This is a genomic window from Streptomyces sp. NPDC008317 (genome assembly GCF_042955955.1).
Classification (GTDB): domain Bacteria; phylum Actinomycetota; class Actinomycetes; order Streptomycetales; family Streptomycetaceae; genus Actinacidiphila.
Window position 1 is genome coordinate 971,569 of the sequence record NZ_JBIBFQ010000001.1, and the last position, 57,671, is coordinate 1,029,239.

Here is a 57,671-nt window from a genome sequence, read left to right on the forward strand (position 1 = left end):
ACGGACCCGTCAGGCTTCTTGAAGCGCGGGTCCCTCAGGGTGTCGCCGACCTCGACCTTGAACTCGGTCAGGTTGTGCATGAAGAGGTTCATACGAGCCACACCCGCAGTGTCTGTTACCGCCTCTTGGCCGTTCAGGCTGAGTGTGTATCCCCGCCCGCCGTGGGCCTTCAGGAGGTTCGCGGCGGCGATGAGCATGCCGCCTGACCCGCAGGTCGGGTCGTACACCGACTCGTGGTTTTTGGGGTCCAGTAGTTCGATGATCAGCTCGACGACCTCGCGCGGCGTGAAGAACTGGCCAGCACGGGTACCGGACCCGTCCGAGAACCGCTTGAGTAGGTACTCGTACGCCCCACCGAGCACGTCGTGGGACATGTTGCCCTCGTGCATCTTGGGGACACGGTTCATCGTCCGCATGACCGACGCCAGTACCTCCCCCGGCAGCACCGCTTCCGAGGTCCAGGCCATGGACCCAAACAGACGAGAGAACTTGTCAGGGTTGGCTGACTCGATGGCCTGGAGGGAAGCGCGCACCCGTTGGCCGAGGCCGTGCTGGGCCACGGTAGCGAGGATGGATGACCAAGAGGCACGGCTCTCGGCGACAGTGCCAGGGAAGATGAGGGGGATCTTGAACGTCTGGTAGTTGCTGTACTCGACCTCGTCGGCCTCTTCGGCTGAGAGGCCAAGGCCCTCGTTCTCTTTGAGGAAGATCTGGTGAGTGTGGTCCCAGGTATCCGACAGGTACTTCCAGAACATCAGAGGGAAGACGACCGAGGAGTACTGCGCTTCGGGCATCGCCACGCGCAGTTCATCGGCGGCGTCCCACAACCGGTTCTCGATCTCCTGCTGGGTCACTGCCATCAGTTGGGGGTGTCCTTGCTCGTATCCGGGTGGTGGGTCTCGGAGCCGTGGAGTTGCCACGGGGCATCCTATTTTGGCCCCCGAGCGTGAGGCCGTGGTCGATCTTTGGGCTGGCGGTTTCGAGGAGTCGACGTGAAGCCCGTCTGGCCCGCAGGTTGTCTCGGAGCCGCATGCTCTGGTCGCCCGCGAGGGTTGCAGTTTCGGTGCGGTCGACGATCGTGTCTCCGGTGACCGACGTGGCCATACTGGGGAGAGCGGCCGAAGCCTGTCCGTGGGGATGCACGGCCGTTCCCCGTACGTAACTGAGACCAGAACTGAGACCACGGGACGACGAAGCCCCCGACCGCTCGGCGGTCGGGGGCCACGTCTGCCCTGGTGGGCCGGTGCGGAGGATACGAGATTCGAACTCGTGAGGGGTTGCCCCCAACACGCTTTCCAAGCGTGCGCCCTAGGCCACTAGGCGAATCCTCCGGGAGGAACAGTACAGGGCGTGGGGGGGTGGTTGCGAACTCGATGGGGGGGTGGGGGATCGGGTAGGGTGGGCGGCAGCCCCTCACGTGGCGCTATCTCGCTGAACTCCCCCAGGGCCGGAAGGCAGCAAGGGTAGGTGGGCTCTGGCGGGTGCGTGGGGGGTCTTCGCGTGGGCCGGCGGGGATGACGGGGCCGGATGTCGGTGGGCCCGGATAACCTCGTAGGCGTGTCCCTTGCTCTGTACCGCCGCTACCGTCCCGAGTCCTTCGCCGAGGTCATCGGACAGGAGCACGTCACTGACCCGTTGCAGCAGGCGCTGCGGAACAACCGGGTCAATCACGCGTATCTGTTCAGCGGGCCGCGAGGCTGCGGGAAGACGACGAGCGCGCGGATCCTGGCGCGGTGCCTGAACTGCGAGCAGGGGCCGACGCCGACGCCGTGCGGGGTGTGCCAGTCGTGCGTGGACCTGGCGCGGGGCGGCGCGGGGTCGATCGACGTGATCGAGATCGACGCGGCGTCGCACGGCGGTGTGGACGACGCCCGTGATCTGCGGGAGAAGGCGTTCTTCAGCCCGGCCAGCAGTCGGTACAAGATCTACATCATCGACGAGGCCCACATGGTCAGCCCGCAGGGCTTCAACGCCCTGCTGAAGGTGGTCGAGGAGCCCCCGGAGCACCTGAAGTTCATCTTCGCGACCACCGAGCCGGAGAAGGTCATCGGCACGATCCGGTCGCGTACGCACCACTATCCGTTCCGGCTGGTGCCGCCCGGCACGCTGCGCGACTACCTGGCGCAGGTGTGCGAGCGCGAGGCCATCGCCGTGGAGGACGGGGTGTATCCGCTGGTCGTACGGGCCGGGGCCGGGTCGGTACGTGACTCGATGTCGGTCATGGACCAGTTGCTGGCGGGCGCGGCGGCCGACGGCGTGACGTACGCCATGGCGACCGCGCTGCTCGGCTACACGGACGCCGCGCTGCTCGACGAGGTGGTGGACGGGATCGCCGCGGGGGACGGGGCGGCGGTCTTCGAGATCGTCGACCGGGTGATCGAGGGCGGGCACGACCCGCGCCGTTTCGTCGCCGACCTGCTGGAACGGCTACGGGACCTGGTGATCATCGCGGCCGTCCCGGACGCCGTGGACAAGGGCCTCATCGACGCGCCGCGCGACGTGGTGGAGCGGATGCAGGCGCAAGCCTCCGTGCTGGGCGCCGCCGAGCTGAGCCGCGCCGCCGACCTGGTCAATACGGGGTTGACGGAGATGCGCGGCGCCACCTCGCCCCGCCTCCAACTGGAGCTGATCTGCGCCCGCGTGCTGCTGCCCGCCGCCTACGAGGACGAGCGCTCGTTGCAGGCCCGCCTGGAACGGCTGGAGCGCGGCGTCGCCGCCGGGGTCTCCGCCGGTTTCGCCCAGGGCGGCGGCCCGTCCAGCGGCACGGGTACGGGCACGGGTACGGCTGCGGGCGCGCCGCAGGCCGTCGGACCCGCCGCCGCCAGGGCCGCACTCGGCGGCGGCCGTACCTCGGGCGAGAACGGTACGGCGTACGCCCCCGCCCCGGCACCGCCCCCGCACCAGGTCCAACCGCAGGCCCAGCCCCCGGCCCCCGCCGTACCCGCGTACGTACCCTCCGAGGCACCCGGCGCCGAGGCCGCCGCGCCCGCCGCACCGCCCGTGCCGCCGCCCCCCGCCCAGACACCCCCGGCCCAGGTGCCGCCCGCCCAGGCACCCCCCGCCCAGCGCCCCGGCGCCTGGCCGTCCGCCGCCTCGCCCGGCCAGCCGCAGAACCGGACCCCGGCGCAGCCCCCGGCTCAGGCGCCCCCGCCCGCCGCGCCGCAGAACCCACCGGCGCAGGCCCAGACCCAGGCGCAGGCCCCCGCCCCGACCGCCTCGCTCGGCGACCCCAGCCGGGTGCGCCAGATGTGGCCGGACATCCTGGAGGCGGTCAAGAACCGCCGCCGCCTGACCTGGATGCTGCTGTTCAACAACGCCCAGGTGGCGGGCTTCGACGGGGAGACCCTCCAGGTCGGCTTCGACAACCCCGGCGCCCGCAACAGCTTCGCGAACAGCGGCAGCGAGGACGTACTCAAGGCCGCCATCAGCGACGCGCTCGGCGTGCAGTGGAAGATCGAGGCGATCGTGGCCCCGAACGGGGGCGGCGGCGCCGGGAGCGCGGGCGGGCAGGGCGGAGGCGGCGGTTACGGAGGCGGCGGTGGCGCGCCCCGCCCCTCGGGCCCGCCGCAGCCGTCGGCCGGTCGCCCCGGGCAGGACCGGCCCCAGGGCGCCCCGAGACCGGACTTCCAGGCCGGACCCCCTTCGTCCCAGGGCCAGGGACAGGGATACGGGCACGACCAGGGGCCGGGCCAAGGCCAGTACCAGTCCCACTCCTCGTCCCAGGCACCGTCCGCGTCCTACCAGTCCGGGCCGCCCCCCATGGACGACATGCCGCCTCCGCTGGAGGACGACGTCCCCGAGGACGACGACCCGGATCTCGTCGACTCCGCGCTCAGCGGCCACGACCTCTTCGTGCGGGAGTTGGGCGCCACGGTCATAGAGGAGATCGCGCACGACTGAGGGCGCGGCGCACAGGGCACGGCGCGGGTGCACGGCTGAACGCACGGCGCGGGGCCCGACCGCGTCCGCGGCCCAGGACTCGGCCCAGGACTCGGCCCACGACCCGACCCGTCCCCGGCCGAGTTCACCACCGGATTCGGGCACCCCACCGCTGGTGGACGCGTTGTACTCCCGTCGGGTGGTCTCCGCCCGGTTCCGATCCTCCGTACGGCGTAGGGCGCTGGGCCGTACGAACACGTAGGCTCGCCCTGTCACGAAAAAGGTGGCACCGCACCGCAGACGCCAGTCAGGAGTGAAACCGTGATTCCCGGTGGTCAGCCGAACATGCAGGCGCTGCTCCAGCAGGCCCAGAAGATGCAGCAGGACCTCGCCACGGCCCAGCAGGAGCTGGCCGAGACCGAGGTCGAGGGCTCCGCGGGCGGCGGCCTGGTCACCGCGAAGGTGACCGGCGCCGGTGAGCTGCGCGGCCTGGTCATCGACCCCAAGGCGGTCGACCCCGACGACACCGAGACGCTCGCCGATCTGGTGGTCGCCGCGGTGCACAACGCGAACGAGGCGGCGCAGGCGATCCAGCAGGCCAAGCTCGGCCCGCTCGCCCAGGGGCTGGGCGGCATGCCCGGCCTCCCGTTCTGACCCCTCCGGAAACCCCACCGGAGAACCGCGGAAACCGTGAGGAAGGCTCGTCGGCGTGTACGAAGGCGTGGTCCAGGACCTGATCGACGAACTGGGCAGGCTGCCCGGTGTGGGTCCCAAGAGCGCCCAGCGGATCGCCTTCCACATCCTTCAGGCCGATCCGGCGGACGTACGGCGCCTCGCGCACGTGCTGTCCGAGGTGAAGGCGAAGGTGCGGTTCTGCGGGGTGTGCGGCAATGTCGCGCAGGACGAGCAGTGCCGGGTCTGCCGTGACCCGCGCCGCGACCCCTCGGTGATCTGTGTGGTCGAGGAGCCGAAGGACGTGGTGGCGGTCGAGCGGACCCGCGAGTTCCGCGGGAAGTACCACGTGCTCGGCGGCGCGATCAGCCCGATCGAGGGCGTCGGCCCCGACGACCTGCGGATAAGGGAGCTGCTGAGCCGTCTCGCGGACGGCACCGTCACCGAGCTGATCCTCGCGACGGACCCGAATCTGGAGGGCGAGGCGACAGCGACGTACCTGGCCCGGATGGTGAAGCCCATGGGACTGCGGGTCACGCGACTGGCCAGCGGCCTCCCCGTGGGCGGTGACTTGGAGTACGCGGACGAGGTCACGCTGGGGCGGGCCTTCGAAGGGAGGCGGTTGCTGGATGTCTGAGACCGTGACGAAGAAGCAGGACCAGGACCAGGGCCAGAAGCAGGCTCAGGCGCAGGGCCAGAAGCAGGCTCAGGCGCAGGGCCAGAGGCAGGACCGGAAGCAGAAGCAGGACCAGATGCGGGGTCGGGCACAGGACGTGGCGGGCACGGAGCAGGAACCGGACGAGTTCGCCGTACAGATCGCGGACCAGATCGAGAGCTTCATCCTCTCGGTCCGCGAGGTCGCCAAGGGCGACGATCCGGACAGCGCGGTCCCGTACCTGCTGCTGGAGGTCTCGCAGCTCCTGCTGGCCGGCGGCCGGCTCGGCGCGCACGAGGACATCGTCCCGGACGAGCGGTACGAGCCGGACGTCGGTCCCGAGCCGGACGAGGACGACCTGCGGCAGCGGCTCGCGGCGCTCCTCGAACCGATCGACGTCTACTCCGAGGTCTTCGACCCGTACGTGCCGCGGTCGACGCCGGTGGCCTGCCGTATCTCCGACGACATGGCCGATGTCGTGGCCGATCTCACACACGGCCTCGCGCACTTCAGGGCCGGGAGGATCTCCGAGGCGCTGTGGTGGTGGCAGTTCTCGTACCTGTCCAACTGGGGCTCCACGGCCAGTGCCAGCCTGCGCGCGCTCCAGTCGCTCGTGGCCCACGTACGGCTGGACAGCCCGCTGGACGAGCTGGACGGCCTGGACACCGGCGGCGACGGGGACGACGAGGAGGAGCTGGCCGAGGAGGCGGGCAAGGTCATGGAGGCCGAGCTGGGGACGCTGGGGCTGCGCCCGGCGACGTAGGACGCCCCCGCGCCTCCGGCCGTAAAACTTGCGGCTGATCACGCCTCGGGCGACGTATCTCACCATGCGATACGTGCGGGGCGGATCGTGCCTGCTCGTTAAACTGGGCCGACCGCAACAACCCCTGGAAATCCCCCGGCACCCCCTGGGAATCCCTGAGCGAGGAGCGCACGTGGGCCTTGTCGTGCAGAAGTACGGCGGCTCCTCCGTCGCCGATGCCGAAGGCATCAAGCGCGTCGCCCGACGGATCGTCGACACCAAGAAGGCGGGCCACCAAGTGGTCGTCGTGGTGTCCGCGATGGGCGACACGACGGACGAGCTGATCGATCTCGCGGAGCAGGTGTCACCGATTCCCGCGGGGCGCGAGTTCGACATGCTGCTGACCGCCGGTGAGCGCATCTCGATGGCGCTGCTGGCGATGGCGATCAAGAACCTCGGGCACGAGGCGCAGTCGTTCACCGGCAGCCAGGCCGGGGTGATCACCGACTCGGTGCACAACAAGGCGCGGATCATCGACGTCACGCCCGGCCGTATCCGTACGGCGCTGGACGAGGGCAACATCGCGATCGTCGCCGGATTCCAGGGCGTCTCGCAGGACAAGAAGGACATCACCACGCTCGGGCGCGGCGGCTCGGACACCACCGCGGTGGCGCTGGCGGCGGCGCTGGACGCCGAGGTGTGCGAGATCTACACGGACGTCGACGGCGTCTTCACGGCCGACCCGCGGGTGGTCAAGAAGGCCCGCAAGATGGACTGGATCGCCTTCGAGGACATGCTGGAGCTGGCCAGTTCCGGCTCCAAGGTGCTGCTGCACCGGTGTGTGGAGTACGCGCGCCGCTACAACATCCCGATCCACGTACGGTCGTCGTTCTCCGGGCTGCCCGGCACCTGGGTGAGCAGCGAACGGCCCGCGAACCTTCCGCGACCGCAGCAAGCGCGTGCCGCGTACGAGTCAGCACAGGGAGACAGTCCGATGGAGCAGGCGATCATCTCCGGCGTCTCGCACGACACGTCCGAGGCCAAGATCACGGTGGTCGGCGTGCCGGACAAGCCGGGCGAGGCGGCGACGATCTTCCGGGCCATCGCGGACGCCGAGATCAACATCGACATGATCGTCCAGAACGTGTCGGCCGCGGCCACCGCGCTCACCGACATCTCCTTCACGCTCCCCAAGGCCGAGGGCCAGAAGGCGATGGCGGCGCTGACCAAGGCGCAGACGGTCATCGCCTTCGACTCGCTGCGCTACGACGACCAGATCGGCAAGATCTCGCTGGTCGGCGCGGGCATGAAGACCAACCCCGGTGTCACGGCGACCTTCTTCGAGGCGCTGTCCAACGCGGGCGTCAACATCGAGCTGATCTCGACATCCGAGATCCGTATCTCGGTGGTGACCCGGGTCGACGACGTGAAGCCCGCCGTGCAGGCCGTGCACTCGGCGTTCGGCCTGGACAGCGACAGCGACGAAGCGGTCGTCTACGGAGGGACCGGGCGATGAGCGCCGCGCCGCGACCGTCGCTCGCCGTGGTGGGGGCGACGGGAGCGGTCGGCACGGTGGTGCGCGAACTCCTCAGCACGCGCCAGGACGTGTGGGGGGAGATCCGGCTGGTCGCGTCCGCGCGCTCGGCCGGGCGGCTGCTGCCGGTGCGCGGCACCGAGGCGGAGGTCGTCGCGCTCGACGAGGCGGCCTTCGACGGGATCGATGTCGCGCTCTTCGACGTGCCCGACGAGGTGGCCGCGCGGTGGGCGCCGATCGCGGCGGCCAAGGGCGTGGTCGTGGTGGACAATTCGGGCGCCTTCCGGATGGACGACGAGGTGCCGCTGGTGGTGCCCGAGGTCAACGCGCACGCGGTACGGATGCGCCCGCGCGGCATCGTCGCCAATCCCAACTGCACGACGCTGTCGATGATCGTGGCGGTCGGCGCGCTGCACGCCGAGTTCGGGCTGACCGAGCTGATCGTCTCGTCGTACCAGGCGGCCTCGGGCGCCGGGCAGGCCGGGATCGCGGCGCTGCGCGACCAGATGACGAAGGTCGCGGGGACGGACGCGGGCACGCAGGCGGGCGATCTGCGCCGCACGGTGGGCGACTTCGGGCCGTTCGCGGCGCCGCTGGCGCTCAATGTGGTGCCGTGGGCGGGCTCGCTCGCGGGCGACGACGGCTGGTCGTCGGAGGAGATGAAGGTACGCAACGAGTCGCGCAAGATCCTCGGGCTGCCCCGTCTGCGGGCCACGGCGACCTGCGTACGGGTCCCGGTGATCACGACCCACTCGCTGTCGGTGCACGCGCGCTTCGAGAACGAGGTGACGGTCGCGCGGGCGCACGAGATCCTGCGGAACGCGCCGGGTGTCGTGGTCTCCGACGACCCGGGGCAGGGTGAGTTCCCGACGCCCGCGGACGCGGTCGGCACCGATCCCACGTGGGTGGGGCGCGTACGGCGCTCGCTCGACGACCCGTGCGCCCTCGAACTGTTCGTCTGCGGCGACAATCTGCGCAAGGGCGCGGCGCTGAACGCCGTCCAGATCGCCGAGGTGGTGGCGGCGGACATCGCCGTCTGAGGCCGCTCGGGCGCGTCCTCGGCAATGTGCCCGGGGACGAAGTTGCTGGTCTGGACCACTTGAACTCACGTACCCGAACGTTGGAGACTTTGCATTCCCCCGCGGGAACCGACTCGCTCGGGGGAGCGTCTTTGTGTCAGCGCACTGCCCTATGGTCTGGTCCCTAAGGTGCTGCACACCGAGCGTGGTCCGGGGGGAAGCGTCGGTGCAAACAGGGCGTTGAGGAAGAGCTGGTACGCATGGGGATATTTGACGCTCCGTCGAGCGGCGTGTCTTGCGCGTACAACCCTGAGGGGGGGATGCGTGTCCAACAGTCGTGGCGGAGGCACTGGGTATCGAGACGGCATTCGGACGGCACGGGACGATCACGCCGCCCCGGCTGCCGCGTCCACGCACGTCGGCGTCCGGTGCGCTCTCCGGTGGCATCCCGGTGATCGCGCCCTGGCCGGTCGTGCGGGTCACGGCCGCGGAAGGCGAGGACTCTGACTCGGCGATGGCAGTAGGCACCACGGTCGACCACCTCACCGAGACCTACCGCGCGCACTACCGTTCACTGCTCGGCCTCGCCGCGCTGCTGCTGGACGACACGGCCTCCTGCGAGGACGTGGTCCAGGAGGCGTTCATCCGGGTGCACTCCGCCCGCAGCCGGGTCCGCGAGCCGGAGAAGACCCTGGCCTATCTGCGCCAGACGGTCGTCAACCTCTCCCGCTCCGCCCTGCGCCGCCGCATCCTGGGCCTGAAGCTGCTCTCCAAGCCGATGCCCGACATGGCGAGCGCGGAGGAGGGCGCGTACGAGATCCTGGAGCGCGACCAGCTCAAGGCCGCGATGCGTACGCTTCAGCGCAGGCAGCGCGAGGTGCTGGTGCTGCGATACTTCGCCGACATGACCGAGGCGCAGGTCGCCGAGACCCTGGGTATCTCCCTGGGCTCGGTGAAGGCGTACGGTTCGCGAGGCATCGCGGCGCTGCGCGTCGCGATGGAGGCGACGGCATGACCACCCCCGACGACGCGCACGGTATGGAAGACCAGAACAAGAACCAGGATCAGGACCAGGGCAAGGGCGCGGACCACGGCGAGGGCCGGGGCCGCGACCTGGGCTTCGGCTCCCCCGACGCCGCTGACGCCTCGGGCTCGGACGGCGCTTCCGCCTCGGGCTCCGGCTCCGACCGCACTTCCGCCTCGGGCTCCGACAGTGCGTCCGGCTACGGCTCCGGTACCGACGGCCTCTTCGGCCTCGACGGCGGCTTCGACTTCGCCAGTCTCGAACTCGACCTCGACAGTGCCGACGGCGTCGAGCACACCCCGGAGGAGGCGGCGCTGCGGGCGCTGCTGCACAACGCCGTCCAGGGCATAGAGGCGTCCCCCGAGGCGCTCGACCACCTGCGGCGCGCGGTCCCGGCCCGCAGGCAGCACCGTCGGCAGGCGCTGGCCGGTGCCGCCGCGGCCGTGGTCCTGGCCGGCATGGCGGTGCCCGCGCTGATCCACGCCGCCGACACCTCCAGCAGCACCAACGCCCTCCCGGCGAACGTCTCCAGCACCCACGCCTCCGCCCCCGGCCAGGACGGCCACACCAACTACTGGGCGGGCGGCCCCTCCTCGGGCCAGGCGGCCACCGGCACCGGCGGCGCGGGCACCTCGACGAAGAGCCCCACCGACGATCCGCCGCCCGCCACCACCACCCCCTCGGACTCGGCGGCGGTCTCCGCGCCCGACTGCTCCAGCGTCCAGCTCGGCCAGGGCACCAGCTCCGCCGACTCCCCGGACTCCTCCGGCCGCGTCTACGGCTGGTTCCGCGTCGCCAACGTCTCCGGCGTCCCCTGTACGGTCCCCGGCAGCGGGCAGGTGCAGGTCCTCGCCGAGGGCTCGGCCGACCCCTCCCGTATCCAGGTCGTCGGCCACACCCCGGGCGACCCGGCGAGCAGGCTGCCCTCCGGCGTCGACGGACCCGTGGTGCTCGCACCGGGCGACACCTACGAGGTGCAGTTCGCGTGGATCCCCGCGGGCAACGGCACCGGCGGTTGCCCCACGACGCCCACCACGCCGCCGACCACCCCGACGCCCACGCCGACGTCGAGCGACCCCGCGAGCACCGGCGGCCCCACCGGCTCCGACCCGGGCACCGGCACGGGCAGTGGCAGCGGCAGCAACGGCGCCTCCACCCAGCTGGGCAGCGGTGACCCGCCGACCAGCCCGCCCCCCGGCAGCGTCGCCCTCAACCACACCCCGGCCGCGGGCGCCCCCGTCGTCGACGGCCCCGTCATCCAGAACGCCTGCGCGGGCACCCTCTACACGACGGCCGCGCTCCCCGGCACCACCAGCGGCAACACCACCCCCGGTACGGGGACGAGCGGCGGCACCGGAACCGACTCGGGAGCGACCGGCTCCGGCTCGTAGGGCCTTCGGGCACTGCGGGTATTGCGGGTACTGCGGCGACTTCGGGGAACTCTCCCTGACCCCCTCCCCGCACCTCGCGGGACCAGGACCGGCGCTCCTGGTCACCGGGGGCCGAGCCCTGCGCCTGGCCGCGCGCCCTGCGTCGGCTCCGGGCCGGTGCGGGTCCCCGGTTGCGGGGCCGCGAACAGCCCCCCGTACCGTTGTGGTGTGTACCGGTTCCTGCTCACCCCGCGCTGGCTGGCGGTCAGCGTGCTGTCGCTGCTCGCCGTGCCGTTCTGCGTCTTCATGGGCAGTTGGCAGTTGAGCCGGTTCGAGCTGCGGGTCGACTCCCACAAGAGCGCCGAGCACGCCCAGGGCAAGGCCGTCGCCGAGGCGGCGGTGCCGTTGGCGACACTGCTGCCGCAGCCGCGCACCCAGGTGCCCGACGGCGCCTCGGGTCGTTCGGTCAGCGCGACCGGCCGCTACGACTCCTCCCATCAGCTCCTGGTCCCGGGCCGCACCCTCGACGGCCACGACGGCTACTACGTACTGACCCCCCTGCGGGTCGGCGCGGACGGCGCCGCCCTGCCCGTCGTCCGCGGCTGGCTGCCGGGCGACGCCTCCGCCGCCGCGCGTACCGGTGCCGTACCGGCCGCGCCGACCGGCGAGGTCACTGTGACCGGCGCGCTCCAGTACCCGGAGAGCACCGGCACCGACGGCGTGCAGTCCAACGGCGCGCTGCCCTCCGGACAGCTCGGCATGATCAGCGCCGCCTCGCTGGTCAATGTGCTGCCGTACCCCGTCTACAGCGGCTGGATCACCGCGAGCGACCCCGCCGCGCCGCTGAAGGCGGTGCCCCCGGCGGCGGCCCCCAACAGCGGCCTGGACATCAAGGCGTTCCAGAACCTCGGCTACACCGGTGAGTGGTTCGTCTTCGCCGGCTTCGTCGTCTTCATGTGGTTCCGACTGGCCCGCCGCGAGGCCGAGACACGCGCCGACGCCGCGCTGGGTCTCGTTCCCGACGACGGTGACGACGAGCCGGGGTCCGGGCCGAAGGCGGAATCAGGGCCGGACGCCTCCGGCGCGGGCCGGGCAGACGCTGTGGCCAGCGCGTCTGCGTCCGCCGACGCCTAGGGCCGGACGCCTCCGGCGCGGACCGGGCGGACGCTGTGGTCAGCGCGTCTGTGTCCGCCGACGCCTGGAGCCGTACGCCGAGGCGCACCCTGGCCGCACGTCCAGCCGTGCGCTGGCCCGGCTGACTGTCCGGACGCCTTTCGTACGCCGAGGCGCACGTCCAGCTGTCCGGCCGTACGCGCATCCGCCCGCCCGGCCGCTTGGCCGGAGGCCCGGGGCTGGCCCGGGGGCGGACCCGCGCTGGTCCAACCCCGGTCGGCCACCGGCCCCCTACCGCCCCACCGCCTACCCGCCCGCGTGCTTCAGCGCGAAGGCCAGTTCCAGACGGACCTGTTTGATCCGCTCCTCCACGACCAGCGAACCGTGCCCCGCGTCGTACCGGTACACCTCGTGCGGCTTGTCCAGCTCCCGCAGCCGCTCGACGTAGTTGTCGATCTGGCGTATCGGGCAGCGCGGGTCGTTCATGCCCGCGCTGATGTAGACGGGGGCGGCGACCCGCTCGACGTAGGTGAGCGGGGAGGACGCCTCGAAGCGGGCGGGGACCTCCTCGGGGGAGCCGCCGAAGAAGGTGCGGTCCAGCGACTTGAGGGCCTCCATCTCGTCGGCGTACGCGGCCACGTAGTCGGCGACCGGGACCGCCGCTATGCCCACCGTCCACGCCTCCGGCTGGGTGCCGAGGCCCAGCAGGGTCAGATAGCCGCCCCAGGAGCCGCCGGACAGGACCAGCCGCCGCGGGTCGGCGAGGCCCGAGGACACGGCCCACTCGCGGACCGCCGCGATGTCCTCCAGCTCGATCAGGCCGACGCGGTGCTTGAGCGCGTCCGTCCACTCCCGGCCGTAGCCGGTCGAACCGCGGTAGTTGACCCGGACCACCGCGAAGCCGTGGTCGACCCAGGCCGCGGGACCCGCCGCGAAGGAGTCCGAGTCGTGCCAGGTGGGACCGCCGTGGATCTCGAACACGGTCGGGAACGGCCCCTCGCCGACCGGCTTCTGGACCAGCGCGTGGATCCGGCCGCCGGGACCCTCCACCCACGCGTCCTCCACCGGCACCGACTCCGGCGCCCGCAGCCCCGGCGCCTCCAGCACGACGGCGCCGGTCGTGGACCGCACCGCGGGCGGGCGCTGCGCCGACGACCACAGGTACTCCACCGTCCCGTCGGGCCGGGCGGTGGCGCCGCTGACCGAACCCGGCGGGGTGTCGAGCCGCGCCAGGGTGCCGGCCGCCAGGTCGTACCGGAACATCTCGCCGCGCGCCTGGTAGTCGTGGACGACCAGCAGCGCCGAGCCGTCCGGATACCACTCGGCGTGCACGTCGCCGGGCAGGTCTATGGCCAGCCGCGTCTCCACGCCGGTCGCGGTGTCCCAGATCATCGGCAGCCAGCGGCCGGACCGCTGGTGTCCGACCAGGAGGCGGGTGTCGCCGACGACGGGGGCGAATCCCAGGCAGTCCAGGCCCAGCTCGGCCCGGCCGCCGTCGGTGTCGTCCAGCTCCGCGACCGTCGAGCCGTCCGCGACCGACAGCACCCGCAGCGCGCTGTGCATCGCGTCGCCGTGCTCGGTGTGCTCGATCACGACCAGCGTGCCGTCCTCCGAGAGGTCGCCGACGCTCGCCGACTCCGCGTGCCGGTAGACCTCGACCGGCTCGCTGTCCGGCCGCACCACGTACACCGACGTGCCCTCGTCGTCGGTGGACCGCCCGACCACGGCCAGGCCGCCGGGGCCCAGCGCGAGACCGGCCGGGTAGGACGCCTCCAGACCGGGCGCCGCCGGTACGTCCTCACCGCCCGCGAAGGGCTGCCGCATCCATATCCCGAACTCGTCCCCGTCCGTGTCCGAGAACCACCACACCCACGCGCCGTCCCGGCTCAGCGTGCCGTCCGTCGTTCCGTTCGGCCGGTCGGTGACCTGCCGTCGCCCGCCCGTCGTCCGGTCCCAGGCGTACAGCTCGTACGTCCCCGTCACGTTCGACACGAACAGGCTGCGGTCCGGGGCGTCCTCGGCCCACTCGGGCAGCCCGACCCGCGGCGCCCGAAAGCGCTTCTCCCACTCCGGCATGGACCCCGCCGGGGATCCGGTGACCTCGTTCATGCCCCCATGATGCTCCGCCCCGACCACATTCGGGCACCCACTCTTCACAGCCTGTGGATAACTCCGTGCCCCGGCCGCCGCGGATCATCGCCCCGCCGTTACGACGCGCCGCCCGCGGGGGCCGTGCCCGCCGTGCCGCGTACGACCACGACGGGGCACGAGGCGTGCACGGTGACCGTGTGGCTGACCGAGCCGAGGAGGGTGGAGCGGAAGGTACCGTGGCCGCGCACGCCCACCACGATCAGGTCGGCGCCCTCGCCGCTGTCGAGGATGGCCTGGGCCGGGTTGCCGAGCACGGTACGGCGGGTGACGGTCGCTGCCTGTTCGGGCGTGAGGGCCGCCTCGACGGCCCGCGCCAGGATCTGGTCCGCGTTGGCCTCCAGATCGACGTCGTCGGGCAGCCCCGGCAGCCCGGCCCAGCCGTACGCCGACGGCATCTCCCACGCGATGACCGCTTCCAGCGCGGCGCCGGTCAGGGCCGCCTGCCGCGCGGCCCAGCGCAGCGCCTTGAGCGACGGTTCCGAGCCGTCGACCCCGACGACGATCCTGCCTGCGGCCGTGCCCGTACCGGAGCCGATACCGGAGCCCTCGCCGGAGCCCGTGCCGGAATCGGCGCCTGATCCTGTGCCCGAGCCTTCGGCGGAGCCCGAGCCCGTGCCGGAGCCCGTACCCGCGCCCGCTGCCGTGCCCGTCCCCGTGTCCCGCGCCGCCTCGCCCATGGCCGTCTCCCTCGCCTCGCTTGCCCGTCCGACCCCGGAAACGGTCGGCCCACACGCCAAGCGTGCGTGACAAGCGGTGCGTGGCGGGGCATTTCGGGCGGTCGCCGGTCCGCGTCGGATACGCGTCCGGCTTCCGGGCCGGGGCGGCGCGCGCGGCTCCGAGCCGTCGTGGAAGCGGAGGTGCGGGGCCTTCGCGCCTTCGCTGGATACGGAGTTGGCGCCCGCGCGACTCACCGCTGCGGCCGTGGGAAACGGCTACTGGCGCAGGTAGCGGTCGCGCACCAGGGTGAACCGCATGGCCCACTCGGTCAGTTCGGCCAGGCTGCGGCTGGACACGCGGCCGGTGCGGATGGTGCCGTTCGTCAGGACGACGGCCATCCGGAAGACGGATTCGTGGTCCTCCACGACGCACTCGGCGAAACGGATCATCGGCCAGGGGAGGTCGACGGTCTGGCCGTTCTCGCCGAGGGAGATGCCGTAATCGTCCGCAAGTAGTGCGTTCTTCCGGTCCATCGCCAGGAATTCGGGGACGTCGTCCTCTGGCGACCAGGCCGGGACGCCCGGGACCGGGGCGGGCGAATGCGCCGGGTAGGCCGTGGCCAGCGAGGTCGACGGCGAGGTCGACGGCGAGGTCGACGCCGGGATCGACGGCCCGGGGACGCTGGGCGCGTACGAGGGAGGCGGCGGAACGACCCCTGAGGCGTACGGGTTGGCGGCGGCCGGATGAGGCGTGGGTACGGGAGTCCGCGGGTCCGAGGTACGGGGGGCCGCGTCCCCGGTGCGGTGCGGGGCGTCGCCCGTACCCGCCTCGGCCGTACCCGAATCGCCGAACCAGTCGAGGAGTTGGTCCGTGCTCGGGCGGTGGGACGGCTCCTTCGTGAGGCAGGCCGCGACCATCGGGCGGATCGCCTCCGGGACCGCGGAGACGTCGGCCTCGTGGTGCACGGAGCGGTACATCAGGGCGACCGGGGTGCCGCCGCCAAAAGCGCTGCCGCCCGCGGCGGCCACCAGGACCGCGCCGAGCGCGAAGATGTCGGCGGCGCCGTCCACGTCACGGCCCTCGGCCTGCTCGGGGGCGAGGAAGCCGGGGGTGCCGAAGGAGGTGCCCGTGGTGGTGATCCGGGTGTTCTCGACGGCGCGTGAGATGCCGAAGTCCAGTACGCGCGGGCCGTCTTCGGCCATGATGATGTTGCCTGGTTTGAGATCGCGATGCACCAGACCGCAGCGGTGGATCGCCTCCAGCGCCTCGGCGAGCGCGGCGCCCAGCGCCTTGAGCTGTACTTCGCCCATCGGGCCCCGCGCGGCGAGCAGTTGGCCGAGCGTCGGACCTTGCACGTACGCCGTCGCCAGCCACGGGGCCTCCGCGTCCGGGTCCGCGTCCACCACCGGCGCCGTGTGGAAACCTCCCACCATGCGCGCCGCGGCGACCTCGGCGCGGAAGCGCTCCCTGAAGGACGGGTCCGCGGCCAGTTCCGGCCGCGCCACCTTTACCGCCACGTGGCGGCCTCCCCGCGAACGGGCCAGGTAGACCAGGCCCATTCCGCCTTCGCCGAGCTTGCGAACGACGACGTAGCTTCCGATGCGGGTCGCTTTCGCGTCGGCGCCTGTCGCTGTGCCGTTGGAGCCGTTCGAGGCGCTCGCGCCGTTCGTATCGCTCGTGCCGCTCGTGTCGTTCGGGCCTTGCACGCCCAGCCGCCTCCTCGCGTCCCCCGTCTGGCCAGGCGCCCAGTATGACGGCCCCTCTGCGGGGTGCGGTCCCTCATTTCGCGCGGGCGCGGGCCCCGCCCTACGACAGCAGGGAGCGGATTGCGGCGCGGTCGACGGTGGTGAGGGCGCGGACGAGGGGCGGGGTGAGGAAGACGAGGAGGAGGCCGAGGAGGGAGGCGCCGGCGATCTGGAGGGGGGAGGAGAGGTAGTAGGCGTGGTGGACGCCGCCGGAGGTGTACTCGAAGAGGCGGTAACCGGGCCAGTCGACGTAACGGGGGAAGACCCAGGCGTAGGCGGGGTAGAAGGCGACGGTCCAGCCGGTGACGAGGAAGGTCAGGGTGAGGACGAAACTCGCGACGCGCCAGGGGAACATGAGGACCTGGAAGAGGAGGGCCTTCCAGGCCGAGGCGTCGCGGAGCCTGGCGGTCATGGCGGCCCAGCGGCCGGGGGTACGGGGCGCGGGTACGGGGGCGGGCTCGCCGACGCGGAGGGAGAGCCGGCTCCTGGCGCGGGCGCGTTCGGCGCCGCCGAGCGCGCGGGCCCCGGTCAGCATCGCGGCCAGGACGGGCACCCCGATCGCGGTGAGGACGAGGCTGGTGCCGACGGCGAACATCGTGACGGCGAAGACGAATCCGGCGATGGCGATCGGCAGCGACGTGAGCGCGTAACCGACCTCGCGGAAGGTGACGGCGGAGAAGGGCGCGCGCCAGAAGCCGGGCGGGACGCGGCCGGGTCCTGGACCCTTCGCGGGCGAACCGTACGCGGGATGCCCGGCGTCCGGAGCCGACAGCAGGCCGGACCGGGCCTGCGACGCGGCGGCGGGAGGAGAGGAGTGCGGCTGCGCGGTGGACGCCTGAGTGGCGGACGCCTGAGCGGCGGCGCTCTGAGTGGCGTGGGGGAATGTGCTGGCGGTCATCGCTGGCCTCGAATCATCGCGGTGGGGACCGTTCCGTCCTGATGCCTAGACGATCCCGCTCGGCACCCCTCTCGCGGCATCCGGCAGCCCGGCCGGTCGGAGGTGGGGCCAGCCCCACCCCCTGCCATTCTTGAACGGTGCGCGAAACAGGAGACGTCCCGCCCGAATCCGGCCCGTCCGGCCCATCCGGCCTCTCAGACCCCGCCGACCTGTCAGACCCCGCGGCCCCCGCCGCCCCCGTCGTCATGAGCGGTACGCCCGGCTCCTTCGCCAGGAGCGTGCTGGCCGACCGCCACCCGGCGCTGATCAGGCAGGTAGCGGACGCCTTCCCGTACCCGCCCGAGCAGCGCCGCGCACTCGACGCGCTCGCGGAGGAGACGGCCGCGCCCGCGTCGGCCGACGCGACCTCGGGCCCGCCGATCGGCCCGCTGTCGACCCACACCGGCACCCACACCGGCACCGACACCCGCACCGGCACCGACACCCGCGCCGACGGCGTCCGACGGTGGGCGGAATGGGGCGCGGAGGCGTACGTCGGCCGTGCGTCGTGGTACGAGGTGCCCTTCCTGTGGGCCGAGAGCTACTTCTACCGCAGGCTGCTGGACGCGGTCGGCTACTTCGGGCCGGGGCCGTGGCAGGGCGTCGACCCCTTCGCGCCGTTCAAGCGCGCCGAGTTGACCGGGCCCGAGGTCGCCGACGAACTGGCCGCCCTCGACGCGCTCGACGACCTCGCCCCGGACGACCGGGACCGCGCCGTCCTCCATGGCGCCCTGTGGGGCAACCGCGCGGACCTCGGCTTCCGCATCTCCGCGAACGGGCCTACGGCGCACGGGTCTCCGGCGAACGCGTCCTCCACGAAAGCGCCTTCGGCAGAAGCTCCTACGGCGGAAGCGTCCTCCACGAACACGTCCTCCGCGCACGCGTCCCCCACCCACGCCCCCACAAGCACCCCCTCCGACGACCTCCTCGCCGACGACAGCGCCGCCCTCTGGCGGCACCTCGCCGCCGCCCCGCCCGGCACCGCGGCGGTGACCGTGATCGCCGACAACGCGGGCCGCGAGCTGATCCCCGACCTGATCCTGATCGACCATCTCCTGCACACCGGCCGCGCCGCCACCGCGGTCCTGCACGTGAAGCCGTACCCGTACTTCGTCTCGGACGCGACGACCTCGGACGTCGTCGACTGCCTGCGCCGGATCGGGCAGGCACCGGGCCGCAGAGCGCGGGAGACCGGCGCCCGGCTGTGGTCGGCGCTGGGCACCGGCCGACTCGCCGTCCGCGCGCACCCGTTCGCCTGCGCGCCGCTGCCGTACGCCGACATGCCCGCCGATCTGCGGGCCGAACTGGGCCGCGCCACACTGACGGTGCTCAAGGGCGACCTCAACTACCGCCGCCTGGTGGGCGACCGCCTGTGGTCCCCGACGACCGCATTCTCCCTGCCCACCGGCTACTTCCCGAGTCCGCTGGCCGCCCTGCGCACCCTCAAGTCCGATGTGATCGTCGGCCTCGACGCCGGTACGGTCACCGCGCTCGACGCCAACAGCGCGGCGAACGGCGCGGCTTGGCGTACGAGCGGGACGTACGCCGTCGTCCAGGTGCGTACGGTCTGAACCTCCGGCCCCGCGGAGAAGGACCGTCTCCGCCCTCTTCCCCGGCACGCCCGGACACACCGGGCCGCACCCTCTAGGCTGCAACCGCCGTACGCGCATGATCAGTTGATCAGACGCGTGCGGTGCAGCGCGCACCGACAACGTGAGACGACACAGGACGACGACGTGAAGGGCGGACAGGGCGATGGGTGTGGCGATCCGGAGGGCCGGGGCGGACGACCGGGAGGTCGTGGTCGGGGTGCTGGACAAGGTGTTCAGGAACGACCCCGTGAGTAGCTGGGTCTTCCCCGACCCGGAGCACCGGCTGCGCAAGCACGCGTCGTTGATGGGCGCCTTCGCCGACCAGGTACTCGCCGACGGCTACGTCGACATGACGGAGGACGGCAAGGCGGTCGCCCTGTGGATGTCGATACCCGCGACCACCGACGCGCCCGAGGACGCCCAGGCGCACGCGGACGACGACGACCCCGCCGCCTTCCGCGAGGCGGTCGACCCGGACAACGAGCGTGTCGAGCAGATCGCCCGCATCCTCGGCGAGGGCCACCCCACGGGCCCCGCCCACGAATACCTGCTGCTCATCGCCGTGGACGCGGAGTTGCAGGGCCAGAGCCGCGGCACCGAACTGATCTCCGCCGTCCTCGAACGCTGCGACCGCGACGGCCTGTCCGCGTATCTGGAGGCCAGCAGCGAGCGCAGCCGCGGCCTGTACGAGCGGCTCGGCTTCGTCTTCACCGGCCGCACGATCGACCTCCCGGACGGGCCTCACATGTGGCCGATGTGGCGCGAGCCGCGCGCCGCGGCCGTATAGGCGTACGCGTAGCCGTACAGGCAGCCGTACCTCCTAGGTGGAGGTACGGCACCCCCGCCCGCGGGTAAGGAGCAGGAGAGGCACGGCCGTTGGTACGCGGCCGCGCGCGGGGGAGAGGCGGCGGGGCGATGACGGACGCGGGAGCGGCAGCCGGTACGAATGCGGGTACGGGTACGGATACGGGCGGCGGTTCGCGGGACGCGGCGGGGACGAACGGCCCGGCCACCCTGCGCGAAGTCGCCCGACTCGCCCAAAGGCACGGCTTCGGCGAGTCCCGCGCCGTCCACGCGCTCGGCGGCGGTGACGTCGGCTGCGTCGCCTTCGGCCTCGCGGTCGTCCTGCTCGCGCCCGGCATCGGCCTGGTCCTCCACCCGTACAACCCGGTGGTCACCTCGATCGGCGTCACCTTCCTCGTCCTCGCCCTCGCGCTGCCGATCACCGCGTTCCGTTACGAGAAGCGCCGCGACAACCGCATCCCGCGGCTGCACGTCTTCGACGGCGGCATCGTCATCACCCGCCCGGCCCGGATCGACGTCCACGCCTGGCCGGACATCCGCGTCGTCGAGCGCGAGGACTCCGTCGCCATCGGCCAGGGCGGCACGACGCGTCAGGTCCACCGCCTCGAACTGCACGCGATAGACGGCGACGTGCTGTGCTCCCTGGGCGACGCCTTCGACACCGCCACCGTCGTCAGAGCCGCGATCGCGGGCGGCGCGCATACGTCATAGCGGCGCGCGACCGAGAGCGCGCAGGGCCGTCAACTCGGCACCCCTATCGCACCGTTCGCACACCCGCGGCCGCCGTCACGAAGGCCGGCCCCCGACGGCGGCCTCCCGGTCGGTCAGCCACTCCAGGTACCAGCTGCGGAAGTTCGCAGCGGCACACGTGATCCCGTCGCAGGGCAGGGCAGGGGCGTGGGGCATGGGGGGCATCGTGGCGGATGGGCGGGGTGGTGGGCTTGTGGTTTTTTGAGGGCGGGGGTGGGGCTAGGCCGTGTATCGGAAGTGGATCGTGCGCATAGGGTGTCGGCATGTCACTGGGTCGCATAGTCCTGTTGTCCGGTCGATCGATCCGGCTTACCGAGCTACGGATGTCTTCGACCTACGGGGGGATGCTGGAGGGCTACCCGTGCAAGCGCATCAACGACCGGAAGGTCAGCTGGGTCCAGCGGCAGGCCGAGCTTGCATTTCCCTCCATGCCGGTCTATCTCGTTCCGCCCTCGCGCGAGTACCCGGACGAGACCGGCGGCGCCTTCGGTCCCGTTGAAGTGCTGCCTTCCGTGGCCTGCGTCGGCGTCTTCAACTCCACGGCGCTCGACCCGGCAATGGACGGCTCCACCCTCATCATCGCCTGGTTCCAGCCAGCACCGGCGGTACCGGCGGGTGAGGATGCTGACCTTGCGCTTCGCAGCATTCGCTGGGAGGAACTGGCCCAGGACTACGAGCTGTAGCAACGTGCGCTGATCACAGCCACTCGTTGATGGCCGCGACGAGGACTGTGGCCTCGAAGCGGACCGCGAGCTTGTCGTAGCGGGTGGCCACCGCCCGGTGGCGCTTGAGGCGGTTGATTCCACACTCGAGAGCGTGACGCTCGCGGTAGTCGACCGAGTCGAAATGCGGCGGCCGGCCGCCGCGGGAGCCGGGCTTTCGGCGGTTGAGGGCCTGGTCGGCCTTGTCGAGGATGGTGCAGAGGATTCCACGGCGGCGTAGGTAGGCGCGGTTCTTGCGGGAGGCGTAGGCATTATCGGCCCGCACGCGATCGGGGCGGACGCGTGGCCGGCCCGGTCCGATGCGGGGCACACCGTGGAGTCGACATTCAGGTCCCACGTGATCGCCCCCTTCGCGTCGGCCAGGGACTGGAGCCGGGTGACGATCCGGTGCCAGGTGCCGTTCCGCAGCCATCGGCGGAACAGGTCGTAGCCCCGGCCCCACGGCCCGTACTCGGCGGCCACGTCCCGCCACGGGATACCGGTCCGGACCCGGAACCGTATGCCGTCGATTAGCTGCCGACGAGGCCAGACGGGCGGCCGACCTGCCTTCGTCCCCCTCGGCAACAACGGCTCTAGCACTGCCCACTGCTCGTCTGTGAGATCTCCCCGCCCCATAAACCGTGATCATTCACCACTCAAGATCCACTTTCGACACACGGCCTAGGAGGGGAGGCGGTCTTGGAGGTGGACCGTGACGGTGTCGCCCTCTTGTTTGCTGATGGCTTTGCGCAGTTCGGCGGTGACGGGGAGTTTGTGGGTGCCGTCGCCGAGGGCCATGAAGGAGCTCTGGAAGGGGTGGCCGTCGATCGTGCCGCGGACCTTGACGAGGCCGCGGGTGCCGAAGAAGGCGGCGGACTCGGGCCAGACGACGTAGGTCCAGCCGCCCTTGTTCGGGCTTTTCAGCAGGGTCGCGGTGAATCGCTTGTCCATCGTGGATACCGCCTGTTCAGCAGCTTTCGGTGGCGCGCCCCGGCCGGGGACGTCCGCGGGCGTTCACCAGGTAGGACCGGCGGCGAGGCGGAAACTCATCGCGGGCCGCGAAGGCTGACGTGCGGGCGGCGGGGGCTCATCTACAGTGCTGCGGTCAGTGCCTGTCAGCCGGTGATGTGAGAAGGAACAGCGGACCATGCCGACCGAGACGTTCGAGTTCCAGGTGGAAGCGCGTCAGCTTCTGCAGATGATGATCCACTCGATCTACTCCAACAAGGACGTGTTCCTGCGCGAGTTGGTGTCCAACGCCTCGGACGCGTTGGACAAGCTGCGGCTCGAAGCGCTGCGGGACAGCGAGTTGGACGTGGACGTGTCGGACCTGCACATCGGGCTGGAGGTGGACCGGGAGGCCCGTACGCTCACCGTGCGGGACAACGGGATCGGGATGTCCCGGGAGGAAGTGGTCCAGCTCATCGGGACGATCGCCAACTCGGGTACCGCGAAGTTCCTGCGGGAGCTGAAGGAGGCCGAGGGCGCGGGCGCCGCAGAGGGCCTGATCGGCCAGTTCGGGGTCGGTTTCTACGCGAGCTTCATGGTGGCGGACGAGGTCACGCTGCTGACGCGGCGCGCGGGGGAGACCGAGGGCACGCGGTGGACGTCCAGCGGTGAGGGGACGTACACAGTGGAGACCGTCGAGGACGCCCCGCAGGGGACGGCGATCGTGCTGCGGCTGAAGCCGGAGGACGCCGAGGACCGGCTGTACGACTACACCTCACCGTGGAAGATCAAGGAAATCGTCAAGCGGTACTCGGACTTCATCACCTGGCCGATCAGGATGGCCGCGGAGCCCGCGCCCGGAGGCGACACCGACGCCGACACCGACACCGGCGCCGACACCGAAGGCGACGCCGAGGACGGTACTGACGCGGCGGCTCCCAAGCCCGAGCCCCAGCTCGAAACGCTGAACTCCATGAAGGCCCTGTGGGCCCGCTCCCGCGACGAGGTCAGCGACGCCGACTACCACGAGCTGTACAAGCACATCAGCCACGACTGGAACGACCCGCTGGAGATCATCCGCCTCCACGCGGAAGGCACCTTCGAGTACCAGGCGCTGCTGTTCATCCCGGCGCACGCGCCGCAGGACCTGTTCATGCGCGACTACAAGCGCGGCGTCCAGCTCTACGTGAAGCGCGTCTTCATCATGGACGACTGCGAAGCGCTGATGCCGCCGTACCTCCGCTTCGTCAAGGGAGTCGTCGACGCGCAGGACCTCTCGCTGAACGTGTCGCGCGAGATCCTCCAGCAGGACCGCCAGATCGAGCTGATGCACCGGCGGCTGGCGAAGAAGGTGCTGTCGACGGTCAAGGACATGATGGCCGCGCGGCCCGAGCAATACGCCACATTCTGGCGGGAGTTCGGCCGCGTCCTGAAGGAGGGGCTGCTCGGCGACTTCGAGAACCGTGACGCGATCCTCGGCGTCAGCTCCTTCGCCAGCACGCACGACAAGGACGCGCCGACGACGCTCGCGCAGTACGTCGAGCGGATGAAGGACGGCCAGGAGCACATCTTCTACGTCACCGGCGAATCGCGGCAGGCCGTCGAGAACTCCCCGCACATGGAGGCGTTCCAGGCCCGCGGCATCGAGGTGCTGCTGCTGACCGACCCCGTGGACGAGGTCTGGGTCGACACGGCACCGGAGTTCGGCGGCAAGCAGTTCCGCTCCGTCGCCAAGGGCGAGGTCGACCTCGGCACGGAGGAGGAGAAGCAGGAGGCGGGGACCGAACGGGAGAAGCAGCAAGAGGAGTTCGCGGGCCTGCTCGCCCGTATGACGGAACTGCTGAGCGAGCAGGTCAAGGACGTACGCCTCTCCTCGCGGCTCACCGTCTCGCCCGCCTGCGTCGTCTCGGACACCAACGACGTGTCACCGGCGCTGGAGAACATCTACCGCGCCATGGGCCAGGAGATCCCGCACGCCAAGCGGATTCTCGAACTCAACCCCAAGCACCCGCTGGTCGTCGGCCTCAACCGCACCCACGCCGAGCGTCCCGACGACCCGGCCCTCGAAGAGACCACCGAACTCGTCCACCAGCTCGCCCTGTTGGCGGAGGGCGCCGAACTCCCCGACCCCTCCCGCTTCGTGAAGCTGGTCGCGGACCGCCTCGAACGCACCTTGTGAGACGGGGTTCTTGAGGGCGCTGGGGCCGGGGGCCGTACGGATCGCCGCACGGCCCCCGGCTCCACGCGTGAGCTCCTGTACGCGTGGACCCCTTTACATGAGCCGCCGTACGCGCGACCCCCGTACGGCGAACCGCCGTACGCGCGCCCTCTATACGTGCGGCGTCGCCGCGACCGCCTGCTCCGCCGTCCACCGGTCCATCCGCTCCCACTGCCCGAGCAGCCACTCGCTGCGCGCCGCGTCCCCGACCGGGACCTCGGCCGCCGGTATCCGCCACCAGTGGACCCGCACCGGGCGGCGGAACGGCAGGAAGTCCCAGGCGGCGCGCGCGGACGCGATGACGTCGAGGCCGGAGTGGACGACGAAGACCACCTCGGCGGTGGGCGCGGCCGCCAGTACGGCGAGGCTTCCGGCGTCCCGCGGCGGCAGCACGTACCGCAGCCGGGCCGCGCGGGCCGCGCGCCGGTACTGGCCGAGGCGGCGCAGGCTGGCGATGGCGCGGCGGTGGCGGCGCGGGGTGAAGTTGCCGCCCTCGGGGAAGATCACGAGCGCGTCGCGCGACCGCAGCCCCGCCGCCAGTTCGGTGATCGCGTCCTCGGCGGTGCCGTGCGCGGGGGGCAGGAAGCAGTGCGGGACCCGGCCGAGCAGGACGTCGAGGCACGGATCGGCGCGCAGGACGCCCTTCAGAACGGTGTGCGGCAGCAGGCGTACGTCGGTGAGCAGCGTCTGGAGGAGCAGGAACGAATCGCCGACACCCGCGTGCCGGACGAACACCACGAGCGGTACGTCCGGCGGCCGGTCGCCCACGGGCAGCGCGGGCGTCATCTCCACCTCCAGCCGGAACAGCCGGTCCGCCACCTTGCGCAGTACGGCCAGCAGCCGCGCGAGGAGCGCGAACGCCTCGGCCGCCCGCCGGTCCCGGTCCGCCCGGGGGTGGTGCAGGAAGAGCGCGGAGGCCGCCAGCACTCCCGTGAGGTCCACGACGAGGTAGACGAGCAGGAATCCGGCCATACGCGTGGGCCGCCACGCGCCGCGCGACGGGATCGACACAGGCGCGCTGAGTACGGTCACGGTGATGAGGAGGGCCGCGGCCACCGGTATCAGCGCGACCACGAGCGCGGTGGTGACCGTACGCCGGGCGGCCGTGACCAGCGCGGCGCCCGCGGCAGCGGCGGCGGTGCCGGTACGGGTACGGGTACGGGTCGACGGCCGGACCCGCGCGGCCGGGTCGGCGCTCGCGAGCGCGTCCGTACCTGCACCCGCCGGGCCCGTACTCGCTGGACCCGTAGCTGGACCCGTGCCTGAACCCGCCGGACCCGGCCCCGCGTTCAGGCCCGAGTCGAGGCCCGTCACGCCGGACCCTCGGCGGAGTGCGGGTCCTCGGCGCCGGAGCCCTCCGGGACAAGGGACTTGGGGGCGGCCCCGTCGAGCGCGCTCTCCAGATACCGCGACGACGCGGCGTAGGCCCGCTCGATACGGTCCGCCGTCTGCCCGAAGGCCCGGTGCCGCAACTGGCCCAGCGCCCCGGCCGCTTCACCGGACGCCGCCCCGCTGGGCAGTACGTGCACGGTCACGTCCGACGGCAGGTCGGCCATGTCGCGGGCGAACCGGTGCCTGCGGGCGATCTCGAAGGCGACCATGGCGACGTCCCACGGCAACTTCGGTGGCGTCAGCGGCCGTTCGATGCGGCCGACCTGGAGGACGTAGATCTCGCGCGCGCCCAGGGCGACGGCCCTGCCCACCGGGATGCTGTTGACGAGGCCGCCGTCCACGAAGTGCTCGCCGTCGACGTCGACCGGCGGCAGCAGTCCGGGCACGGCCGACGAGGCGAGCACCGCCTCGATCAGCGGGCCGCGGTCGAACCAGTGCTCGGCGGCGTTCTCGATGCTCGCCGCCACGCACTGGAAGGGCACCTCCAACTCCTCGATGAGCGCGACCTGTACGTGCTCACGCAGGAGGTCGACCAGCGGCGCCGGGGTGTAGAGGTGCGTACGGCTCCGCACGGCGGTGCTCACGCGGCCCATCAGCGAACCGGCGAACACCCCGGCCTTGCCCAGCCCCGTCCACAGCTCGATCAGCCGGCCGACGGCGGTCTGCGACGGCTCGGCGGCCACGGCGGCCCCGTTGATCGCTCCGACGGAGGTCCCGAGCACCATCCCCGGCTTCACCCCCTGCGCGAACAGGGCCTTGAGCATGCCCACTTCGTACGCCCCGAGGGCCCCGCCGCCCCCCAGCACGAACGCCGGTCCCCCCGATTCACCCGCACTGTGGTCCATGCCAGAACGCGTGCCCCCGCTCCTTCCCCCCAATCAGCCGCCCGAACTCGCCACAGGCGCGGTGCCGCCTCGGCGGCCGGGCGCTTTCGCGGCGGACGGCGCGGGCCGTAGCGGACCGGCGTACGCCGTCGGGGCGGCGGCTGCGTCCTTGCGCCGACCGGGGCTTGGCGAGCGGGGGGTGGCGGCGGGGCGGTTGGAGCAGACTGGTGGGCCGCGTCGCGTCGGGGCGAGCCGGGCGGGCCGAGCCGGTGCCTTCGTCCTCCTTCCGCCGAGCCGGTCCGGTGCCGACCGCCACGTCACGGCGAAGGGCGTACACCGATGACCGAACCCCCGACGACCGAAGAGCCTCCGACGACCACCGTCCGGCCGGTGGCGTCCCCGACGATCGACCGGTCCCCCACGGCCACGGCGCGCACCGCTGCTGCCAGCGACGACGAAAAGGCCGTACCCGACGAGGAGTTGCGCCTGACGTTTCCTGGCGACCGCAGCGAGGAGGCCGGTTACGCGATCACGCTGCGCGCCATGGCCCGCCGACTGCCCCAACTGGTGCGCCGGGCGCTCGGCATGGCCTGGCACGTGGACCGCAAGGCGGTCACCGCGCTGCTCGCCTGCCAGGTCCTGTCCGGCGTGCTGGAGGCGCTCGGCCTGCTGGCGGTGACCGGCACGATCACGGCCGTCATCGCGTCGGGCCACATCGACGAACGGCTCCGCCAAGCCGCGCCCTCCCTGGCCCTGTTGGCCTCGGCGGCGGGCGTACGGGCGGTGCTGGGCATCGCCGTCACCGGTCTGTCCACGCGCCTGGCCCCGCGGATCTCGCGGGAGGCGGAGCTGCGGCTGCTGGACGCGGCGACCCACGCGGAGCTGACGGCGTACGACCACCCTGGCTACAACGACCGCTGGGACGCGGCCGACCGGGGCGTCGAGGTCTCGCAGGACATGCTCAACCAGTCCCAGAACATCCTCGCCGCCGCCGCATCGTTGATCGCCGCCGCGGCCGTACTGACCAGCGTCCACCCCGTGTTGCTGCCGCTGCTCGTCCTGGCCGCGCTGCCGCAGGCCATCGCGGGCGTACGGGGGGCGCGGCTGAACTACCTCGCGTCGCTGGAGACGATGAAGGACCGCCGCCTGCTGAGCGTCCTGCGGTGGAATCTGGTCGACAAGCAGCACGCCGACCAGATCCGTTCCGGCACGATGGCCGACTTCCTGCTCGGCAAGTACCGGGCGGCTGGGGCGCGGGTGGACGCCGCGACCGACCGGGCCGCCTGGCGCGCGGCGAAGATGTCGCTCGTCGGGAGCCTGGCCGGGGGAGTCGCGGCCGGAGCGGTCTGGGCGGCGCTGCTCTTCCTGATCAGCACCGGCCGCGTGTCCGTCGCGTCCGCGGGCACGGCGACGTTCGCACTGCGCACGGTCGCTTCAGGACTGCGCGGCATCATCGGCTACGGCGCCATCATCTTCCGTACCGGGATGTACCTTGACGACTGGTCAGATTTCCTGGACGAGGCCGGTGGCCACCGGATCGCCCGCGGCGAGACCGTACCGACCGGCCCGGCTGTCGTACGCGCCGACCGCCTCACGTACACCTACCCGCACGCCGACCGGCCCGCCCTGCTCGATGTCAGCCTCGACGTGCGGCGCGGCGAAGTCCTCGCCCTGGTCGGCGAGAACGGCTCGGGCAAGACCACGCTCAGCAAACTCCTGTCCGCCCTCTACCTCCCCGACCGCGGCGCCGTCGTCTGGGACGGCGCCGACACCCGCACCCTGGACGCGCACGCCGCCTGGTCACGCGTGGCCGTCGTACCCCAGGAGTACGCGAAGTGGCCGCTGACCGCCCGCGACAACATCACGCTGGGCCAGCCCCGAACCGACCACCCGCACAAGGCGGTTGATACGGCCGCCCACGCCTCCGGCGCCGACGAGGTCGTCACGTCCCTGCGCTCGGGCCTGGACACCCTCCTGGCCCGCGAGTGGTGGGGCGGCCAGGAACTCTCCGGCGGCCAGTGGCAACGCGTCGCCCTCGCCCGCGCCTTCCACCGCGACGCCGGACTCCTCGTCCTCGACGAACCCACCGCCGCCCTCGACCCCCGCGCCGAACACCGCATCTTCACCGGCCTGCGCACCCTCGCCGCCGACCGCGCCGTCGTCCTGGTCACCCACCGCCTCACCAATGTCACCGTCGCCGACAAGATCGCCGTCCTCGACCAGGGCCGCCTCGTCCAGTACGGCACCTTCGCCCAACTCCGCGACACCCCCGGCCTCTTCCACGACCTGTGGCTCCTCCAGAACGACCGCGCGCCCGGTATCCCCGCCCAGCCCTCCGGCCCCGTGGAGCAGCAGCAGACGGCCGACCTCTGAGGCCGAGAGACGACTACGGAGGCGCCGGAATTGCCGACACGCCGCCGGTCCGGCCGCACTTCGCCCCGGCCGACGCCCCCTGCCGCTTCGTAGCGGAGCGTCCTATGATCGTCGCGCTACGTGGGAGGGGGTGGGCCATGGCGGCGGGGGGATCGGCTTCGCGGCGGGCTCAAGAGGCGCGTCGGCAGGAGCGGTTGCTGCGGGAGCAGTGGCAGGCGGCGCGGCGGCAGGCGCGGCAGTGGGAGAGCGCGAGCGAGGGCGAACAGCGGGTCAGCGCACAGTTGTTGGTGCTGACCGAGCGCGGCTGGCGGCTTCTGGTGGACCGGCGGTGGCCGGGTACGCGGTCCGCGAACGTGGACATGCTGCTGGTCGGGCCCGCCGGTGTCTTCGTCGTGGACGTCAAGAACTGGCGCGCCGACCCGGAGGTCGAGGACGGCCGGCTCCTCGCGGGTGGTGAGGTGAGGGACGAGCACGCGCGCAAGCTCTCGGCGGTGACCAAGACCGCCGAGACGGCGGTCGCCTCGTTGGGGATGTCCCCGGTCGCGGTCCGGCCGCTGATGGTCTTCGCCGACAAGCGCGTGGACACCGCGCTGGGGAGAATCCGGCTCCTGGGGGAGCGGGAGGTCGGTCCGTATCTGCTGGCGGAGCGTCACCGGCTCAACGCCGCCTCGGTGCGCGTCATAGCCGACCACCTGGGGCGGGTGTTCCCCGAGTACGAGGGATCGTCCGTCACCGAGCCCGCCACAGGGCCGGTCACGGAGCCGGCCACCGAGCCGGCCACAGAGCCCGTCACCGAGCCCGCCACAGCGTCGACCACAGCGCCGTCCACCGTGCCGCGCTCCGGACGCCAAGAACAGCCCGCCGCAGGGCTGTTCGACCTCGACGGCATGCGCGAGGCCGCACTGGACGCCGCCATGCGGGCACCGATCGAGCAGTGGATGACCTTCCTCGCCCAGGACCAGGTGGCCCTCGTCCGCCGCAACTGGTCCGGCCCCGCCCGTATCAGCGGACCCGCCGGTACGGGCAAGACCGTCGTCGGTCTGCACCGCGCGTCCTACCTCGCCCAACGCACCACGGGACGCGTCCTGTACGTGACCTTCGCCAGCAACCTCCCGCGCGTGCAGGAGACGTTCCTGCACGCGATGTCCCCCGCGGTCGCCGACCGGGTGGAGTTCCGCAGCCTGCACTCGTGGGCGCAGCAGTACACGCAGGACCGCGGTGTGCCGGTGAATCTGAACGGGGACAAGGCCGAGACGGCCTTCAGCCTCGCCTGGACGCACGCGGGACGCGACAGCCCGCTGACCGAACTCGACCCGTTGCCGCGCTACTGGAAGGACGAGATCGACTACGTCATCAAGGGCCGCGGGATCACCTCCTTCGAGGAATACGCCGTCCTGCCGCGCCGCCGCCGTCGGGTGGGCCTGCGAAGGCCCCACCGGCAGGCGGTCTGGGGACTCTACGAGGCGTACGAGTCGCTGCGCGTCCAACGCGGCGTGCACGACTTCAACGACGTGCTGACCCTCGCGCTCGCCGAGGCGAGCAGCTCCACCGAGGCAGCGCCGTACGCGGCCGTCATCGTCGACGAGGTCCAGGACCTGACCCTCGTCGGGGTCAAGCTGCTGCACGCCCTGATCGGCGACGCTCCCAACGGCCTGCTGCTCGTCGGGGACGGGCAACAGGCCGTCTACCCCGGGGGATTCCGGCTCTCCGACGCGGGCATCGACATCCGCGGCGAGCGCGGGCAGGTGCTCAGCACGAATTACCGCAACAGCAAGAACATCCTCGACGCGGCCCTCGCGGTGGTCGCCGACGACGCCTTCGAGGACATCGACGGCGTACGCAGCTCCGGCGCCAGGGAAGTCGACCTGACCTACCACGACGGCCAGGTGCGGCGCGTGGACCGGCCGACCGTCGAGGACCATGACCGGGCCCTGCTGGAAGCGCTGTTGGCCCTGACCCCCGCCGAGCGGGCCGACTCCGCCGTGCTCTGCCCCTCCGTACGGGCCATCGGCCGCTACCGCGACCTCCTCACGGCTTCCGGCCTCCCGGTCTGCCCGCTGGAGCGCTACGCCGGTCACGCCGTCGAGGGCGTCAAGCTCGGAAGCTACCGGCGCGCCAAGGGACTTGAGTTCAAACGCGTCTACCTTCCGCGGTACGACACCTCCCTGCTGACCGGCGCCGAAGGGCTCTCCGAGACCGAGCGCGAGCGCCGCGAACTCGGCCGCAGCCAGCTCTTCGTCGCCATGACCCGCGCCCGCGACACCCTCTGGCTGGGCAGCGTCACTCCCGCCGCCCAGGCGTGACGCGTCTACGGACGCTCGGCGCGCAGCCTCCGCAGGAGGTCACGGCTCGCGACGGTGAAGGGGTGGTCTTGGCCGAGGCTCTGGGCGCGGCGCGCGACGACGTCGTCCATGAGCGCGATGCCTTCGTCGGTGTGACCGAGCGCGGTGCGGGTGCGGGCCTGGAGCTGGCGGGCGGCGAGGGCGATGGGGTAGTCGGGTCCGAAGCGCTGCAGATAGGTCTCGGTCACCTCGCCGATCTCGCTGTCGGCTTCCTCGAGGCGGCCCAACTGGAAGAGCGCCCAGGCGTGGTTGTGGCGGGCCCCCACGGAGACGGTGTGGTCGACGCCGAGGTGTTCCGCGCACTGCCCCGGCAGCGACAGCAGGCCCGTGCGTCCGTCCTCCGCGGTCAGTTCCGCGGCGCCGAGCGCGGCCAGGATGCTGGACCGGGAGCGCAGCGTCAGCGGATGCCACGGCCCCAGCGCGGCCTGGCGGCCCGCGGCCGTGGCGTAAAGGAGCGTCAGCGACTCCTCGGCGTGGCCGAGATTGCGCAGGACGAGTTGGAGCCCGTGCGCGCTGTCGAGGCTGTCCGGGTCGTCGGCTCCGAACCGCTGCCGCTGGGCGGTGAGCGTGCGCCGCAGCGACTCCTCGGCCTCGGTGTAGCGGCCCAGCCGGAACAGGACCCGTCCGGCGCGTGAGCGTGCCGCGAGTACGGCCCGGTGTCCGTCGCCGAGCGTCCGCGCCGCGATGTCCGCCGCCGCGCCGACGGTCTCCCACGCCGACGGGTAGTCGCCGGTGCGGTGCATCGCGGTGGCCAGCCGGGTGGCCACCTCCAACACCTCGGCGACGACGGCGGGTTCGCCCGTCCGCCGGAGCAGTGCGCGTACGTGGGGCGCCAGGAGCCGCAGCCGCGGATCGTACGGGCCCGCGTCGGGCACCTCCGGCAGCGCGGCGCCGAGCAGACGGCCGGCCGTCGCGTCCAGCACAGGGGCCTGCGCCGCCGGAGTGGCGGCCACGACGCTGTCGAGCAGTACGCCGTGGCCGAGAACGCAGCGCAGCCCCGCGTTGTCGCCGACGTCGACCCGTTCGACGAGCGAGTGGTCGAGCAGGGCGCGCAGCGCCGACTCGGCGCGACCGCGGGGCAATACGGCGCTGATGCCGTCGTCGTTGAGGACCGACAGCGGCAGCGGCTCGGGGGCCAGCCGGGCGATCAGACGCAACAGGTCGACCGCTTCGGGCAGTCCGCGCGCCGCGAAGGCGTCGAGCGTCAACTGCCAGGTCTGTCCCACCAGATGGCGGGGGTCCGCATCACTCAAGGCATCGGCCCCTCGGTCGAGCAACTGGACTGGGAGTTCTTCCTCCAGATGGCGTCCGTACACATCCATCGTCCAGGGCTCTATGACCTGGTGGGAGAGGAAGCCGCCCGCGAGGGTGAGCGCGAGCGGGAGTCGGCCCAGGCGGTCGGCGATCTCGGCGGCCTGGGCGAGCGTGCCGGTGTGCGGGGCGAGGTCGCGCAGGACGCGCGCCGCGTCCTCGCGCGGCAGGACGCCGATGTGCTGGAGTTCCGCGCCGGGCCACCAGCGGGGTGCGGCTCGGCGCGTGGTCACCAGCACCGTGCCCCGCGGGCTGGTGCGCAGCCAGCTGCCGTCGCTGAGGATCGCGGGGTCGTCCGCGTTGTCGAGCACCAGCAGCCAGGGATCGGGGGAGCTCGCGAGGTACCGCCAGACGAGGTCGGCCGCGGGCCGGTAGCCGTTGCGGGCGGCCAGCAGTTCGCCGTCGGCCGCGCCGCGGTCCGCGGCGACCGCGAGCATCCCGGAGCGCAGGCTCGCCCGGTCCGTGGCGTTCACCCAGAGCCCCACCCGCCCGTACTCGGCGGTGGCGGTCTGGAAGAAGGCGTGGGCGACCGCGGTCTTGCCGCAGCCACCCATGCCGTACAGCACGAAGATGTCGTCGCCGCTCTGCGCGGTGAGGGCGCTCCTCAACCGGTCGAGGACTTCGGTGCGGTCCCGCAGGACCAGGGGCGGGCGGCCGACGGCGGGCCGGCGCACCGAGTCGGGACCGGCCGGGGCCTGCGGTCCGCCGTCGTAGTGGTGGTGCTCGCTGATGTGCTGATCTCCCGACGCCTGGTAGACCCGGCCGTCGTCCTGGGCGCGGCCGTCCATGGACCCGCCGGTCGTACCGCTCACCGCTCGGTGACGCGCTGGTCGCGGCGGGTTTGGGCGCGGCCGGGCGGGAAGCGGCCGGTCCGGAGGCGAGCGGGCTGGAAGCGAGCGGGCTGGAAGCGGCCGGTCCGGAAGCGGCCGGTCCGGGCGCGGCGCCCTTGTGCCAGGACGCGGTGACGCGTGGTCCGCCAGGCGTCGGTCGCCATCGGGGCGACCACGGGGGCTCCGGCGGTCCGCGTGAGCACCGCGAGTTCCGGATCCACAGCTCCCCCTACCATTCAATAATCTGATCATATTGGCTTTGAGCCAATTCGAGGACCGGTCACGTCCGGTGTGGATCATTATTGCACCGGGAGTCGAATTGCGATAGGCATCCGAAGGCGGTCGCCGCCGTCGTGGCATATGCCAGACGGCTGGTTATCGGGTACGCTCCGGCTGTAGTGACGCCGATGCGGGTACGATCCGCACGCGGTACGACAGTACGCAGCCGATCCTGGGGGCAACCATGACCAGACCATGGGAAGCAAATCCCGACACCACATTCTTAAAGCGCCTCGGTAAATCACCTCAGGAGCTGGGGAATACGACCGACACCCCCGACTGCCCCGACATCTGGGAGCTGGAGAACGGCGACATCGCCGTCATCGGCCGGGATCTGACGGCCTCCCTCGGGCGGAATCTGCCCGCCGGGGTCTCGGTCGGCTCCGACGAGCGACTCGTCGTCATCCCGAGAAACATGCTGATCGCGGCGAAACCGGACATTCCCAGTGTTTGACTCCTTTCCCAACGGCACCTTCGAACGCCTCGCCCGGCCCGCCTACCACGAGGAATTCTTCCGGATCCTCAAAAGCGGCGTCAGGAGCCAGGACAAGCTGGAACGCGGCCAGCATTTCCAGGAACGCGGTTTCGCGAGCTGGGAGGCATTCGCCGCCGGGCGCTGGGAAGAAGCACTCGCGCTCATCGAGGAAAGACGTCCGGCCTACGCCCGGCAATTCGCCGAGGCGGAGGAGTTGGGCGTCGCGCAGCGGCGGCTCCGAGTCGTCGAATTCCCCGTGACGCCGTACGTGCAGTGGGAATTGCACGTCCTGCGCCTGCGCGCGGCCGTGGGCGACCGGATCAGGGTCCTGGACGCGCGGACGATCGCGGACATCGAGCGCGAGCGCACGGTGCCGGAGGTCGTGATCCTCGGTGACGTGGTGATGTACGAGGTGCAGTACGACGACGAGGGAAACGCGGACGGGGCCAGGCGGTACGCGGAACCCGCCCTGATCGCCGAGACCAGGGCGGGGTTCGCATCGCTCTACGCGCGGGGCGAGCCCTTCGGCGACTTCTTCGACCGCGAGATCGCCACGCTCTCACCGCCGGTCATCGACGGCGTCGGCTAGTCGGCCGCCGACCGCCGGGCGGCCCCTAGGCGTTCGCGAGGACCACGCAGGCGGTGAGGTGCCAGGTGGGGGCCGCGGAGCGGACGCGTCCGTCCGGCGTCTTCGCGCATCCGTCAGGGGTCGACTGCCGCGCGGCGGACGGGCGTTGGGGGCCGGGGCGCGGCTGGCGCCGAAGGGTGAATGTCCATACATATGTGCTTGTGGTGGCGCGAGCGCGTCCCGGCCTACCGTTGATTGTTGCCCGCTGTCGCCGCGCGGCGGCGGGCACGGGTGCTTCGTGGTTCGGGTCGAGGTCGAGGGGGACCGCTCATGGCCAGCGCGTTTCAGGAGCAGAAGCTCAGGGGGATGTTCGGCGCGTTCGACGCCGACGGTGACGGCTACCTGCGCGAGGAGGACTTCAGGGCGCTCGTCGCCCGCTGGAACCGGCTGCCCGCGGTGGCGCCGGGCACGGAGTTGCGCGCACGCGTCGAGACGCTGCTGATGGGCTGGTGGGCGGCGCTGCTGGAGACCGGCGACACCAATGGGGACGGCGCGGTCGACTGGGGTGAACTGCTCGCGCTCGTCGACCGGTTGCCCACGATGATCGCGGACGTCGTCGCCACCGCCGACACCGTGTTCGAGGCCGTGGACGCCAACGGTGACGGCGTCATCTCCCCGGAGGAGCACCGCACGCTCGTGGAGACCTGGAACGGTCGCCCCGTCGACATGACCGGCGTCTTCGAACTCCTCGACCTCAACGGGGACGGCCACCTCAGCCGTGAGGAATTCACCCTGCTGTGGCGCCAGTTCTGGATCAGCGACGACCCGGCGGAGCCGGGCAACTGGCTGTGCGGACGGTTCCCGACGCAGCGGCACTGAGGTCGCCGCCGCGGGCCCGTGCGTGAGGTGCCGGGCCGGCGTCACGACGGCGGGCGCGATCACCTCCGGCATTCCCGGCAAGTGCGTCGACATCGCGAACAGCGGCACCGCGAACGGCACGGCCGTCCAGCTCTACACCTGCAACGGCACGGCCGCGCAGAAGTGGACGGTCACTCCCGGCGCGGGCGGCGCGGTCCGCGCGCTGGGCGGCTGCCTCGACATCACCGGGGCCGCCACCGCCAACGGCGCCCTCGTGGAACTCTGGGACTGCGACGGCGGCGCGAACCAGGCGTGGACGCTTCCGGGCTGAGCCCGGCCCGGCCTCGGGCGGGTGGGCGGCCGGGTGCATCGAGACGCCGGTACGCGGGGCCCGGCCGCGGCGGGAGGGGCGTACGTGCCCGCGTACGTACGCCCCCGCGGTACGTCTCTACGCCCGCCCCCGACGCCCGGCCTCCCCGACCGGGCCCGGACCAGCCACCGGCCGCTCCGGGTTCAGGCCCGGATCAGGCCCCGACCAGGCACCGACCGCGCCCCGACCAGGCACCGACCGCGCCCCGACCAGGCACCGGCCGCGCCCGCGGCCCCTGTGCTCACGATCACACCACTCGGCGTCGCGGTGCCCGTGGCCGTGGCGTGCCCGGCTCCCCGCCGCCGCCCGGCCTCCCGCGGCGGGAGAATGTGGCCCGCACGGCCGCTCCCCGCCCCCGTCCGTGGTTATTGTTGCCATACGTCAAATGTTTGGCGTCCGTCGGTGTGCGCGGCGGCTCCTCTCTGGCCCCCGGTCGCGGGTGGCCGGGATCGTCCGGGAGGGCGCTGCGATGCAGGGTGTGGCTTTCCGGGGCGGGCTGCGGGCGGACGGGCTGCCCGCCGCGCTCAACGATCCGAGGCGGCTGGCCGCGGTGGCGGCGACCGGCCTGCTGGACACCGGTCCCGAGCCGGAGTTCGAGGACCTGGCGGCCCTGGCCGGTGCGGTGACCGGCTGCTCACGGGCGTTCATCACGCTGGTCGACGAGCGCCGCTCGTTCTGGAAGTCGTGCGTCGGGGTCGACATCACGGAGATCGCGGGGCGGCAGAATCCGGTGCGGGAGAGCTTCTGCTACTTCCTGGTCGGCCTGGACGGCGAGCCCTTCGCCGTCGAGGACGCGGCCACCGACCCGCGCACCCGCGACCACCCCTCCGTACAGCCGATGAAGATCGGCGCGTGGGCGGGTTACCCGATCCTCGGACCGGGCGGCGAGGTGCTGGGCAGCATGTGCGTGATCGACGACCGCCCGCACGCCTGGCGCCCGACGGAACTGGCCACGCTGGCCACCCTCGCGCGGGCGGTCGGCAACGAGATCAATCTGCGGACCTCGCTGGAGACGGCGCGCACCGCGCTGGCCGCGACCACCGACCTCGTACGCAGCCTCCAGGACAGTTTCCTGCCGCCCGTCCTGCCGACGGTCTCCGGTCTGGACGCCGCCGCCTCGTACACCCCGGCCGACGGCGGCATGGTCGTCGGCGACTTCTACGACCTCTTCCAGGCCCGCGGCCCCTGGTGGTGCGCCACGATGGGCGACGTGTGCGGGAAGGGCCCGGAGGCCGCCAAGGTCACGGCGCTGGCCCGGTACACCCTGCGCGCGCAGGCCACGCAGCACCTGTCGCCCGCCGTGGTCCTCGACCACCTCAATTCCGCGCTGCTCGACCAGCGCACGGACGGCCGGTTCCTGACCGCCGTGCACGCCACCTTCCGTACCACCGCCACCGGCGTGTCCGGCCGGCTGTGCACCGCCGGGCACCCGCCCGCCCTGATCCTGCGCGCCGACGGCCGCGTCCAGGAGTCGGGCCGCCGCGGCAGCCTGCTGGGCGTCCTGCCCGACGTGCACCTCACCGACGTTCGCTTCCGGCTCGCGCCCGGCGACACGCTTCTGCTCTACACCGACGGCGCCACCGAGGCCCGTCCCCGCCCCATCGTCCCGGGAGCCCCGCGGCCGCTGTTCGGCGAGGAGAATCTCGCCGCCGCCCTCGCCGCCTGCCACGGCATGGACGCCCCTTCCGTCGTCCAGCGGATCGGCCGCGTCCTCGACGACCACAGCGGTGGGTGGGCGAGCGACGACACCGCCCTGCTGGCGCTCCGCGTCCCGCCTCGCGCGGCCGGTCTCTGACCTGACCGCCCCGCCCCGCGCGGCCGGTTCTCTGACCGTGACCGGCCCCCCCCGCGCGGCCGGTTCTCTGACCGCTCGCGCCGCCGGGCCGCCGCCCCCTGTTCACCTCGGCGCTCACCTCGGCGTTCATCTCAGCCATTCACCTCGGCACCCCGAGGACAAAAGCCGCATAGCGCCCTAGCCTCGTCTCATGGCTGACCTCCCTTTCGACGACGTCCGGGACTTCGCGAACGCCGACCGCGGCTTCGTCGCCGCGCCCGCGTCCACCGCGGTGACGGCCGAGGACGGGTCGGTGGTGTGGGACTGCGGGGCGTACGCGTTCATGACGGCGGCGCAGTGCCCGCCGACCGCGAATCCGTCGCTGTGGCGGCAGGGGCAGCTCTGCGCCCGGTACGGCCTGTACGAGGTCACGCGGGGGATCTACCAGGTCAGAGGGTTCGACCTGTCGAACATGACCCTGGTCGAGGGGGAGCGCGGCGTCGTCGTCATCGACCCGCTGATCTCGACGGAGACCGCGGCGGCGGCCCTGGCGCTGTACCGCGAGCACCGCGGCGACCGCCCGGTCACCGGATTGGTCTACACCCACTCCCACGGCGACCACTTCGGCGGCTCGCGCGCCATCGTCCCGCACGGCAGCGAGCAGGACATCCCGGTCCTGGCCCCGGCCGGATTCCTGGAGCACGCGGTCGCGGAGAACGTGTACGCGGGCACCGCGATGACCCGCCGCGCGGTCTACATGTACGGGGCGGAGCTGCCCAAGGGACCGGCGGGCCAGATCGGCGCCGGTCTCGGCGCGACGACCTCGACCGGCACGATCAGCCTGGTGCCGCCGACGGTGCACATCACCAGCACCGGGCAGGAGGAGACGGTCGACGGCGTACGCATCGCCTTCCAGCTCACCCCCGGCACCGAGGCCCCCTCGGAGATGAACTTCCTCTTCCCCGACCACCGGGCCCTGTGCATGGCCGAGAACGCCACCCACACGCTGCACAATGTGCTGACCCTGCGCGGCGCGGTCGTCCGCGACCCCCGGATCTGGGCGCACTACCTCTCCGAGGCCCTGGCGATGTTCGAGGGCAAGGCGGACGTCGTCTTCGCCTCGCACCACTGGCCCACCTGGGGCCAGGAGGAGATCACCGCGTTCCTCACCGGGCAGCGCGACCTCTACTCCTACCTCCACGACCAGACCCTGCGGCTCATCAACCAGGGCCTGACCGGCCCGGAGATCGCCGAGGAGCTCACCCTCCCGCCCGCTCTGGAACGTACGTGGGCGGCCCGCGGCTACTACGGCTCGGTCTCGCACAACGTCAAGGCGGTCTACCAGCGCTATATGGGCTGGTTCGACGGCAACCCGGCCCACCTGTGGGAGCACCCGCCGGTCGAGCAGGCCCGCCGCTTCGCCGCCGACTACGGCGGCACCGACGCCCTCGTGGCCAAGGGCCGGGAGTACGCCGACGCCGACGACCTGCGGTTCGCCGCCACGCTCCTCAACCACGCCGTGTTCGCCGAGCCCGGACACCAGGGCGCGCGCGAGGCGCTGGCCGCCGTCTACGACCGCCTCGGCCAGGGCGCGGAGAACGGCACCTGGCGCAACTTCTACCTCACCGGCGCCATGGAGCTGCGCGGCCGGCTCGCCAAGGTCCGCCTCGACACCGCCAACCCCGAGATGGCCATGGCCCTCACCGTCGACCAGCTCATCGACTCCCTCGCCGTCCGCGTCGACGGCCCCCGCGCCTGGGACACCCGGCTGACGATGGACTGGCACGTCACCGACCACCGCCGCACCTGGCGCCTGACCCTGTCCAACGGCGCCCTCACCTACCGGTCCACTCCCGGCGCCCCCACCGCCACCACCGCGGACCTCACCCTGACCCTCACCCAAGCCCAGCTCCTCACCGCCCTCGCCACCCGGAACCTCGACAACGTCACCACCGAGGGCACCCCCGACACCCTCTCCCGCCTCCTCTCCCTCCTCGCCACCCCGGACCCGGACTTCCCCCTCGTCACGCCGTGAGCGGCGCCCGTCGTTCTGGGTGATGAGAGCGCACTGGTACCGCGGTACCAGTGCCGTGCCGAAGGGTCTCCCACGGTTCCAGGGATCGCCCCGCCCGCCCTCGTAACGTCGAAGGTGCGGGTCGCGCCGCGTTCTCGACGAGTGCGAGGAGCGCGACGAGCGCGATGAGTGTGACGAGCGCGACGACTGCTGCGAACGCGGTGAGCGCGTGAGTTCCGTACGCGAGGCGTGCGCGCGGGACGTGAGAGGACCAGGGGACCAGAGGCCGATGATCGAAGTGCGTGAACTGACGAAGCGGTACGGGGACAAGACGGTGGTCGACCGGCTGTCGTTCTCCGTGAAGCCCGGTGAGGTGACGGGCTTCCTCGGGCCGAACGGGGCGGGGAAGTCGACGACGATGCGCATGATCGTCGGCCTGGACGCCCCGACCCGGGGCTCGGCGACCGTCGGGGGCCGCCCATACGCCCGGCACCGGGCGCCGTTGCGCCAGATCGGTGTCCTGCTCGACGCCAAGGGGGTCCACCCGGGGCGCAGCGCGTTCGGGCACCTGAAGGCGCTCGCGCTCACGCACGGCATTCCGCGCGGCCGGGTGGACGAGGTCATCGAACTGGCGGGCCTCGGCAGCGTGGCGGGCAAGCGGGTGGGCGCGTTCTCGCTCGGCATGGGCCAGCGCCTCGGCATCGCCGCCGCCCTGCTCGGCGACCCCGAGGCCGTCATGCTCGACGAGCCGGTCAACGGCCTCGACCCCGAGGGCGTGCTGTGGGTGCGCAATCTGCTGACCGGGCTGGCCGCCGAGGGCCGGGCCGTGATGCTCTCCTCGCACCTGATGAGCGAGATGGAGCTGATCGCCGATCACCTCGTGGTCATCGGGCGCGGACGGCTCCTCGCCGACACCTCGCTCAAGGACTTCACGCACCAGGCCGGCGGCGGCGGGGTGCGGGTCGTCAGCGGCGAGGCCGCCCGGCTGCGGGACGCGCTGGCCGCGCCCGGCGTCACCATCACGTCCTCCTCCGACGAGGAGTTGCTCGTCCACGGCTGGGCGGCCCGCGACATCGGTACGGTCGCCGCGCACTGCGGGATCGCGCTGTACGAACTGGCCCCGCAGACCGTCTCGTTGGAGACGGCCTTCATGCGCCTCACCCATGACTCCGTGGAGTACCACAGCGACCCCGCGGGCACCGAGCGGAAGGCCGCCTGATGACCACCGACACGATCGCCGTCGCCGTACGCGCCGACCGGGACGGGCAGGGGGTGACCGGCCGCCGCGTCCTGCGCTCGGAGCTGAGCAAGTTCCTTTCGCTGCGCTCCAGTTGGATCACCCTGGGGGCCTCGGTCGCCGTACTCGTCGCCTTCGGCGTGATCGCCGCCGCCGTCTACCGTCCCCCCGGCGCCGACGCGACCGGGACGCCCGACGACCCGGTCGGCCTCGCGCTGACGGGCGCGGGCGTCACCGGCCTGATCGTCGGCGTGCTCGGGGTGATGATGTCCGCGGGCGAGTACAGCACCGGCATGGTCCGTTCGACCTACGTGGCGGTGCCGCGCCGGTGGCTGGTCCTGGCGTCGAAGAGCGCCGTGATCGGCTCGCTGGTCCTGGTCCTCACCGCGGTCGCCGCCGTGGTCACCTTCGGCCTGGGCGCGGCGAGCCTGCGCGGCGACGACATCGCGCTGTCCCTGGGCGACGAGGGCGTGCTGCGCGGCCTGGTCGGCGCCGGTGTCTACCTCGCGCTGTTCGCCGTGTTCGGCGTGGCCCTGGGGACGCTGATCCGCTCCGCCTCCGGGAGCATCGCCGCCCTGGTCGGCCTGCTGATGCTGCTGCCCGGCCTGACCTCGCTGCTGCCCGACTCGCTCCAGGACGCGGTCGAGCGGTACACCCCCGGCAACGCGGGCTCGGCGATCTACGCCCTGCACAAGGCGTCGGACTCCCTGTCGCCCGGCGCGGGACTCGCCGTCTTCGCCGCCTGGGTGGCCGTGGCCCTGGGCGCCGCAGCCATCCGGCTGAAGCGGTCCGACGTCTGATCGTCGCGGCGGCCGACCGTTCGTCGTTCGTCGGAAGGGTCACCAGCGGTGACAATGAGGCTTATGCACCGGGACCGGGACTTCAGGGCCACGATCGCGGCTCGTGGCCGGGATGTCAGGGACGGGCTTTCGGCTCGGGGCCGGGATGTCCGGGACGGGCTCGCGGCGCGGGGCCGGGATGTCAGGGCGCGGTTCCTGGCCGGGAGGCGGGATCTCAGGGTCGGGTTTCTGGCCAGGAGGCGAGACCCCCGCGTCGAGGTCTCCGCCTGGGACCGGTGCGCCGGGGCCGGATTCTCCGACCGCGACCCCCGAACCGCCTTCGCCGCCCCGGACCGGGGGACGCCGGTGCCGTCCCTCGGTCCCGAGGCCGCCCTGGGGCACCCGGTCCTGAACCTCATGCTGCGAGCCAGCGGCCTCCTGCGGGAGTACGACCGGCGGCACCCCTGGCTGCTGGACACCGCGGTCGTCCTGCTCTTCGCGGGCGTCTGCCTGCCCAACCTGCTCTCCGGCGGCGCGCCCGCGGCCGTCGCGGCGGCCGACGCGCACGGGGCGCCGTCGACCGCCACCCTCTACGTGCTGTTCGCCGCGCTCGTCCTGCCGCTGTGGTGGCGCCGCCGCGCCCCGGCCACCGTGCTGGTCGTGACGATCGCCGCCTTCCTCGTCCAGTCCGCGATGGACGCCGGGCTCGTCGCCTCGTTCAGCCCGCTCATCGCCCTGCACAATGTCGCCCGGCACAGCTCCCCGCGCGTGCTGGGCTGGGCCACCGCCGTGGCCGCCGCCGCGAACGTGGTCGACGTCTTCGCCCTGGAGCCCGCGGGCAGCGAGTTCCTCGTCCTCTTCTTCCTCCTCGGACTGGTGACCGCCGCCGTCGCCACCGGTCTGACCCTGCGGACCCGCAGGTTGTACCTGACCGCGCTGGAGGACCGCGCCCGGCGCCTGGAGGTCGAACGGGACCAGCGCGCGAGGCTCACCGCCGCCGCCGAACGCACCCGTATCGCCCGCGAGATGCACGACATCGTCGGCCACAACCTCTCCGTCATGGTCACCCTCGCCGACGGCGCCTCGACGCTCGCCGCCCGCAACAACGAGAGCTCGACCCCGGTCCTGCGCATGGTCGGCGACACCGGGCGGCAGGCGCTGGGCGAACTGCGCCGCGTGCTCGGCGTCCTGCGCGGGGACGACGACGCCGCGGACCGGCGGCTCAGACCGCAACCGGGCATCGGCGACCTCGACATGCTCCTCGCACGGGTCCGCGCGGCGGGCCTCGCGGTCACGTACCGCACCACGGGCGAACTCGCCAAGCTGGGCGAGGGCCTGCAACTCACCGTCTACCGCATCGTCCAGGAAGCCCTGACCAACACCCTCAAGCACGCCGGTACGGCCACCGCCTCGCAGGTCACCGTGACCGCCGACGCGGGGACGGTACGCATCCGCGTCACCGACACCGGCCCCCCGTCGCACGCCGCCGGCCCCGCGGCGCCCGCCACCGGGGACGACGAGCACGGCCACGGCCTCGTCGGCATCCGCCAGCGCGTCGCCCTGTACGGCGGTACGGTCACCATCGGCCCCACCACCGACCAGCCCGGATGGACCGTCGACGTCCAGCTCGACGCGACCGTCGACCCCACCGACCACAAGGCGGAAAGCCACCTGCCATGACCACCTCCGTGCTGATCGTCGACGACCAGCCCATGCAGCGCTTCGGCCTGCGCATGCTCCTCGAGGGCAGCCCCGGCGTGACCCCCGTCGGCGAGGCCACCCACGGCGCCGAGGCCGTCCGCATGGCCGCCGAACTGCGCCCCGACGTCGTCCTCATGGACATCCGCATGCCCGGCATGGACGGGCTGGAGGCCACCCGCCAGATCATCGCGGCCGGCGGCCGTACCCGCGTCCTCATCGTGACCACCTTCGACCTCGACGAGTACGCCTACGAGGGCCTGCGCGCCGGGGCCAGCGGCTTCCTCCTCAAGGACGCGGGCCCCGAGGAACTCGTCTCGGGCATCCAGGCCGTGGCCACCGGTGACGCCGTCGTCGCGCCCAGCCTCACCCGCCGCCTGCTCGACGCCCACGCCCACCACGTCCTCACCCCGCCCGACTCCCCGGCCGCCCAGGACCCCCGACTCCGCGAACTCAGCGCCCGCGAACGCGAAGTCCTCGTCGCCATCGGCAACGGCTGGACCAACTCCGAGATCGCCCGCCACCTCGTCCTCTCCGAGTCCACCGTCAAAAAACACGTCGGCCGCGTCCTTGCCAAGATCGGCGCCCGCGACCGCATCCAAGCCGTCATCCTCGCCTACGACGCCGGCCTGGTCCGCTCCAAACGCTGACCGCCGGAACGTACGGATTCCGCCGCCCTCCCGCCACGTCCCACGTCCCACGCTCGGCTCGGCCCGCGCCCGGCCCCGAGGTCTCGCGGGACGGCGGCTTCCGGCACGGAACCGATCCACCCGTACGCGCCCGGCGACGCGTACGGGCAACGGGAATCCCCGGGGCGCGGGCCCGAAACCTCGGGGTGCGGCCTCGCGCTTCGTGACCACTAGGATCCCGCCATGTCTGACGATCTCGGCTTCACGTGTTCGTGCTGCGGAAACCATCACGCGGAGCTCCCCATGAGCTACTCGACCCCCGCCCCGGACGTCTGGGACCCCGCCTTCGAGGCCGATACGAACAGCATGCTGTCGTCGGACCAGTGCGTCATCAGGGGCCAGCACTTTTTCATCAAGGGCCTGATCGAGATACCCGTGATCGGCGGCGAGGACGTCTTCTCGTGGGGCGTCTGGGTCTCCCTGAGCAAGGACAGTTTCACCCGCGCCGTCGACCTGTGGGACACCGAGGGCCGCGAGACCGAGAAGCCGTACTTCGGCTGGCTCAGCACCGAGCTGTCCCTCTATCCCGAGAGCACCACCGACCTCAAGACCAACGCCCACACCCGGCCGCTCGGCACCCGCCCCTTCATCAAGCTCGAACCCACCGACCACCCCCTCGCCGTCGAACAGCGCACCGGAATCACGCCCGCCCGCGTCCGCGAGATCGCCACGGCGGTACTCCACCCGGCCTGACCACACCCGAGGCAAACCGGCAATGGCCCGGCGCCCGCGTTCCCGATCGCGTCAAGTACCCCACCACCGCCGGGCATCGGCTCGCCGGATCGGTGTCCCGCCAGCAGCCCGGCAGTGCGGGGGAAGGCGCGGGTGGTTCGTATCTGCGGACGATGAGCTCGCTGAAGTTCTTCAAGACCGAGCGCGAGTGCACGGAGCCGTCCTACGGTTGGTGGCTGGCGGAGAAGAGCCCGGTGGAGGCGGGGTTCGGGGACATCGACGGCGACCGGTACGCGGACGTGCTGTCCCGCGACCTGGCCGGTCGGCTGTGGTTCGTTCCCGGCAGCAGCGGTCGCGGACGGCTGATCGGCCCCGGCTGGAATTCCATGAAGGCGATGACCCGGCACGGCGACTTCACCGGTGACGGCATCGAGGACCGGCGCCGAGTGGTACGGCCTCAACGGCACCTTCTGACCCCGGCACGCGCCAACTCCCGGCTTGCGCACCGCAGTTGATCACCAGGTGGGAGGTGTCACTGTCGGCGTCGGCTGGGGCGCGGAGCCGCAGATCAGTCAGGCTGTCGAGGTCCGGGCCCGCCGCGCGGACCTCGGCGATCGAGACCGCGGACTGCTACGATCCTGGCGAATTCGAACGTGGGGGGCCGCCGGAGGATTCACGTTCCCGGCGGATCAGTACCGTTCGAACCGTCCCTCCTCACGCCTCGCGCCCCGCGCCACGCCGCCGTTGCCGGTTCCGGCGGATGTCATCAGCGCCGGTACGACCGGCTTCCTCTCGATCGGCCTGGACTCGGACCTGCTGTGGACCCGGTACGCGGGCGGCGCCACCACGCCGCTCGGCAGGGACATCGGCCGGTCCACCGCGACCTTGATGCACGGGTCGGTGTCCGACGTCGTCGCCCTGGAGCACGGCACCGAGTACGACACGGACCACCGGGTGGAACTGCACGACATGGGGACCGGTGACATCTCGGTCGTTCCGTTGGGGAGGAACCGCTCCCTGAAGGGGGTCGTCGGATCGACGGTGGTGGCGTGCCGGGTGCCGTATCCCACGGATGACACGTGCACCGAGGCGCACTTGATGAGTGTCGCTGACGGAGTCACGACCGACCGGGTGGTCACGGGCCTGCCCAGCGGTGCCTTCGGACTGCGGGCGGCGGCCGCCACGACCGGCGCGCTCGCGCTGTCCTACAAGACCTCCGCGGCGGGCGGGACCACGGCCGACGGTCTCGCGGTGGTCGACCTCGCGTCCGGTACCGCCACCACGTCGCACCTCGCCTCGGCCGGATTCACGACCGCCATTTCCCCGGCGTACGTGTCCAGCGTGAGCACCGGGAACGCTCCGGTGCTGAGCGTGGAGAACCGGGCCACGGGCACGGTGACGCGGCTGTCCGCGCTGGGTCCCGGCTACCCCCTGACCGGCCTGGCAGGGAACTGGGCGGTGTTCGGTCCGGACACACAGTTCGGGGCGGGCTCGGCCGACTGGGACTTCTCCTTGCGGGCCGTCCCGGTGGGCGGCGGCGCCGTGCGCAAGGTCCTGGACCACGCCACCACCGTCGTCCCCGCGCCGGACGGCGCGGTGCTCGTGACGGGCGGCACCGTCGCCAAGGGCGAGGGCGTGTACCGAATTTCCGTCGGCCCCGACGGCGGCCGGTCGCCGACATGGTCGCCAGCAAGGGAGCTCCGACCAAGCTCGCTCTCCTCAGCTCCAGCGTCCCCGCGGTGGCGACTCTCGCCCCGGCGCCGTGGAAGGCGCGGTGGCAACTGTCCCGCAGTAACGCCGAAGTGACCGTCACCCTGCGCCACACCGCGACGGGAGCCGTGGGCCGGTGGCATCTGGACCGGACCGACAACACCACCGATTGGGTGCGGATGGACTGGACCGGGCGGATCTTCATGGACTGGACGGGGGCGATCGACAGCGGCTCCGCCCCCAATGGCGCCTACACCTGGCAGATCACGGCGAAGCCGTACGACAACCTCGGGCCGACGCTGAACGTGAGCGGCGGCTTCACCGTCGCGCGCCCGCCCGCTCCGCACGACTACACCGACAACGGCTCCCCGGACATCCTGGCCCGCGACAGTTCCGGCGTCCTGGGGCGCGAGGACACCGTGTACTACCCCGAGAGCCACCAACTGACCGGCTCCGACCGGGTCAAGGTCGGTCCGGGCTGGAACATCTACAGCCGGATCGTCGCGGTCGGCAACGTCGCCGGCTCCTCCGCCGGTGACCTGATCGCCCGGGACAACGCGGGCGTCCTGTGGCTCTACACCGGTACGGGCAAGGGCACGTTCGCCGCGCGGACGAAGATCGGTCCGGGCTGGAACGTCTACACGCAGATCACCGGAACCGGAGACTTCACCGGCGACGGCCGTGCCGACCTCGTGGCCCGCGACGGCTCCGGTGCGCTGTGGCTCTACCGGGGCACCGGGAACGCCAAGGCGCCCTACGCCACCCGCACGAAGATCGGTCCGGGCTGGAACGTCTACAAAGAGATCGTCGCGGTCGGCAACATCGCCGGCTCCTCAGCCGGTGACCTGATCGCCCGGGACAACGCCGGTCTGCTGTGGCTGTACACGGGCAGGGGCAAGGGCACGTTCGCCGCGCGGACGAAGATCGGTCCGGGCTGGAACGTCTACACGCAGATGTTCGGCATCGGCGACAACAACGACGGCAAGCCCGACCTCATCACCCGGGACAGCACCGGCACGACATGGCGCTACCGCGGCACCGGAAACGCCGCCGCCCCCTTCGCCAAACGAGAGCTCACCGGAGTCCTCCCCGCCCACCAATACAACACCGCCCTCTGACCGCCAGCTCCCCGCCGCGTAGCAACTCGCGCGCTATCCGCGTGATCCATGGGGGACGATGACCCGGCTGGATGCCCTCCGAGCCACGGCCGGCCCGGTATCGGCGACCGAGCCGGCGGAGTCCGTCCCCGCACTGGTCCGCTCCGCGGCACCGAACACGCCGACGAGGCGGACCAGGAACTCCTGACGGGCCCCACCCCGCCCCCCGCCGACCACGTCATCACGGCCTCCCTGACAGCCGTTGTCAAGGACATGGCCGGCGGCGTCGCCAACGCCGAACTCCATTGTGGCTGTCCCTCCGAGCAACCTCGCTGTGATGACCGAACCGTGGACCGCCGCATACGGCTCAGCGAAGTTCCTCAGGGCATGGGCCCAACAGCCGGGCTTCCGCCTCCTGAAGCAGCCGGACTCAGTCCCCCCGCTGATCGCAGCCCCATCCTTCGAACCTGCCGTCAGCACATACCGCATCTGTGCCGCCCCCGCCTCCACCCTCGACCACCCGGGAGGCTCCCACAACGCCGTGGGGGGCGGGTCTTCCGCATCGGAAGACCGCCCCTCAACTGCAGTTTCACCAGTCGAAGCGGCGGGATTTGAACCCACGACCTCTTCGTCCCGAATGCGGCGGAACCTGCCCCCTGACCTGCGGGTTTCGGGAAACCGCAGGTCAGGGGTGGGTGGGGGTTGGTCTGAGTGGGTGAGGGGAGGTGGCTTTTCCATGATCGTCTCCCAATTTTCTCCCAGGGGAAGCGGGCTCTTCCTGCAGCAACACTGCGCTGCCTCGCCGGAGCGGCAGCTGATGCGGCTGCCACCCCGTCTCCTTGTCTTCGTTTGCCTTGGTCAGGTCGACGATGGCAGACCGTCGGTTGCTCCTGCTGCCGGCAGCGTGTCGTCATACCGCATGCCCTGCTGGCCGGGGATGGAGGTCGAAGAAAGGGCGGAAGCCTTGCGAGGACCGAACATCAGATTCGACGGCTGCTGCGTCCGCCGGTCGGACACCACGATCCCGCCTCGCCACTTCCCTCCGGCGTCCTGGTAACGGAACTGCAGCTTCTTCAGCCGTTGACCGAACTGCTCTCGCAGCGGCCGATAAGCGTCGTCGCAGTGCACGTTCCACGTCACGTCGCTCAGGTAGGCATGACACGCGATCGGAAACAGGAGGGAGGACACCACCAAATCAGCGACTTGGAGAAGCGTGTGAGTGTCGCTGTGCCCGAAGACCGGGGACTCGACGACCCCGCGCAGGCTGTCCCCGCCCGCGCGGTACTTGCGGGTGGTCACACAATGCACGTTGGGGGCGTTCTTCACTTTCGTACGGCTGTCCAGCACCATCATGCCGCGCGAGTGCTCATGGGCGAGCTGAGCCTGGAAGGTCTCGTTCAGCGCGGCGACGGAGGCCGGGTAGACCCCGGACTCGTCGAACGCCAGCCCCTCTTCCTTGATCCACACACGAGCGAGGATGCGCGCTTCGTGAGCCTCCAGCATGTCGAGGAGTGAAGCGATCAACTCCATGGCCGCACGCCGCCAGCCGTGGTTGCCGGCGCGGAGGTTCTTGCGAACGTCCGCGCCCTTGATCTCGTGCTGGATCACGTCCGAGAGCTGGTCCGCGTTCAGTAGCTGCGGCCGGTAATGCTTCTTGACGTCGAGGAAGGCCCAGGTGAGGGACCTGATGTGGTTCCGGGGCACGGTGAATCCGCCGACGACGAGGACTGGAGGGGCGTCACGCCGCGCAGGATCAAGTGTTTGCCCGTTGCCCGCCTCGTCGATGTAGCAAAGATGCACCGAACCTCCGTAAACACGTCTGTGGCCGCCCCCGAAGGGGCGGCCACAGGGTCTGCGCAGCCATATGCGCGATGTTTTGCTTGCTGAGCCCGATCCTGCCAAGGCAGCGACGGGCGGTCAAGACGGGCGTCACACTCGGTTGACCGGTGAGGGGGTTTCAGCCACCCTGACGGCGAAGCTGGGAACGCCATCCAAGTGCACGGCGGCTTGTGCGTGTGCCTGGCTGGTCCGCGGAAGATCTTGAACTGTGCCCGCCGCTCGACCGGCCGTAGGGGCTCATGGAGGCGGAAATGACGGACACCCGGGACGGTGACATGCCGCCGAAGACACCCTCGCTGCTGTCCGAGCTGGAGCAGAGTCTGGTCGCGCGGCCTGTTCTTGGCATCAGCCCTGGCTGGCTTTGCGGTGGTGCCGCGTGTGCGCGGTGGTTCGGGCGCGATGGGGCGCGCGGACGTCGGTGTCTGAACGGCCGGGGGCCGTCTCGGAGAACGCAACGTGGCCTTCTCGGGGGCTCCATGGTCGTAGGATCCACGGTGTGATTACGGGCGAACTGAAGAGCAAGGTGGGGCGCGTCTGGGACGCGTTCTGGTCCGGCGGCATCTCCAACCCGCTGGAGGTGATGGAGCAGATCACCTACCTGCTCTTCATCAAGCGGCTGGACGAGATCCAGACCCGTAAGGACCGCAAGGCGACAGCAACGGGCAAGCCTGACCCGGACCCCTTCTTCTCTGGCGACCAGCAGGATCTACGCTGGCAGAACTTCAAGGTCAAGGACCCCGAGATCATGTACGGGCTCGTCGCCGATGGCGTCTTCCCGTACTTGCGCCGCATGGGCGGGGACGAATCGACCTACTCCCACCACATGAAGGACGCCCGGTTCACGATTCCCGGGCCGAACCTGCTGGCGAAGGTCGTCGACCTCCTCGACGGCATCTCCATGGACACCAGCGACACCAAGGGCGACATCTACGAGTACCTGCTCGCGAAGATCGCTACGTCAGGCCAGAACGGCCAGTTCCGCACGCCGCGGCACATCATCGACCTGATGGTCGAGATGACCCAGCCTGGACCTCGCGACGAGATCTGCGATCCGGCGTGCGGCACGGCTGGATTCCTGGTGCAGGCGGCGTCATACGTGCAGCGGGTGCATCGCGACGCGCTGCTGGGGGTGGAGCAGCGCGAGCATTTCAACGAGTCGATGTTCCACGGCTTCGACTTCGACAACACGATGCTCCGCATCGGCTCGATGAACATGCTGCTGCACGGCATCGAGAACCCGGACATCCGGTACCGAGATTCGCTCGCCGAGAATGCGGCCGGAGAGGCCGAGCGCTACTCCCTGATTCTTGCGAACCCTCCGTTCGCGGGGAACCTGGACTACGAGTCCACGGCCGTAGACCTCTTGCGCATCGTCAAGGCGAAGAAGACGGAACTGCTGTTCCTGGCACTGTTTTTGCGGCTCCTGAAGCCCGGTGGCCGGGCCGCTGTCATCGTGCCCGATGGCGTGCTCTTCGGCTCGACGAAGGCGCACAAGGAGTTGCGCCGCATTCTAGTGGAGGAGCAGCAGGTCCAGGCAGTAGTCAAGCTACCGAGCGGAGTGTTCAAGCCGTACGCCGGTGTCTCGACGGCGATCCTGTTCTTTACTAAGACAGACTCGGGTGGCACCGACCACGTTTGGTTCTATGACGTGCAGGCGGACGGTCTGAGCTTGGACGACAAGCGTAACCCGCTGCTTCCGGAGGAGCGCTTGGGCGTCCGCCCGCAGGGCGATCCGTTGGCGGCGGACGAACTCCTGAAGAACAACCTCCCCGACATCCTGGCCCGCTGGCAGGAACGGGACGGCACGGAGAGAGACCGGGCACGGACCGAGCAGAGCTTCTGCGTACCCAAGTCGGACATCGCGGCCCAGGGCTACGACCTCTCCCTGAACTGCTATAAGGAGATTGTCCACGAAGAGATCGTGACACGGACACCAGCGGAGATCCTGGCTGATTTGGAGCAACTCAACGAAGAAATCGCTAAGGGTACGGCGGAGCTGAAAGGGATGTTCGCATGAGTTTCACATCCCTGCCGTTGGGTGAGATTGCCGAGATTAATCCGTCACATAAAAAGGCCATCGATCCTGAAATCGAGGTGTCGTTTCTGGGTATGGCAGAGGTTTCTGAGCTCGGAACCACGACTCATGGTGTAACGCGGCGGTACGGTGAAGTGCGTACCGGTTACACGCCTTTCTGTGCTGGCGATGTTCTCGTCGCGAAAATCACGCCGTGTTTCCAGAACGGCAAGATCGCGCAGGCACAGATTGAGCACGAAATCGGTGCAGGTTCTACGGAATTCCATGTTGTTCGACCTAAACAAGACGCGGACGCGCGATACTTGCTGCGATTCCTTCGACAGTATTGGATCCGTATCGAGGGTGAGCTTCGGATGACTGGCAGCGGCGGTCAGAGGCGGGTTCCTGAAGCCTATTTGCGACGCCTCATGGTCCCGTTGCCGCCACTTGCGGAACAAAAGCGCATCGCCGCTGCCCTTGACCATCTGGACGCGCTTCGCGCCAAGCTCCGCCAGGCCATTGCCCTCCTCGACGACCTCGCCCAGTCCGTCTTCGTTGACATGTTCGGTGATCCTATCGTTAATTCGAGAGGCTGGCCGTTGCGGAAACTGGGGAAAATGGGAACCCTGGATCGAGGCGTCTCCAAGCATCGCCCTCGGAATGATCCGGCCTTGCTGGGTGGAGAGTTCCCTTTGATTCAAACAGGAGACGTTGCCGGCTCCGGTGGATATATCACAAGGTTTACTTCCACCTATTCTGACCTCGGTCTGAATCAAAGTAAGATTTGGCCCGCAGGAACCTTGTGTATCACCATTGCGGCAAATATTGCCAGGACGGGCATTCTTACATTTGGTGCATGTTTTCCTGACAGTGTGGTTGGATTTACCGCAAATCCGGCGAAGGTTGAATACGTTCGAGCCTGGCTGTCGTTCCTTCAGGAGACGCTGGAGGCTTCCGCCTCTGAGTCTGCGCAGAAAAATATCAATCTTGCCGTCCTTCGCGGTCTGGAAATTCCTTACCCTGGCGAGGATCTTATCCGAGTGTTTTCGGAACGCGTAAAGGCTGTTGAAGCGTCCAAGAGTGCCAACCGTACCCACCTAGCAGCCCTTGACGAACTCTTCACCTCCCTGGAACAGCGTGCCTTCACAGGCGTGCTCTGGGATCATGAAGCGACCGGCGACGCGGCGTAAGCAGCCCCCGCCGTACCGGGGCTCAGCACCGACTGCACCACACGACCGCGGCCACCGCCACGGCCGGGCAGGGGGCTCGACCCAGGGGGTCTGCCGTAGGAGACGGGCAAGATGCGTTGGCCTCGTACCGGCTGGGACGTCCAGGGAACGTACGACAGGCCCGCGCAACAGGGGAGGGACACCGGCATGGGTAGCGAGCAGCACAGCGACGACCAGGGGCAAGCCGAGCAGAACAAGCACGCCCGCGATCGTGCCGCCGCCGGCAGCATCGGCCGTGCTGCAGGTGGCAACTTCGCCTTCCTCCGTGCCGAATGGCCCGCCCTCTACGACGAAGCGATCCGCGCTGAGCGGCTGATCCACCACGACCCCCGAGCCGCCTGCTTCTACTCCCGCCGTGCCATCGAGATCGCGGCCCGCTGGATGTACGACAGAGACGGCAGCCTCAGCCAGCCCTACAAGAAGGACCTCGCGGCGATGCTCCACGAGCCGACCTTTCGGCACCTCGTCGGGCCGACGGTCAACGCCAAGATGGACCTCATCCGCCGGCATGGGAACGATGCCGTGCACAAGGCCGCCCCGGTACCGAAAACCATCGCTGAGGCAAGCGTCAGGGAGCTGTTCCACTCCCTCTACTGGTTCGCCCGGACCTATACTCTCCGGCCCGCCGCACTGCCCCCCGCCGGCCTGGAATTCGACACCAGCGTCGTACCGCGACCCCTCTCCCCTCAGGCGCGCGCCCTAAGGCAGGCCGAACTCAAGGCCAAGGAGGCGGAGGACGAGGCGCGCTTCAAGCAGCAGGCCGAGCAGCTCGCGGCCGAGCACGCCCAGAACGCAGACCTGGCCCGGCAGCTCGACGAGCTCAAGGCACAGATCGCCGCCGCAAAGGCCGCCAACCAGGCTGTGCAGGACACCCACGACTACGACGAGCAGGCGACCCGCGATGCGTTTATAGACCTGCTTCTCAAAGAAGCGGGCTGGGCTCTCCTCACGCCCGGAAAGGACACGGAGTACCCGATCGCCTCCGGTATGCCCACCAAGAGTGGCAAGGGCTTCGTCGACTACGTGCTTTGGGGCGACGACGGCAAGCCTCTCGCCGTGATCGAGGCCAAGAGGACCCGGCGTGACGCCCGGGACGGGCAGCAGCAGGCGAAGCTGTACGCAGACGCGCTCGAAAGCCAGTTCAATCGCCGCCCGGTGATCTTCTACACCAATGGATACGAGACCTACCTCTGGGACGACGGCCTCGGCTACCCGCCCCGCCAGGTGCAGGGCTTCTTCACGAGGGATGAGCTGCACTGGCACATCCGGCAGCGCGCCGGGCGTCTCTCCCTGACGACCACACCGGTGAACGAGAAGATCGCTGGCCGTCCCTACCAGCTTCGTGCGATCAAGCGTGTGGGCGAGACCTTCGAGCGGGACCGGGGGCGGCAGGCGCTGCTCGTCATGGCGACCGGTACCGGCAAGACCCGTACCACCGTGGCCCTCGTGGACCAGTTGATGAAGGCGGGGTGGGCGCAGCGTGTGCTGTTCCTCGCCGACCGGCAGGCACTGGTTAACCAGGCGATGAAGGCGTTCAAGGAGAACCTGCCGAACACCCCGGTGGCCAGCCTCCTCGACGACAAGGGTGCGGCGGCCCGTGTCTACCTCTCCACGTACCAGACGATGATGAAGCAGACCGATGTCATCGACGGCGCGGGCCGTCGCCGTTTCGGTCCCGGCCACTTCGACCTGATCGTGATCGACGAGGCGCACCGCTCCGTGTACGCGAAGTACGGCGAGCTGTTCCGCTACTTCGACTCGCTGCTGCTCGGCCTGACCGCCACGCCGAAGGACGAGATCGACCACAACACGTACAAGCTGTTCGCCATGGAGGACGGGGTCCCGACCGACTCGTACGACCTCCAGGAAGCGGCCGCCGAGCACTATCTCGTCCTGCCCAAGGCGGTGAAGGTGCCGCTGAAGTTCATGGAGCACGGCATTCGTTACGCCGAACTCTCGGACGAGGAGAAGGCCGAGTGGGACGCCATGGAGTGGACCGAGGACGGTGACATCCCAGACGCGGTGAGCCGTGACGAGATGAACACGTACCTCTTCAATGACAACACCGTGGACAAAATGCTGGAGACGCTTATGACGCGTGGTCACCGCGTCGAGGGCGGCGACCGGCTCGGCAAGACGATCATCTTCGCCAAGAACAACGAACACGCCCGCTACATCGAGGCCCGGTACAACGCCAATTATCCGAAGGGTGCCGGCCATACGGCGCGCGTGATCACGTACAAGGAGACCTACGCACAGTCCCTCATTGACGGCTTCTCCAACCCGAAGAACCCGCCGAACGCTCCCGACATCGCCATCTCCGTCGACATGCTCGACACCGGCATCGACGTGCCCGAGGTGGTGAACCTGGTCTTCGCCAAGCCGGTCTTCTCCAAGACCAAGTTCTGGCAGATGATCGGTCGCGGCACCCGCCTGCGTCCGGCCCTCTATGGTCCCGATTCCACCAACCCCGCGCACAACAAGCAGAACTTCTACGTCTTCGACTTCTGCGGCAACATCGACTTCTTCAACAGCCAACTCGATCGGTCAGAGGGACGCAGGGCCGTCACCCTCACCGAACAGCTCCTACGGCGCCAGCTTGACCTGGTGCGGGTCCTGGACAAGCGGCAGCAGCCCGATCCTGCACGCGATGCTGGCCCCGATGCGATCAGTACCGAGGCCGAGATCCGCTGGGCGCTCGCCCACCGGCTGCATCGGACTGTCACCGGTATGAACCTGGACAACTTCCTGGTACGCCCGCACCGTAGGGAGATCGAGACCTTCGGCGAGTTCGGCAGCTGGCACCGGGTGGACGACGCCGCGGACACCGAGATCCGTGACCACCTGCTCGGTCTCCCCAGCGAGTTCCGTCCCGATGAAGAGACGGGTGAGGAAGCCAAGCGGTTCGACCTGATGGCGTATGGTCTCCAGCTCGCCGCGCTGGAAGGCGGCAATGAGTTCGCCAAGCTGCGCACGAAGATCCAGGACATCGCCTCCAACCTGCTCACCAAGACCAACATCCCGGTGGTCGGCGAACAAGCGGAACTTCTGGAAGCGGTGTCCGGCGAGGAGTGGTGGAACGACGTGACGCTCCCGATGCTGGAGGATATGCGGCGACGTCTGCGCCAGCTCGCTCGGCTCACCGACCCCGCGGTCAAGCGAAACATCGTCTACACCGACTTCGTCGACGAGTTCGGCGACATCAGTGAGGCGGAGATCCAGGGCATGCCTCAAGGTACGGACGAGCAGCGCTTCAAGCAGAAGGCGCGGGCCTATCTCCTTTGTCATGAAGATCAGCCGGTGGTGCGGAAACTGCGTCTCAACGAGCAGGTCACCGAGCTCGATCTTGCAAGTCTGGAGGAGGTTTTCCTCGCGGAGGCTGTAGCTTCGCCCGAAGACCTCGACGACGTGCGCTCATCCGGAGGGCTCGGCCTCTTCGTGCGCGGGCTGTGCGGGTTGGATCGGCAGGCCGCACAGAAGGCGTTCGAGGCATTCTGCGCGGGCAAGGAGCTCAGCTCCCGCCAACTCGACTTCCTGACGCTCGTTATCGACACGGTTGTCAGGCGCGGAATCCTCAGCCTGGGAGATCTCTACGAGGACTCGTTCGCCGACCTTGCCCCCGGGGGTCCGGACGACCTATATACGGGTGACGAACTCGAACGGCTCAAGGTCATCTTCAAGGAACTGGAACAGACGGCCAAGCCGATCACCCTCGCGGCATAGGCTCGGCGCCGCGGTGATCAAGGACGCCGGCTGAACGTCGATACGGGACCGTCGTGTAGCTGCGGCTGCAGGAACAGAGACCAGCACCACCGACTGTCGCCGCGGCCTTGGCTCGGCAAGTCGTTTCCCAGCGGCCGGTTCACCCGTGGCCCATACCTCCACGAGCGGCCTTGCCAGCTGCAAGCAGGGCGGCCAGCGGCCTCTCAGATGTCGTGAACATCCATTGCCCATATGGCAGATGGTGTTTACTTCCTGTCAGGTGGACTGGTCATGCATTACGAGCGGGAGGCCGCAGTGGAGCAAGTAGGAGGCAGCGAGGGCGCCTTCCCGAAACCGCCTAGTGTAAGGAACGAGCTCTCCGGGACGGTGGCTGGCCCGGCCATTCAAGCTGGGGCGATCCATGGCGACGTGAACATCACAATGACGGGCCAATCGTTGGTAGCCGAGCCCACCGATGATGCCCTCGCCGAGGAACTGCGCAGGTCGTCGCAGATTTGGCGAGCCCGGTTCTCTAGCGTTGACTTGGTCAACCTGCCACGGATGGCGATGCTCGCGCAGAATAATGCAGTAGCGGCTGCGGCAAGGAAAGCGGGACTCGACAGCACGAAGCCGTTTGGCGGGCAGGGGATGGCACCGGGGGAGTTCGTTCGGATCGTTCGCCCCTTGTTTGAAACCTGGGACGCGGAGGCGGTGACGCTCTCTGAGAGCACGGTGGGGAAGGTGCATCGTGGCATTCTGGTCTCCTTCGAGAGCGTTATGCGCTGCAATAACCCGCCCGAGGTTCCGCTGAGGGAGCCGACTGGAGTTCTGGCCAAGGATCCTCACCTAGTCTTCACCATCGGGACGAGGAGGGTCGTTATCACCTTCGACCCACGTTGGCTGACGACGGCGACGGCGACTACAACGCTCCATGACGCTGCCGAGGAGCCACTGGCCTTCTCGGGCATCGGAACGGTGGTGTCAGTGTCGAATGGAGGGCAAATCCGAATCTCCGCCCTTGTGTTCGGGCAGCCGCAGACCCTGGTGCAGGCGCAGTTCGAATATGCGAAGAACTCTCTTCTGC

Annotated in this window: 44 protein-coding genes, 1 tRNA gene, 1 other RNA gene and 1 pseudogene (2 of these 47 only partly in view); 35 read left to right on the top strand and 12 right to left on the bottom strand. The window is 70.6% G+C overall.

All coding sequences use genetic code 11. From position 1 onward, the window contains the following. Both ACFY9V_RS04035 and ACFY9V_RS04040 read right to left on the bottom strand, forming a co-directional pair. Positions 1-860, bottom strand: partial view of an N-6 DNA methylase gene (locus ACFY9V_RS04035; RefSeq protein ID WP_391159281.1) — the 5' portion only. It extends 691 nt beyond the left edge of the window; the window shows 860 of its 1,551 coding nt (coding positions 1-860); it begins with the start codon at positions 858-860; its stop codon lies off the left edge, out of view. A 386-nt stretch (positions 861-1,246) separates the two neighbouring features. Continuing rightward, positions 1,247-1,331 (bottom strand) — tRNA-Ser (locus ACFY9V_RS04040). Positions 1,332-1,407: 76 nt separating this feature from the next. Between ACFY9V_RS04040 and ffs the strand changes: the two genes are divergently transcribed. The 10 genes from ffs to ACFY9V_RS04090 all read left to right on the top strand — a co-directional run bounded on the left by ffs (position 1,408) and on the right by ACFY9V_RS04090 (position 12,029). Continuing rightward, positions 1,408-1,498, top strand: an RNA gene (ffs, locus tag ACFY9V_RS04045) — signal recognition particle sRNA small type. 29 nt (positions 1,499-1,527) lie between these two features. Continuing rightward, a complete protein-coding gene (locus ACFY9V_RS04050) occupies positions 1,528-3,900 on the top strand; it encodes a DNA polymerase III subunit gamma and tau (RefSeq protein ID WP_391159284.1) in 2,373 nt (790 codons plus the stop codon). A gap of 300 nt (positions 3,901-4,200) precedes the next feature. Continuing rightward, entirely contained in the window at positions 4,201-4,533 is a 333-nt protein-coding gene (locus tag ACFY9V_RS04055) for a YbaB/EbfC family nucleoid-associated protein (RefSeq protein ID WP_391042507.1), read from the top strand. Positions 4,534-4,588: 55 nt separating this feature from the next. Next, on the top strand, positions 4,589-5,188 hold the full coding sequence (gene recR, locus ACFY9V_RS04060; protein WP_355335946.1) for a recombination mediator RecR: 600 nt from the start codon (positions 4,589-4,591) through the stop codon (positions 5,186-5,188). Positions 5,189-5,303: 115 nt separating this feature from the next. Beyond that, a complete protein-coding gene (locus ACFY9V_RS04065; RefSeq protein WP_355336422.1) occupies positions 5,304-5,969 on the top strand; it encodes a DUF5063 domain-containing protein in 666 nt (221 codons plus the stop codon). 172 nt (positions 5,970-6,141) lie between these two features. After that, positions 6,142-7,464: an aspartate kinase gene (locus ACFY9V_RS04070; protein WP_355335948.1), complete on the top strand. Its 1,323-nt coding sequence runs from the start codon at positions 6,142-6,144 to the stop codon at positions 7,462-7,464. Further along, the gene (locus ACFY9V_RS04075) at positions 7,461-8,522 is read left to right on the top strand and encodes an aspartate-semialdehyde dehydrogenase (protein ID WP_355335950.1); all 1,062 of its coding nucleotides are present in this window, start codon (positions 7,461-7,463) and stop codon (positions 8,520-8,522) included. The genes ACFY9V_RS04070 and ACFY9V_RS04075 overlap by 4 nt, the downstream gene beginning before the upstream one ends. Before the next feature lie 364 nt (positions 8,523-8,886). Then, positions 8,887-9,516, top strand: a complete 630-nt coding sequence (locus tag ACFY9V_RS04080) for a SigE family RNA polymerase sigma factor (protein ID WP_355336423.1) — start codon at positions 8,887-8,889, stop codon at positions 9,514-9,516. After that, on the top strand, positions 9,513-10,916 hold the full coding sequence (locus tag ACFY9V_RS04085; RefSeq protein ID WP_391159286.1) for a hypothetical protein: 1,404 nt from the start codon (positions 9,513-9,515) through the stop codon (positions 10,914-10,916). The genes ACFY9V_RS04080 and ACFY9V_RS04085 overlap by 4 nt, the downstream gene beginning before the upstream one ends. Positions 10,917-11,123: 207 nt before the next feature. After that, complete coding sequence (locus tag ACFY9V_RS04090) at positions 11,124-12,029, top strand: SURF1 family cytochrome oxidase biogenesis protein (protein ID WP_391159287.1); 906 nt, start codon at positions 11,124-11,126, stop codon at positions 12,027-12,029. Positions 12,030-12,314: 285 nt separating this feature from the next. On the opposite strand, the gene ACFY9V_RS04095 is transcribed toward ACFY9V_RS04090, so the two are convergent. The 4 genes from ACFY9V_RS04095 to ACFY9V_RS04110 form a co-directional block, all read right to left on the bottom strand. Continuing rightward, the gene (locus ACFY9V_RS04095) at positions 12,315-14,117 is read right to left on the bottom strand and encodes a prolyl oligopeptidase family serine peptidase (protein WP_391159290.1); all 1,803 of its coding nucleotides are present in this window, start codon (positions 14,115-14,117) and stop codon (positions 12,315-12,317) included. A gap of 98 nt (positions 14,118-14,215) precedes the next feature. Next, entirely contained in the window at positions 14,216-14,695 is a 480-nt protein-coding gene (locus ACFY9V_RS04100) for a universal stress protein (protein ID WP_391159583.1), read from the bottom strand. 396 nt (positions 14,696-15,091) lie between these two features. Beyond that, positions 15,092-16,417, bottom strand: coding sequence for a protein kinase (locus ACFY9V_RS04105; RefSeq protein ID WP_391159585.1), 1,326 nt, complete (start codon positions 16,415-16,417; stop codon positions 15,092-15,094). Between the two features lie 205 nt (positions 16,418-16,622). After that, entirely contained in the window at positions 16,623-17,459 is an 837-nt protein-coding gene (locus tag ACFY9V_RS04110; RefSeq protein ID WP_391159291.1) for a sensor domain-containing protein, read from the bottom strand. A 245-nt stretch (positions 17,460-17,704) separates the two neighbouring features. Between ACFY9V_RS04110 and ACFY9V_RS04115 the strand changes: the two genes are divergently transcribed. From ACFY9V_RS04115 to ACFY9V_RS04130, 4 genes are all read left to right on the top strand, one after another. Next, positions 17,705-19,069, top strand: a complete 1,365-nt coding sequence (locus ACFY9V_RS04115) for an ARMT1-like domain-containing protein (RefSeq protein ID WP_391159293.1) — start codon at positions 17,705-17,707, stop codon at positions 19,067-19,069. Positions 19,070-19,253: 184 nt separating this feature from the next. Then, on the top strand, positions 19,254-19,877 hold the full coding sequence (locus ACFY9V_RS04120; protein WP_355335962.1) for a GNAT family N-acetyltransferase: 624 nt from the start codon (positions 19,254-19,256) through the stop codon (positions 19,875-19,877). A 128-nt stretch (positions 19,878-20,005) separates the two neighbouring features. After that, on the top strand, positions 20,006-20,605 hold the full coding sequence (locus ACFY9V_RS04125) for a hypothetical protein (RefSeq protein ID WP_391159295.1): 600 nt from the start codon (positions 20,006-20,008) through the stop codon (positions 20,603-20,605). A 302-nt stretch (positions 20,606-20,907) separates the two neighbouring features. Next, a complete protein-coding gene (locus tag ACFY9V_RS04130) occupies positions 20,908-21,327 on the top strand; it encodes a hypothetical protein (RefSeq protein WP_391042523.1) in 420 nt (139 codons plus the stop codon). A 13-nt stretch (positions 21,328-21,340) separates the two neighbouring features. On the opposite strand, the pseudogene ACFY9V_RS04135 reads toward ACFY9V_RS04130, so the two are convergent. Further along, positions 21,341-21,981, bottom strand: a pseudogene (locus ACFY9V_RS04135) (transposase). Positions 21,982-22,026: 45 nt separating this feature from the next. Beyond that, positions 22,027-22,296, bottom strand: a complete 270-nt coding sequence (locus tag ACFY9V_RS04140) for a DUF1905 domain-containing protein (RefSeq protein ID WP_391159297.1) — start codon at positions 22,294-22,296, stop codon at positions 22,027-22,029. A 196-nt stretch (positions 22,297-22,492) separates the two neighbouring features. Between ACFY9V_RS04140 and htpG the strand changes: the two genes are divergently transcribed. Then, positions 22,493-24,472 (top strand): molecular chaperone HtpG, encoded by a 1,980-nt coding sequence (gene htpG / locus ACFY9V_RS04145; protein ID WP_391159300.1) that lies wholly within the window; start codon positions 22,493-22,495, stop codon positions 24,470-24,472. Positions 24,473-24,622: 150 nt separating this feature from the next. Here htpG and ACFY9V_RS04150 read toward each other — a convergent pair whose 3' ends face one another. Beyond that, positions 24,623-25,825, bottom strand: a complete 1,203-nt coding sequence (locus ACFY9V_RS04150) for a hypothetical protein (RefSeq protein ID WP_391159302.1) — start codon at positions 25,823-25,825, stop codon at positions 24,623-24,625. Beyond that, positions 25,822-26,748 carry a patatin-like phospholipase family protein gene (locus ACFY9V_RS04155; RefSeq protein ID WP_391159303.1) on the bottom strand — a complete coding sequence of 309 codons (927 nt, stop codon included), beginning with the start codon at positions 26,746-26,748 and terminating at the stop codon, positions 25,822-25,824. The genes ACFY9V_RS04150 and ACFY9V_RS04155 overlap by 4 nt, the downstream gene beginning before the upstream one ends. Positions 26,749-27,066: 318 nt before the next feature. Here ACFY9V_RS04155 and ACFY9V_RS04160 point away from each other — a divergent pair, with 318 nt between their 5' ends. Together ACFY9V_RS04160 and ACFY9V_RS04165 are read left to right on the top strand one after the other, a co-directional pair. Beyond that, positions 27,067-29,100, top strand: coding sequence for an ATP-binding cassette domain-containing protein (locus ACFY9V_RS04160; RefSeq protein ID WP_391159306.1), 2,034 nt, complete (start codon positions 27,067-27,069; stop codon positions 29,098-29,100). A 194-nt stretch (positions 29,101-29,294) separates the two neighbouring features. Beyond that, on the top strand, positions 29,295-31,403 hold the full coding sequence (locus ACFY9V_RS04165) for a UvrD-helicase domain-containing protein (protein ID WP_391159309.1): 2,109 nt from the start codon (positions 29,295-29,297) through the stop codon (positions 31,401-31,403). A 5-nt stretch (positions 31,404-31,408) separates the two neighbouring features. Here ACFY9V_RS04165 and ACFY9V_RS04170 read toward each other — a convergent pair whose 3' ends face one another. Further along, positions 31,409-33,541, bottom strand: coding sequence for a tetratricopeptide repeat protein (locus ACFY9V_RS04170; RefSeq protein ID WP_391159587.1), 2,133 nt, complete (start codon positions 33,539-33,541; stop codon positions 31,409-31,411). A 505-nt stretch (positions 33,542-34,046) separates the two neighbouring features. Here ACFY9V_RS04170 and ACFY9V_RS04175 point away from each other — a divergent pair. The 14 genes from ACFY9V_RS04175 (at position 34,047) to ACFY9V_RS04240 (ending at position 47,824) form a co-directional block, all read left to right on the top strand. Next, positions 34,047-34,316: a hypothetical protein gene (locus ACFY9V_RS04175; RefSeq protein WP_355335978.1), complete on the top strand. Its 270-nt coding sequence runs from the start codon at positions 34,047-34,049 to the stop codon at positions 34,314-34,316. Next, a complete protein-coding gene (locus ACFY9V_RS04180) occupies positions 34,309-34,926 on the top strand; it encodes a DUF6879 family protein (RefSeq protein WP_355335980.1) in 618 nt (205 codons plus the stop codon). Before ACFY9V_RS04175 ends, ACFY9V_RS04180 begins: the two co-directional genes overlap by 8 nt. A gap of 309 nt (positions 34,927-35,235) precedes the next feature. Then, complete coding sequence (locus ACFY9V_RS04185) at positions 35,236-35,784, top strand: EF-hand domain-containing protein (RefSeq protein WP_355335982.1); 549 nt, start codon at positions 35,236-35,238, stop codon at positions 35,782-35,784. Positions 35,785-35,806: 22 nt separating this feature from the next. Continuing rightward, entirely contained in the window at positions 35,807-36,094 is a 288-nt protein-coding gene (locus ACFY9V_RS04190; RefSeq protein WP_391159311.1) for a ricin-type beta-trefoil lectin domain protein, read from the top strand. 508 nt (positions 36,095-36,602) lie between these two features. Continuing rightward, positions 36,603-37,928 (top strand): SpoIIE family protein phosphatase, encoded by a 1,326-nt coding sequence (locus ACFY9V_RS04195; protein ID WP_391159312.1) that lies wholly within the window; start codon positions 36,603-36,605, stop codon positions 37,926-37,928. Positions 37,929-38,118: 190 nt separating this feature from the next. Then, complete coding sequence (locus ACFY9V_RS04200) at positions 38,119-39,942, top strand: alkyl sulfatase dimerization domain-containing protein (protein WP_355335986.1); 1,824 nt, start codon at positions 38,119-38,121, stop codon at positions 39,940-39,942. Positions 39,943-40,210: 268 nt separating this feature from the next. Continuing rightward, positions 40,211-41,140: an ABC transporter ATP-binding protein gene (locus ACFY9V_RS04205; RefSeq protein ID WP_355335988.1), complete on the top strand. Its 930-nt coding sequence runs from the start codon at positions 40,211-40,213 to the stop codon at positions 41,138-41,140. After that, positions 41,140-41,958, top strand: a complete 819-nt coding sequence (locus tag ACFY9V_RS04210; RefSeq protein WP_391159314.1) for an ABC transporter permease subunit — start codon at positions 41,140-41,142, stop codon at positions 41,956-41,958. Before ACFY9V_RS04205 ends, ACFY9V_RS04210 begins: the two co-directional genes overlap by 1 nt. A gap of 396 nt (positions 41,959-42,354) precedes the next feature. Next, positions 42,355-43,617 carry a histidine kinase gene (locus ACFY9V_RS04215; RefSeq protein WP_391159316.1) on the top strand — a complete coding sequence of 421 codons (1,263 nt, stop codon included), beginning with the start codon at positions 42,355-42,357 and terminating at the stop codon, positions 43,615-43,617. Further along, complete coding sequence (locus ACFY9V_RS04220) at positions 43,614-44,285, top strand: response regulator transcription factor (RefSeq protein ID WP_355335994.1); 672 nt, start codon at positions 43,614-43,616, stop codon at positions 44,283-44,285. The genes ACFY9V_RS04215 and ACFY9V_RS04220 overlap by 4 nt, the downstream gene beginning before the upstream one ends. Before the next feature lie 282 nt (positions 44,286-44,567). Then, positions 44,568-45,017: a DUF2199 domain-containing protein gene (locus ACFY9V_RS04225; protein ID WP_391159319.1), complete on the top strand. Its 450-nt coding sequence runs from the start codon at positions 44,568-44,570 to the stop codon at positions 45,015-45,017. Between the two features lie 152 nt (positions 45,018-45,169). Next, positions 45,170-45,511, top strand: coding sequence for an FG-GAP repeat domain-containing protein (locus ACFY9V_RS04230; RefSeq protein WP_391159320.1), 342 nt, complete (start codon positions 45,170-45,172; stop codon positions 45,509-45,511). 229 nt (positions 45,512-45,740) lie between these two features. Then, positions 45,741-46,802 carry a hypothetical protein gene (locus ACFY9V_RS04235; protein ID WP_391159321.1) on the top strand — a complete coding sequence of 354 codons (1,062 nt, stop codon included), beginning with the start codon at positions 45,741-45,743 and terminating at the stop codon, positions 46,800-46,802. After that, positions 46,736-47,824: an FG-GAP-like repeat-containing protein gene (locus tag ACFY9V_RS04240; protein WP_391159323.1), complete on the top strand. Its 1,089-nt coding sequence runs from the start codon at positions 46,736-46,738 to the stop codon at positions 47,822-47,824. Before ACFY9V_RS04235 ends, ACFY9V_RS04240 begins: the two co-directional genes overlap by 67 nt. 837 nt (positions 47,825-48,661) lie before the next feature. On the opposite strand, the gene ACFY9V_RS04245 is transcribed toward ACFY9V_RS04240, so the two are convergent. Continuing rightward, positions 48,662-49,603 carry a DUF3800 domain-containing protein gene (locus ACFY9V_RS04245; RefSeq protein WP_391159324.1) on the bottom strand — a complete coding sequence of 314 codons (942 nt, stop codon included), beginning with the start codon at positions 49,601-49,603 and terminating at the stop codon, positions 48,662-48,664. Positions 49,604-50,138: 535 nt separating this feature from the next. Between ACFY9V_RS04245 and ACFY9V_RS04250 the strand changes: the two genes are divergently transcribed. From ACFY9V_RS04250 to ACFY9V_RS04265, 4 genes are all read left to right on the top strand, one after another. Continuing rightward, positions 50,139-51,659 carry an N-6 DNA methylase gene (locus ACFY9V_RS04250; RefSeq protein ID WP_391159327.1) on the top strand — a complete coding sequence of 507 codons (1,521 nt, stop codon included), beginning with the start codon at positions 50,139-50,141 and terminating at the stop codon, positions 51,657-51,659. Next, complete coding sequence (locus tag ACFY9V_RS04255) at positions 51,656-52,846, top strand: restriction endonuclease subunit S (protein ID WP_391159329.1); 1,191 nt, start codon at positions 51,656-51,658, stop codon at positions 52,844-52,846. Before ACFY9V_RS04250 ends, ACFY9V_RS04255 begins: the two co-directional genes overlap by 4 nt. A 186-nt stretch (positions 52,847-53,032) precedes the next feature. Then, positions 53,033-56,608: a DEAD/DEAH box helicase family protein gene (locus tag ACFY9V_RS04260; protein ID WP_391159330.1), complete on the top strand. Its 3,576-nt coding sequence runs from the start codon at positions 53,033-53,035 to the stop codon at positions 56,606-56,608. Between the two features lie 231 nt (positions 56,609-56,839). Then, on the top strand, positions 56,840-57,671 hold the 5' portion of the coding sequence (locus ACFY9V_RS04265) for a hypothetical protein (RefSeq protein WP_391159331.1). It continues 728 nt past the right edge of the window; the window shows 832 of its 1,560 coding nt (coding positions 1-832); the start codon lies at positions 56,840-56,842; its stop codon lies beyond the right edge, outside the window.

Excerpts from the sequence above, each read along its gene's own strand:
- ACFY9V_RS04050 (WP_391159284.1), top strand. The coding sequence starts at position 1,528 with ATGTCGGTGGGCCCGGATAACCTCGTAGGCGTGTCCCTTGCTCTGTAC.
- ACFY9V_RS04065 (WP_355336422.1), top strand. The coding sequence starts at position 5,304 with ATGCGGGGTCGGGCACAGGACGTGGCGGGCACGGAGCAGGAACCGGAC.
- ACFY9V_RS04075 (WP_355335950.1), top strand. The coding sequence starts at position 7,461 with ATGAGCGCCGCGCCGCGACCGTCGCTCGCCGTGGTGGGGGCGACGGGA.
- ACFY9V_RS04085 (WP_391159286.1), top strand. The coding sequence starts at position 9,513 with ATGACCACCCCCGACGACGCGCACGGTATGGAAGACCAGAACAAGAAC.
- ACFY9V_RS04095 (WP_391159290.1), bottom strand. The coding sequence starts at position 14,117 with ATGAACGAGGTCACCGGATCCCCGGCGGGGTCCATGCCGGAGTGGGAG.
- ACFY9V_RS04110 (WP_391159291.1), bottom strand. The coding sequence starts at position 17,459 with ATGACCGCCAGCACATTCCCCCACGCCACTCAGAGCGCCGCCGCTCAG.
- ACFY9V_RS04115 (WP_391159293.1), top strand. The coding sequence starts at position 17,705 with ATGAGCGGTACGCCCGGCTCCTTCGCCAGGAGCGTGCTGGCCGACCGC.
- ACFY9V_RS04120 (WP_355335962.1), top strand. The coding sequence starts at position 19,254 with ATGGGTGTGGCGATCCGGAGGGCCGGGGCGGACGACCGGGAGGTCGTG.
- ACFY9V_RS04125 (WP_391159295.1), top strand. The coding sequence starts at position 20,006 with ATGACGGACGCGGGAGCGGCAGCCGGTACGAATGCGGGTACGGGTACG.
- ACFY9V_RS04130 (WP_391042523.1), top strand. The coding sequence starts at position 20,908 with ATGTCACTGGGTCGCATAGTCCTGTTGTCCGGTCGATCGATCCGGCTT.
- ACFY9V_RS04140 (WP_391159297.1), bottom strand. The coding sequence starts at position 22,296 with ATGGACAAGCGATTCACCGCGACCCTGCTGAAAAGCCCGAACAAGGGC.
- htpG (WP_391159300.1), top strand. The coding sequence starts at position 22,493 with ATGCCGACCGAGACGTTCGAGTTCCAGGTGGAAGCGCGTCAGCTTCTG.
- ACFY9V_RS04155 (WP_391159303.1), bottom strand. The coding sequence starts at position 26,748 with ATGGACCACAGTGCGGGTGAATCGGGGGGACCGGCGTTCGTGCTGGGG.
- ACFY9V_RS04160 (WP_391159306.1), top strand. The coding sequence starts at position 27,067 with ATGACCGAACCCCCGACGACCGAAGAGCCTCCGACGACCACCGTCCGG.
- ACFY9V_RS04170 (WP_391159587.1), bottom strand. The coding sequence starts at position 33,541 with ATGGACGGCCGCGCCCAGGACGACGGCCGGGTCTACCAGGCGTCGGGA.
- ACFY9V_RS04175 (WP_355335978.1), top strand. The coding sequence starts at position 34,047 with ATGACCAGACCATGGGAAGCAAATCCCGACACCACATTCTTAAAGCGC.
- ACFY9V_RS04185 (WP_355335982.1), top strand. The coding sequence starts at position 35,236 with ATGGCCAGCGCGTTTCAGGAGCAGAAGCTCAGGGGGATGTTCGGCGCG.
- ACFY9V_RS04195 (WP_391159312.1), top strand. The coding sequence starts at position 36,603 with ATGCAGGGTGTGGCTTTCCGGGGCGGGCTGCGGGCGGACGGGCTGCCC.
- ACFY9V_RS04200 (WP_355335986.1), top strand. The coding sequence starts at position 38,119 with ATGGCTGACCTCCCTTTCGACGACGTCCGGGACTTCGCGAACGCCGAC.
- ACFY9V_RS04205 (WP_355335988.1), top strand. The coding sequence starts at position 40,211 with ATGATCGAAGTGCGTGAACTGACGAAGCGGTACGGGGACAAGACGGTG.
- ACFY9V_RS04210 (WP_391159314.1), top strand. The coding sequence starts at position 41,140 with ATGACCACCGACACGATCGCCGTCGCCGTACGCGCCGACCGGGACGGG.
- ACFY9V_RS04215 (WP_391159316.1), top strand. The coding sequence starts at position 42,355 with ATGCTGCGAGCCAGCGGCCTCCTGCGGGAGTACGACCGGCGGCACCCC.
- ACFY9V_RS04220 (WP_355335994.1), top strand. The coding sequence starts at position 43,614 with ATGACCACCTCCGTGCTGATCGTCGACGACCAGCCCATGCAGCGCTTC.
- ACFY9V_RS04225 (WP_391159319.1), top strand. The coding sequence starts at position 44,568 with ATGAGCTACTCGACCCCCGCCCCGGACGTCTGGGACCCCGCCTTCGAG.
- ACFY9V_RS04230 (WP_391159320.1), top strand. The coding sequence starts at position 45,170 with ATGAGCTCGCTGAAGTTCTTCAAGACCGAGCGCGAGTGCACGGAGCCG.
- ACFY9V_RS04255 (WP_391159329.1), top strand. The coding sequence starts at position 51,656 with ATGAGTTTCACATCCCTGCCGTTGGGTGAGATTGCCGAGATTAATCCG.
- ACFY9V_RS04260 (WP_391159330.1), top strand. The coding sequence starts at position 53,033 with ATGGGTAGCGAGCAGCACAGCGACGACCAGGGGCAAGCCGAGCAGAAC.